64 protein-coding genes (2 of these 64 running past the window's edge) are annotated in these 54,039 nt (G+C 65.7%); 24 read left to right on the forward strand and 40 right to left on the reverse strand.

What is annotated here, in order from left to right; all coding sequences use genetic code 11:
• The 5 genes in view from AC3WN8_RS10700 to AC3WN8_RS10720 are tightly spaced (at most 60 nt apart) and all read right to left on the reverse strand, a layout consistent with a single transcriptional unit that may run on beyond the window.
• Positions 1–820, reverse strand: the 5' portion of a protein-coding gene (locus tag AC3WN8_RS10700; protein WP_492669396.1) for a murein hydrolase activator EnvC family protein. It extends 380 nt beyond the left edge of the window; 820 of the gene's 1,200 nt are visible here — the first part of the coding sequence; it begins with the start codon at positions 818–820; the stop codon falls past the left edge of the window.
• A 4-nt stretch (positions 821–824) separates the two neighbouring features.
• Positions 825–1,247 (reverse strand): 23S rRNA (pseudouridine(1915)-N(3))-methyltransferase RlmH, encoded by a 423-nt coding sequence (locus AC3WN8_RS10705; protein ID WP_492669397.1) that lies wholly within the window; start codon positions 1,245–1,247, stop codon positions 825–827.
• A gap of 60 nt (positions 1,248–1,307) precedes the next feature.
• Complete coding sequence (gene rsfS / locus AC3WN8_RS10710; RefSeq protein ID WP_492669398.1) at positions 1,308–1,697, reverse strand: ribosome silencing factor; 390 nt, start codon at positions 1,695–1,697, stop codon at positions 1,308–1,310.
• Between the two features lie 11 nt (positions 1,698–1,708).
• Positions 1,709–2,338, reverse strand: a complete 630-nt coding sequence (locus AC3WN8_RS10715) for a nicotinate-nucleotide adenylyltransferase (protein ID WP_492669516.1) — start codon at positions 2,336–2,338, stop codon at positions 1,709–1,711.
• Positions 2,335–3,597, reverse strand: coding sequence for a glutamate-5-semialdehyde dehydrogenase (locus AC3WN8_RS10720; RefSeq protein ID WP_492669399.1), 1,263 nt, complete (start codon positions 3,595–3,597; stop codon positions 2,335–2,337). The genes AC3WN8_RS10715 and AC3WN8_RS10720 overlap by 4 nt, the downstream gene beginning before the upstream one ends.
• A 79-nt stretch (positions 3,598–3,676) precedes the next feature.
• Between AC3WN8_RS10720 and AC3WN8_RS10725 the strand changes: the two genes are divergently transcribed.
• Positions 3,677–4,738 (forward strand): DUF3667 domain-containing protein, encoded by a 1,062-nt coding sequence (locus tag AC3WN8_RS10725; RefSeq protein WP_492669400.1) that lies wholly within the window; start codon positions 3,677–3,679, stop codon positions 4,736–4,738.
• A 57-nt stretch (positions 4,739–4,795) separates the two neighbouring features.
• A complete protein-coding gene (locus AC3WN8_RS10730; protein WP_492669401.1) occupies positions 4,796–6,037 on the forward strand; it encodes a multidrug effflux MFS transporter in 1,242 nt (413 codons plus the stop codon).
• Positions 6,038–6,041: 4 nt separating this feature from the next.
• Here the strand turns inward: AC3WN8_RS10730 and AC3WN8_RS10735 are convergent, their stop codons facing one another.
• Entirely contained in the window at positions 6,042–6,470 is a 429-nt protein-coding gene (locus AC3WN8_RS10735; RefSeq protein WP_492669402.1) for an OsmC family protein, read from the reverse strand.
• 97 nt (positions 6,471–6,567) lie between these two features.
• Here AC3WN8_RS10735 and AC3WN8_RS10740 point away from each other — a divergent pair, with 97 nt between their 5' ends.
• From AC3WN8_RS10740 to AC3WN8_RS10750, 3 genes are all read left to right on the forward strand, one after another.
• Positions 6,568–6,993 (forward strand): EVE domain-containing protein, encoded by a 426-nt coding sequence (locus AC3WN8_RS10740; protein ID WP_492669403.1) that lies wholly within the window; start codon positions 6,568–6,570, stop codon positions 6,991–6,993.
• Between the two features lie 224 nt (positions 6,994–7,217).
• On the forward strand, positions 7,218–8,357 hold the full coding sequence (locus tag AC3WN8_RS10745) for a M23 family metallopeptidase (RefSeq protein WP_492669404.1): 1,140 nt from the start codon (positions 7,218–7,220) through the stop codon (positions 8,355–8,357).
• Complete coding sequence (locus AC3WN8_RS10750; protein ID WP_492669405.1) at positions 8,308–8,733, forward strand: bactofilin family protein; 426 nt, start codon at positions 8,308–8,310, stop codon at positions 8,731–8,733. Before AC3WN8_RS10745 ends, AC3WN8_RS10750 begins: the two co-directional genes overlap by 50 nt.
• Here the strand turns inward: AC3WN8_RS10750 and AC3WN8_RS10755 are convergent.
• The 6 genes from AC3WN8_RS10755 to AC3WN8_RS10780 all read right to left on the reverse strand — a co-directional run bounded on the left by AC3WN8_RS10755 (position 8,708) and on the right by AC3WN8_RS10780 (position 14,162).
• Positions 8,708–9,376: a phosphatase PAP2 family protein gene (locus AC3WN8_RS10755; protein WP_492669517.1), complete on the reverse strand. Its 669-nt coding sequence runs from the start codon at positions 9,374–9,376 to the stop codon at positions 8,708–8,710. The genes AC3WN8_RS10750 and AC3WN8_RS10755 overlap by 26 nt on opposite strands.
• A 2-nt stretch (positions 9,377–9,378) precedes the next feature.
• Positions 9,379–10,653, reverse strand: a complete 1,275-nt coding sequence (locus tag AC3WN8_RS10760; protein WP_492669406.1) for a Xaa-Pro dipeptidase — start codon at positions 10,651–10,653, stop codon at positions 9,379–9,381.
• Between the two features lie 119 nt (positions 10,654–10,772).
• A complete protein-coding gene (locus AC3WN8_RS10765) occupies positions 10,773–11,204 on the reverse strand; it encodes an MAPEG family protein (protein ID WP_492669407.1) in 432 nt (143 codons plus the stop codon).
• Entirely contained in the window at positions 11,201–12,601 is a 1,401-nt protein-coding gene (gene lpdA / locus AC3WN8_RS10770) for a dihydrolipoyl dehydrogenase (protein ID WP_492669408.1), read from the reverse strand. The genes AC3WN8_RS10765 and lpdA overlap by 4 nt, the downstream gene beginning before the upstream one ends.
• 51 nt (positions 12,602–12,652) lie before the next feature.
• Positions 12,653–12,859, reverse strand: coding sequence for a hypothetical protein (locus AC3WN8_RS10775; RefSeq protein WP_492669409.1), 207 nt, complete (start codon positions 12,857–12,859; stop codon positions 12,653–12,655).
• 7 nt (positions 12,860–12,866) lie between these two features.
• Positions 12,867–14,162 carry a pyruvate dehydrogenase complex dihydrolipoamide acetyltransferase gene (locus AC3WN8_RS10780; RefSeq protein WP_492669410.1) on the reverse strand — a complete coding sequence of 432 codons (1,296 nt, stop codon included), beginning with the start codon at positions 14,160–14,162 and terminating at the stop codon, positions 12,867–12,869.
• Between the two features lie 139 nt (positions 14,163–14,301).
• On the opposite strand from AC3WN8_RS10780, the gene AC3WN8_RS10785 reads away from it, so the two are divergent.
• A complete protein-coding gene (locus AC3WN8_RS10785) occupies positions 14,302–14,757 on the forward strand; it encodes a universal stress protein (protein WP_492669411.1) in 456 nt (151 codons plus the stop codon).
• Between the two features lie 160 nt (positions 14,758–14,917).
• Here AC3WN8_RS10785 and AC3WN8_RS10790 read toward each other — a convergent pair whose 3' ends face one another.
• The 7 genes from AC3WN8_RS10790 to AC3WN8_RS10820 all read right to left on the reverse strand — a co-directional run bounded on the left by AC3WN8_RS10790 (position 14,918) and on the right by AC3WN8_RS10820 (position 20,093).
• Entirely contained in the window at positions 14,918–16,003 is a 1,086-nt protein-coding gene (locus tag AC3WN8_RS10790; RefSeq protein ID WP_492669412.1) for a glycine zipper 2TM domain-containing protein, read from the reverse strand.
• Positions 16,004–16,128: 125 nt separating this feature from the next.
• Positions 16,129–16,623, reverse strand: coding sequence for a GAF domain-containing protein (locus AC3WN8_RS10795; RefSeq protein ID WP_492669413.1), 495 nt, complete (start codon positions 16,621–16,623; stop codon positions 16,129–16,131).
• Positions 16,624–16,662: 39 nt separating this feature from the next.
• Positions 16,663–17,079 (reverse strand): alternative ribosome rescue aminoacyl-tRNA hydrolase ArfB, encoded by a 417-nt coding sequence (gene arfB / locus AC3WN8_RS10800; RefSeq protein ID WP_492669414.1) that lies wholly within the window; start codon positions 17,077–17,079, stop codon positions 16,663–16,665.
• The gene (locus AC3WN8_RS10805) at positions 17,066–17,722 is read right to left on the reverse strand and encodes an RluA family pseudouridine synthase (protein WP_492669415.1); all 657 of its coding nucleotides are present in this window, start codon (positions 17,720–17,722) and stop codon (positions 17,066–17,068) included. Before AC3WN8_RS10805 ends, arfB begins: the two co-directional genes overlap by 14 nt.
• A gap of 70 nt (positions 17,723–17,792) precedes the next feature.
• A complete protein-coding gene (locus tag AC3WN8_RS10810) occupies positions 17,793–18,533 on the reverse strand; it encodes a hypothetical protein (protein ID WP_492669416.1) in 741 nt (246 codons plus the stop codon).
• 165 nt (positions 18,534–18,698) lie between these two features.
• Positions 18,699–19,298, reverse strand: a complete 600-nt coding sequence (gene wrbA, locus AC3WN8_RS10815) for an NAD(P)H:quinone oxidoreductase (protein ID WP_492669417.1) — start codon at positions 19,296–19,298, stop codon at positions 18,699–18,701.
• Positions 19,299–19,385: 87 nt separating this feature from the next.
• On the reverse strand, positions 19,386–20,093 hold the full coding sequence (locus tag AC3WN8_RS10820) for a pirin family protein (RefSeq protein WP_492669418.1): 708 nt from the start codon (positions 20,091–20,093) through the stop codon (positions 19,386–19,388).
• An 89-nt stretch (positions 20,094–20,182) separates the two neighbouring features.
• On the opposite strand from AC3WN8_RS10820, the gene AC3WN8_RS10825 reads away from it, so the two are divergent.
• Both AC3WN8_RS10825 and ctrA read left to right on the forward strand, forming a co-directional pair.
• Positions 20,183–21,091 (forward strand): LysR family transcriptional regulator, encoded by a 909-nt coding sequence (locus tag AC3WN8_RS10825; RefSeq protein ID WP_492669419.1) that lies wholly within the window; start codon positions 20,183–20,185, stop codon positions 21,089–21,091.
• 176 nt (positions 21,092–21,267) lie between these two features.
• Positions 21,268–21,987: a response regulator transcription factor CtrA gene (ctrA, locus tag AC3WN8_RS10830; protein ID WP_492669420.1), complete on the forward strand. Its 720-nt coding sequence runs from the start codon at positions 21,268–21,270 to the stop codon at positions 21,985–21,987.
• Between the two features lie 86 nt (positions 21,988–22,073).
• Here ctrA and AC3WN8_RS10835 read toward each other — a convergent pair whose 3' ends face one another.
• The 5 genes from AC3WN8_RS10835 to AC3WN8_RS10855 all read right to left on the reverse strand — a co-directional run bounded on the left by AC3WN8_RS10835 (position 22,074) and on the right by AC3WN8_RS10855 (position 25,534).
• Entirely contained in the window at positions 22,074–22,628 is a 555-nt protein-coding gene (locus AC3WN8_RS10835) for a DUF2087 domain-containing protein (RefSeq protein WP_492669421.1), read from the reverse strand.
• A 231-nt stretch (positions 22,629–22,859) separates the two neighbouring features.
• Positions 22,860–23,039: a hypothetical protein gene (locus AC3WN8_RS10840; RefSeq protein WP_492669422.1), complete on the reverse strand. Its 180-nt coding sequence runs from the start codon at positions 23,037–23,039 to the stop codon at positions 22,860–22,862.
• Positions 23,039–24,148, reverse strand: a complete 1,110-nt coding sequence (gene mnmA, locus AC3WN8_RS10845) for a tRNA 2-thiouridine(34) synthase MnmA (RefSeq protein ID WP_492669423.1) — start codon at positions 24,146–24,148, stop codon at positions 23,039–23,041. The genes AC3WN8_RS10840 and mnmA overlap by 1 nt, the downstream gene beginning before the upstream one ends.
• A 30-nt stretch (positions 24,149–24,178) precedes the next feature.
• Positions 24,179–24,655, reverse strand: coding sequence for a DUF2721 domain-containing protein (locus AC3WN8_RS10850; RefSeq protein WP_492669424.1), 477 nt, complete (start codon positions 24,653–24,655; stop codon positions 24,179–24,181).
• A 141-nt stretch (positions 24,656–24,796) separates the two neighbouring features.
• Positions 24,797–25,534, reverse strand: coding sequence for a Crp/Fnr family transcriptional regulator (locus tag AC3WN8_RS10855; protein WP_492669425.1), 738 nt, complete (start codon positions 25,532–25,534; stop codon positions 24,797–24,799).
• Between the two features lie 156 nt (positions 25,535–25,690).
• Between AC3WN8_RS10855 and murA the strand changes: the two genes are divergently transcribed.
• Positions 25,691–26,974 carry a UDP-N-acetylglucosamine 1-carboxyvinyltransferase gene (gene murA, locus AC3WN8_RS10860; protein WP_492669426.1) on the forward strand — a complete coding sequence of 428 codons (1,284 nt, stop codon included), beginning with the start codon at positions 25,691–25,693 and terminating at the stop codon, positions 26,972–26,974.
• 132 nt (positions 26,975–27,106) lie between these two features.
• Here murA and AC3WN8_RS10865 read toward each other — a convergent pair whose 3' ends face one another.
• The 4 genes from AC3WN8_RS10865 to AC3WN8_RS10880 all read right to left on the reverse strand — a co-directional run bounded on the left by AC3WN8_RS10865 (position 27,107) and on the right by AC3WN8_RS10880 (position 34,456).
• Entirely contained in the window at positions 27,107–28,720 is a 1,614-nt protein-coding gene (locus tag AC3WN8_RS10865) for a hypothetical protein (RefSeq protein WP_492669427.1), read from the reverse strand.
• A gap of 85 nt (positions 28,721–28,805) precedes the next feature.
• Complete coding sequence (locus AC3WN8_RS10870; protein WP_492669428.1) at positions 28,806–30,077, reverse strand: DUF445 domain-containing protein; 1,272 nt, start codon at positions 30,075–30,077, stop codon at positions 28,806–28,808.
• A gap of 58 nt (positions 30,078–30,135) precedes the next feature.
• Positions 30,136–33,222: an efflux RND transporter permease subunit gene (locus tag AC3WN8_RS10875; RefSeq protein ID WP_492669429.1), complete on the reverse strand. Its 3,087-nt coding sequence runs from the start codon at positions 33,220–33,222 to the stop codon at positions 30,136–30,138.
• 52 nt (positions 33,223–33,274) lie between these two features.
• Positions 33,275–34,456, reverse strand: coding sequence for an efflux RND transporter periplasmic adaptor subunit (locus AC3WN8_RS10880; protein WP_492669430.1), 1,182 nt, complete (start codon positions 34,454–34,456; stop codon positions 33,275–33,277).
• Positions 34,457–34,679: 223 nt separating this feature from the next.
• Here AC3WN8_RS10880 and AC3WN8_RS10885 point away from each other — a divergent pair, with 223 nt between their 5' ends.
• On the forward strand, positions 34,680–34,949 hold the full coding sequence (locus AC3WN8_RS10885) for a GlsB/YeaQ/YmgE family stress response membrane protein (RefSeq protein WP_492669431.1): 270 nt from the start codon (positions 34,680–34,682) through the stop codon (positions 34,947–34,949).
• Positions 34,950–35,024: 75 nt separating this feature from the next.
• On the forward strand, positions 35,025–35,750 hold the full coding sequence (locus AC3WN8_RS10890) for an SIMPL domain-containing protein (RefSeq protein WP_492669432.1): 726 nt from the start codon (positions 35,025–35,027) through the stop codon (positions 35,748–35,750).
• 86 nt (positions 35,751–35,836) lie between these two features.
• On the opposite strand, the gene AC3WN8_RS10895 is transcribed toward AC3WN8_RS10890, so the two are convergent.
• The 12 genes from AC3WN8_RS10895 to AC3WN8_RS10950 form a co-directional block, all read right to left on the reverse strand.
• Positions 35,837–36,094 carry a GlsB/YeaQ/YmgE family stress response membrane protein gene (locus AC3WN8_RS10895; RefSeq protein ID WP_492669433.1) on the reverse strand — a complete coding sequence of 86 codons (258 nt, stop codon included), beginning with the start codon at positions 36,092–36,094 and terminating at the stop codon, positions 35,837–35,839.
• Positions 36,095–36,280: 186 nt separating this feature from the next.
• Positions 36,281–36,580 carry a CtrA inhibitor SciP gene (gene sciP, locus AC3WN8_RS10900; RefSeq protein ID WP_492669434.1) on the reverse strand — a complete coding sequence of 100 codons (300 nt, stop codon included), beginning with the start codon at positions 36,578–36,580 and terminating at the stop codon, positions 36,281–36,283.
• Positions 36,581–36,676: 96 nt separating this feature from the next.
• The gene (locus AC3WN8_RS10905) at positions 36,677–36,955 is read right to left on the reverse strand and encodes a hypothetical protein (protein ID WP_492669435.1); all 279 of its coding nucleotides are present in this window, start codon (positions 36,953–36,955) and stop codon (positions 36,677–36,679) included.
• A gap of 439 nt (positions 36,956–37,394) precedes the next feature.
• Entirely contained in the window at positions 37,395–37,943 is a 549-nt protein-coding gene (locus tag AC3WN8_RS10910; RefSeq protein ID WP_492669436.1) for a hypothetical protein, read from the reverse strand.
• A gap of 259 nt (positions 37,944–38,202) precedes the next feature.
• A complete protein-coding gene (locus AC3WN8_RS10915; protein ID WP_492669437.1) occupies positions 38,203–38,937 on the reverse strand; it encodes a sigma-70 family RNA polymerase sigma factor in 735 nt (244 codons plus the stop codon).
• Complete coding sequence (locus tag AC3WN8_RS10920; RefSeq protein ID WP_492669518.1) at positions 38,934–41,042, reverse strand: flagellar biosynthesis protein FlhA; 2,109 nt, start codon at positions 41,040–41,042, stop codon at positions 38,934–38,936. The genes AC3WN8_RS10915 and AC3WN8_RS10920 overlap by 4 nt, the downstream gene beginning before the upstream one ends.
• 26 nt (positions 41,043–41,068) lie before the next feature.
• A complete protein-coding gene (locus tag AC3WN8_RS10925) occupies positions 41,069–41,935 on the reverse strand; it encodes a lysozyme family protein (RefSeq protein ID WP_492669438.1) in 867 nt (288 codons plus the stop codon).
• 80 nt (positions 41,936–42,015) lie between these two features.
• The gene (locus tag AC3WN8_RS10930; protein WP_492669439.1) at positions 42,016–42,345 is read right to left on the reverse strand and encodes a flagellar protein FlgN; all 330 of its coding nucleotides are present in this window, start codon (positions 42,343–42,345) and stop codon (positions 42,016–42,018) included.
• The gene (gene flgM / locus AC3WN8_RS10935; protein ID WP_492669440.1) at positions 42,342–42,623 is read right to left on the reverse strand and encodes a flagellar biosynthesis anti-sigma factor FlgM; all 282 of its coding nucleotides are present in this window, start codon (positions 42,621–42,623) and stop codon (positions 42,342–42,344) included. The genes AC3WN8_RS10930 and flgM overlap by 4 nt, the downstream gene beginning before the upstream one ends.
• Positions 42,624–42,828: 205 nt before the next feature.
• Entirely contained in the window at positions 42,829–43,344 is a 516-nt protein-coding gene (locus AC3WN8_RS10940; protein ID WP_492669441.1) for a flagella basal body P-ring formation protein FlgA, read from the reverse strand.
• Between the two features lie 57 nt (positions 43,345–43,401).
• On the reverse strand, positions 43,402–43,827 hold the full coding sequence (locus tag AC3WN8_RS10945) for a hypothetical protein (RefSeq protein WP_492669442.1): 426 nt from the start codon (positions 43,825–43,827) through the stop codon (positions 43,402–43,404).
• The gene (locus AC3WN8_RS10950; RefSeq protein ID WP_492669443.1) at positions 43,824–44,501 is read right to left on the reverse strand and encodes a MotA/TolQ/ExbB proton channel family protein; all 678 of its coding nucleotides are present in this window, start codon (positions 44,499–44,501) and stop codon (positions 43,824–43,826) included. The genes AC3WN8_RS10945 and AC3WN8_RS10950 overlap by 4 nt, the downstream gene beginning before the upstream one ends.
• Before the next feature lie 292 nt (positions 44,502–44,793).
• Between AC3WN8_RS10950 and flgB the strand changes: the two genes are divergently transcribed.
• From flgB to AC3WN8_RS11015, 13 genes are all read left to right on the forward strand, one after another.
• Positions 44,794–45,141 (forward strand): flagellar basal body rod protein FlgB, encoded by a 348-nt coding sequence (gene flgB, locus AC3WN8_RS10955; protein WP_492669444.1) that lies wholly within the window; start codon positions 44,794–44,796, stop codon positions 45,139–45,141.
• 14 nt (positions 45,142–45,155) lie between these two features.
• Positions 45,156–45,551, forward strand: coding sequence for a flagellar basal body rod protein FlgC (gene flgC, locus AC3WN8_RS10960; protein WP_492669445.1), 396 nt, complete (start codon positions 45,156–45,158; stop codon positions 45,549–45,551).
• Complete coding sequence (locus AC3WN8_RS10965) at positions 45,548–45,808, forward strand: flagellar hook assembly protein FlgD (protein ID WP_492669446.1); 261 nt, start codon at positions 45,548–45,550, stop codon at positions 45,806–45,808. The genes flgC and AC3WN8_RS10965 overlap by 4 nt, the downstream gene beginning before the upstream one ends.
• Positions 45,809–45,833: 25 nt before the next feature.
• On the forward strand, positions 45,834–46,646 hold the full coding sequence (locus AC3WN8_RS10970) for a flagellar hook-basal body complex protein (RefSeq protein WP_492669447.1): 813 nt from the start codon (positions 45,834–45,836) through the stop codon (positions 46,644–46,646).
• A 5-nt stretch (positions 46,647–46,651) separates the two neighbouring features.
• Positions 46,652–47,392, forward strand: a complete 741-nt coding sequence (locus AC3WN8_RS10975; RefSeq protein ID WP_492669448.1) for a flagellar basal body rod protein FlgF — start codon at positions 46,652–46,654, stop codon at positions 47,390–47,392.
• Between the two features lie 19 nt (positions 47,393–47,411).
• The gene (flgG, locus tag AC3WN8_RS10980) at positions 47,412–48,200 is read left to right on the forward strand and encodes a flagellar basal-body rod protein FlgG (protein WP_492669449.1); all 789 of its coding nucleotides are present in this window, start codon (positions 47,412–47,414) and stop codon (positions 48,198–48,200) included.
• Positions 48,181–48,867 carry a flagellar basal body L-ring protein FlgH gene (locus tag AC3WN8_RS10985; protein WP_492669450.1) on the forward strand — a complete coding sequence of 229 codons (687 nt, stop codon included), beginning with the start codon at positions 48,181–48,183 and terminating at the stop codon, positions 48,865–48,867. Before flgG ends, AC3WN8_RS10985 begins: the two co-directional genes overlap by 20 nt.
• Positions 48,868–48,886: 19 nt before the next feature.
• On the forward strand, positions 48,887–49,990 hold the full coding sequence (locus AC3WN8_RS10990) for a flagellar basal body P-ring protein FlgI (protein ID WP_492669451.1): 1,104 nt from the start codon (positions 48,887–48,889) through the stop codon (positions 49,988–49,990).
• A complete protein-coding gene (locus AC3WN8_RS10995; RefSeq protein ID WP_492669452.1) occupies positions 49,987–50,271 on the forward strand; it encodes a rod-binding protein in 285 nt (94 codons plus the stop codon). Before AC3WN8_RS10990 ends, AC3WN8_RS10995 begins: the two co-directional genes overlap by 4 nt.
• A complete protein-coding gene (flgK, locus tag AC3WN8_RS11000; RefSeq protein WP_492669453.1) occupies positions 50,268–51,596 on the forward strand; it encodes a flagellar hook-associated protein FlgK in 1,329 nt (442 codons plus the stop codon). The genes AC3WN8_RS10995 and flgK overlap by 4 nt, the downstream gene beginning before the upstream one ends.
• Positions 51,597–51,605: 9 nt before the next feature.
• Positions 51,606–52,520 carry a flagellin N-terminal helical domain-containing protein gene (locus AC3WN8_RS11005; RefSeq protein ID WP_492669454.1) on the forward strand — a complete coding sequence of 305 codons (915 nt, stop codon included), beginning with the start codon at positions 51,606–51,608 and terminating at the stop codon, positions 52,518–52,520.
• Between the two features lie 119 nt (positions 52,521–52,639).
• Complete coding sequence (gene motA, locus AC3WN8_RS11010) at positions 52,640–53,503, forward strand: flagellar motor stator protein MotA (protein ID WP_492669455.1); 864 nt, start codon at positions 52,640–52,642, stop codon at positions 53,501–53,503.
• Between the two features lies 1 nt (position 53,504).
• On the forward strand, positions 53,505–54,039 hold the 5' portion of the coding sequence (locus AC3WN8_RS11015) for a flagellar motor protein MotB (protein WP_492669456.1). 347 nt of this gene lie beyond the right edge of the window; only the first 535 of its 882 coding nucleotides appear in the window; its start codon is at positions 53,505–53,507; the stop codon falls past the right edge of the window.

The following is a 54,039-nucleotide window of genomic DNA, read 5'->3' on the forward strand; positions in this document are numbered from 1 at the left end:
GCGGATCGTCGGGTGGAGCCTGCACGCCGCCCGGGCGTACGGGGCGCAGCAGCGGCCCGGGCAGGCTCTGCAGCGCTTCGCGAATGCCTGCCTGCGCGTCGAGCGCGGACATCAGGTCGACAATGTCGCGCGCCTTCTCACCCAGCGCGATGGCGCGATCCGATTCGAACATCGCGCCGTCGGCGAACTGGCGCGACCGCTGGCGGTGCGTCGCCTCCAGCCTGGCCAGCGCCTGGCGCTCCGACTGGAGACGTTCACGGCCCTTGCGCAGCGACAGCGCGGCCAAATCGGCGCTGCGGCGCAAAGCCCGGCTGCGCGCGATCTCGTCGCGCAACCCGCTCGTCCGCTGTTCCACGACCGGTACGATCGTCGCCAGCAGCGAACGGACATGGACGAGATCGGCAGTCGACCCCGGCTGGACCAGCGCCAGCGCGGCCGGACGCCGCGCCATCGTCTGGAGTGCAGCGGTCAGCCGGACGATCGGTTGCTGGCGCTCGGCCAGCCGCATGCGCTGTGCCGCCTGGAGCCGGGCGAGGATGCGGATCCGTGCTTCGGCAGCGGCGATATCGGCCTCTGCCGACTGGATGCGCGCCGCGACCGCGGCGGCCTGCGCCTCGGCACGCACGGCCTCATCGCGTTCGCTCGCCGCGTCGCGTTCGAGCTGTGCCGAGCGCGCGGCCGCGGTCGCGGCATCGCGGCGCGCCTTGACCAGGGCGCGTTGTTCCTCGGCGATCGTCGTCGCCGCGGGGGCGTGGACGGCCAGCCCCAGCGTCGCCACCACGGCAAGCACCAGGGCAGGAAAGAGGATCGCGCGCGTCACGCGCTTATCCTTCGCGGTGATAGGGGTGGTTGGCAAGGATGGCGGTGGCGCGCCAGAGCTGCTCCGCCAGCATCGCGCGCGCCATCAGATGCGGCCATGTCGCGCGGCCGAATGCGATCAGCAGATCGGCCTCATCGCGCGCCGCATTGTCGAAGCCGTCGGCCGCGCCGATCAGGAAGCGCGCCTCGCGGCGGCCATCGTCACGCCAGCGCTCGAGCCGGCGGGCAAAGTCCATCGAGCCGAGCTGTTCGCCCTTTTCATCGAGCATGATCAGGACGGTGCCCGGATCGCGGACCGGCATGCGCCCGCCGCTATCGGGCAATTCGGTGAGCTTGAACGGCCAGCTCAGCCGCTTCACATAGCGATCGACGAGCTCCGCTTCGGGGGAACGACCGATCCGGCCCCGCGCGATGATATGGAGAAGCACGTCGGTCTAACTCCACATCCCCAGCTCAAACGGTATTTCGGGCAGCCGCCCGAAATACGCTCACTCCTCGTTGGCAGCCGGCGCGTCGCCGAAATTCCACATCCGCTCGAGATTGTAGAAGCTGCGCACTTCGGGGCGGAACAGATGGACGATCACGTCGCCCGCGTCGATCAGCACCCAATCGGCATTGGGCAGCCCTTCGATGCGCGCGCTGCGGCCGCATTGCGCCTTGATCTTCTCGGCCAGCTTGGTCGCCATCGACGCGACCTGACGGGTCGAGCGGCCCGACGCGATCACCATGTGATCTGCGATGCTGCTTTTGCCGGCAAGCGGGATCGAGACGGTTTCGACCGCCTGATCGTCATCGAGCGATTCGAGGACGAGCCTGTGGAGCGCTTCGACCTCCTCGGGGCCGGAAGACGCCTTCGATGCGGAAGCGGGTAGGGGCAAGTGTATTCCTTCTAGGATATCGGCAATCGTGTGACGCGGTCGCGCGGAGCGCTAGCGGCGAAGTCACGATGCCAATGGGGATCTGCCTGTCGCAGACGGGTTGCGGAGGTTGGATCGGGGCGAAAGCGCAACAGCACGAGCGCCGGCAATCTCCAGTTGGTCCAGCTCAATCGCTGGCTAGCGGGCCGGACGAAGCGCCGCAGCCATCCCATAGCACCACCTGCATGGGCATCGCGATCATAGCCCGGACGAGCGATTACGGCAATCGGAACTATTCGTGCGATTTTCCGCCAGTCGCGCCAGCGGTGAAACTGGTCGAGATTGTCCGCTCCCATCAGCCAGATAAAGTCGTGTTTGGGATAGCGGCGGATGAGCGCGGCGAGCGTGTCGACGGTGTAGCGCGTCCCAAGCGTCCGCTCGATCGCGGTGGCGCGGATGGGCAGTCCGCGGCTCATCTTAAGCGCCGAACCGAGCCGTGCGGTCAACGGCGCCATGCCCTTTGCCGGCTTCAGCGGATTGCCCGGCGAAACCATCCACCAGATCTCGTCCAGCCCCAGCGCGTCGAGCGCGAAGCGGCTGATATGGCGATGCCCGCGATGCGCAGGATTGAACGAACCGCCGAGCAGGCCGATGCGCATCAGGGACGCGTCTGGCCGTTGCCCCGCACCAGCCATTTGTACGTCGTCAGCCCTTCGAGCGCGACCGGGCCGCGCGCGTGAAGCCGGCCGGTGGAGATGCCGATCTCGGCGCCCAGGCCGAATTCGCCGCCATCGGCGAACTGGGTCGAGGCATTGTGGATCACGATCGCGCTGTCGACCTCGCTCAGGAAGCGCTCGGCCGCCGCGTCGTCCTCGGTGACGATCGCGTCGGTATGGTGCGATCCATGCGCCGCGATATGCGCGATCGCGGCATCGAGCCCGTCGACCAGCGCGACCGAGGCGATGGCGTCGAGATATTCGGTATCCCAGTCCGCATCGGCGGCGTCGGTCACGCGGGCATCCAGCGCCTGCGTCGCCGCGTCGCCGCGCACTTCACAGCCCGCGCCGATCAGCGCATCGACCAAGGCTGCGGCGCCGACATAGTCGCTGTCGACCAGCAGGGTCTCCATCGCGCCGCACACGCCCGTTCGCCGCATCTTGGCATTGACGACGATGTCGAGCGCCTTGGCGGGATCGGCGGCGGCGTCGACATAGACATGGTTGATGCCGTCGAGATGCGCGAGCACCGGCACGCGCGCTTCCGCCTGGACGCGCGCGACGAGCGACTTGCCGCCGCGCGGCACGACCATGTCGATCAGCCCCGCCGCGCCGAGGATCGCGCCGACGGCCGCACGGTCGGTCACCGGCACGAGCTGGATCGCCGCTTCGGGCGCACCCGCCGCAACCAGTCCGCGCACCAGCGCCCGATGGATCGCGCGATTGCTCGCCATTGCCTCGGATCCGCCACGCAGGATCGCGGCATTGCCCGACATGAAGCAGAGCGCCGCCGCGTCGGCGGTCACATTGGGCCGGCTCTCATAGATGATCCCGATCACGCCCAACGGCACACGCACGCGCTGCAGGATCAGGCCGTTGGGACGCCGCGTCTCGTCGATGACCATACCGACCGGATCGCCCAGACCGGCGACCGCGGCCATGCCGTCGGCCATCGCCGCCAGTCGGCCCGAATCGAGCTTCAGCCGATCGAGCAGCGCCGACGACAGCCCTGCCGCCTCGGCACGCGCCATATCCTCGGCATTGGCAGCAAGGATGGCGGCTTCATCGTCGCGCACCGCATGCGCCGCCGCAACCAGCGCGGCCGCCTTTTGTGCGGCGGACATGGCCGCCAGCCGCCCCGCCGCCGCACGCGCGGCGGTCGCCATCTCCCGGATCAGCGCTTCGCAATCATGGCCCTCAGTCATGCCGGCGCGCCTAGCATGATCGATGACCGCACGAAATAGCGCTTCCCCGTCTCGTGCGGCGGCTGCTAGGAGCCGCTTCATGTCAGGGGGCATGGAAGCGGCGGGAGACGCGGTGACCGGAGGTCTGGTGGCGAATGCCGTCGAACCGCATGCCGGCACCCATGACGGCGACGCCGCACACGGCATCTGCCTCAATTGCGGTACGGCGCTTACCGGCCCCTATTGCCACGCCTGCGGCCAGCCTGGGCATATCCATCGCTCGCTCGCCGCGATCTGGCACGATCTCGCGCATGGCGTACTCCATTTCGAGGGCAAGATCTGGCGCACGCTGCCGATGCTCGCCTTCCGCCCCGGCGAACTGACCCGCCGCTATGTCCATGGCGAACGTGCGCGCTTCGTATCCCCGCTCGCACTGTTCCTGTTCTCGGTTTTCCTGATGTTCGCGGTGATCAACGCATTTGGCGGGCATCTCGAAACCTCCGAGCTGGATGTCACGAAGAATCCGCAATTGCAGGCGCAGGCAGCGAGCCAGGTCGAAATCCAGCGCAAGGGCGTCGCCAATGTCGAGCGCAAGATCGCGGAGGCCAGGGCTGCGGGCCAGGACACATCCGCGCTCCAGGAGAATCTGGGGACGCGCCGCGAGATGCTGAAGAACGCCGAGGCGGCCGCGCAAGGCAAGATGCCGAGCTTTGCCGACTTCAAGACCGGCTGGCCCAAACTCGACAAGGGCCTCGCCAAGGCCAATGCGAATCCCAATCTCGCGCTCTACAAGATCCAGTCCAATGCCTATAAATTTTCATGGGCATTGATTCCGATCTCGGTGCCGTTCGTCTGGCTGATGTTCCTGTGGCATTTCCGCCGGCGCGTGTACGATCACGCGATCTTCGTCACTTACTCGCTCGCCTTCATGTCACTGCTGACGATCCTGCTCACGGTGATGTGGGTGGGCGGCGTGAGCAGCGACGTGATCAGCGTGGCGGCGCTGATCATCCCGCCGGTGCATATCTATGCCCAGCTCAAGGGTGCCTATGAGATCGGACGGTTCGGCGCATTGATCCGAACCTTCCTGCTCATCATCTTCGCGTCTTTCGCGCTGGTGCTCTTCCTGCTGTTCCTGCTGGGACTCGGCATCTCGGGCTGATCGGTTTTTTGCGCCGCAGCACTGGCAATCGACGACCCAATGCGCCAAGTGCCCGCCATGGATACACCGGCGACCCAGGAAACGCCCGTGGCCGAGCGCCCCGGCCCGCGCGAGTTCATCGCTCTGATCGCGCTGATCATGGCGACGGTCGCGCTGGCGATCGATTCGATGATCCCGGCACTTCCCGCGATCGGCCGCTCGCTCGACATCGTGCACGACAATGATCGCCAGTTCGTGATCGGCGCCTTTCTGATCGGATTCGGCGTCTCGCAATTTTTCGTCGGTACATTGTCCGACCGGTTCGGCCGACGCCCCGTCCTGCTGATCTCGGTCGCCGGCTATGTGATTTTCAGCCTGGTGGCAGCTTTCGCGCCAAGCTTCGAGCTGCTGATCGCCGCACGCATGGCGCAGGGCGCGGGCGCGGCCGGCGGCCGGGCGCTGGTCGTCTCGATCGTGCGCGATCGTTATGTCGGCCGGCAGATGGCGCGGGTGATGAGCCTGGCCTTCATCGTCTTCATGGCGGCACCGGTGCTCGCGCCGAGCGTCGGGCAGCTCATCCTGCTGGTCGCGCCATGGCGCTGGATCTTCGTCGCACTTGCCGCGATCGGTGTGGTCATCCTGCTTTGGGCCGGAACGCGGCTGCCCGAGACCCTGCCCGCCGATCGTCGCATCACGATCACGCCGGCGGGGCTCGGCGCATCCTATGCGACGGTGCTGCGCGACCGCCAGTCCAACGGCTACACCCTGGCCGGCGCTTTCATCAACGGCGCATTGATGAGCTTCATTCATTCGGTCCAGCAGATCTTCGCGGATGTCTTCCACGCGCCCGGGATGCTGGCGCTGGTCTTTGGCGGTGTCGCCACGACGATGGCGGTGGGATCGCTGATCAACTCGCGGCTGGTCGTCCGGCTGGGGATGCGCTTCATCGGCCATTGGGCGTTGATCGGCTTCACGCTGTTCGGCGGCATCCACCTCGCCGTCGCTCTCTCAGGTCATGAATCGATGATCGGCTTCACACTGCTCCAGGCCGCGGCCATGGGCTGCTTCGGTCTGGCGGCCGCCAATTTCGGCGCGCTTGCAATGGAGCGCGTCGGCCATGTCGCCGGCACCGCCAGTTCGCTGCAGGGCGCTTTCTCGACGATCGTCGGCGCAACGATCGGCATCAGCGTCGGCCGCCTGTTCGACGGCACGACGATCCCGCTCTACACCGGATTCTTCCTGTGCGGACTCGCTGCGATCGGGGCCGTGCTCGTCACCGAACGCGGCCGGCTGTTCCGGCAGACGCCGCAGCCGGCCTGATCGATCATTCGGACAGGTCGTGGGTCAATGTGATCTCGGCCTTGAGCAGCTTCGAGACCGGGCAGTTCGCCTTCGCGCCCGCCGCGATCTCCGCAAATCGGTCAGCATCGATCCCGGGCACGCGCGCGGTGAGCGTCAGATCCGATCGGGTGATCGAGAAACCGTCACCGTCCTTGTCGAGTTTGACCGCCGCTTTGGTTTCGAGCGTGCCGTCCGAAAATCCCTCGCGCGCCAGCGCGAAACTGAGCGCCATGGTGAAGCAGGCGGCGTGCGCCGCGGCGATCAGTTCCTCGGGATTCGTCCCCGCACCATCCTCGAAGCGCGTGTTGAAACCGTAATTGGTGTCCGAAAGCACGCCCGACTGGCTGGAGACGTGCCCTTTGCCGTCCTTGCCAAAGCCTTCGTAACGGGCGGATGCGGTGCGTGTGATCATGGAAGGGCTCCTGTCTGGAATGGACTTGCCTGGAATGGGCTTGGCGACATCGGCATATCGACTATGACGAGGTTCGGACACCCGAACGGAGGATGCAATGCCCGATCGCGGCCACTGGCTGATGAAATCCGAACCCGATGCCTATGGCTGGGACGATCTCGTCCGTGATGGCGAGGGCTATTGGGACGGCGTCCGCAATCCGACCGCCGCGTTGCACATGCGCGCGATGAAGCGCGGCGACCATGTCCTGTTCTACCACAGCAATATCGGGCTCGAAGCAGTGGGGATCATGGAGATCTCCGGCGAAGCGGAGCCCGACCGCACCGATACGACCGGCCGATGGGTGGCTGTGCGCGTCAAGCCCGTCAGATCGCTGAAGAAATCTGTCCCGCTCAAGGCAATCAAAGCGGAGCCGCGGCTTGCCGATCTACCGATGATCCGCCAGTCGCGTCTTTCGGTTGTCCCGATCGGCAAGGACGAGTGGCGCGTCCTGATGGAAATGGCCGGGGAACCAACCGGCTGATCGTCCGTTTTTGACCGAATCGGTCGCGAATCGCGCCACCCATTATCGTGCGTCCGGACGCGGTGGCCGCGCTTCGGCGACATGAATACATATAGTTTCTATAAGTCTTCTTCATCTCGTCCGAAGACTCCCCCGACTCGTCACGAGTCGACCTGTGCGCGTTTCGCGAGTCGCCCGCGTGCGACTATGCGGACGTCAATCCTTTAATAATCACAGGTCGCACGGTGCACGTCACAACGAAGCAGCCGTCCGGGCTCTACGCCCGGGTGGCGCGGTTCTTCCCTGATCATGAGATCTATGTCCGCTCGGGCGGGCAAATGCGTTTCCTCCGCATCACCACCGGTTTCCAGATCAAGCTCGCGGCGCTCGCGGCCGGACTTTTCATGGTCTGGCTGGTCTCGACGGTGGTCATGGTCGGCCTGCAGATCCGGACGGTGCAGGATCGCATCGCACTGGGCGCACAGCAAAGCGCGGTGAGCCGTTCGGCCGGCCGCGTCGAGGCCTGGCAATCGAACGTCGCCGGCCTTGCCGACCGGCTCGAGAAGCGCCAGCAGCTTCTCGATCAGATGGTGGAGCGCTATTTCGGTGCGGTCGCGCCGACCGCGGCACCCGCGCCCGCCGCCGCGCCGACCAAGGTAGGCGCAGTCATTCCCGAGGCTGCGCCGCTCGCCCGGGTCGAGGCGCGGCAGCTCGCCTTTGCCGACACGCTGACCATGGCCGCCGCGATGCGCGCGCAGGAAGCCGAAAAGGCCATTCGCCGCTTCGGCGTCAATCCGCGCGCGATCGCGCCGCATCCGGCGATGGGTGGCCCCTTCATCCCGCTTCGCAGCACAGCACCGCGCACGCTGAAGGAATTGAGCCTTACCCGGCTCGCCACCTCGCTTCGCCAGCTCGACACGATGGAACGCGCGCTTCTCGCGATTCCCAATTCGGCGCCTGCGCTGCCATTGACGCTCAGCAGTGGTTTCGGCGTACGCTCGGATCCGTTCAACGGTGCCGCGGCGCTCCATGCCGGCATCGACATCACCGGCGATCGCGGTCAGCCGATCCTGGCCGCCGCCGCCGGCCGCGTGGTCTCGGTCGGCCCGCAGGGCGGCTATGGCAATCTCGTCATCGTCGACCATGGCCACGGCATCCAGACCCGTTACGGCCATTTGTCCGGATTCGACGTCCGCCCCGGGCAGATGGTTGCGCGCGGTCAGCAGATCGCGCGGATGGGCAGCACCGGCCGCTCGACCGGCGACCATCTCCACTTCGAAGTCCGCCTCAACGATCGTGCGGTCAATCCGCGTCCGTTCCTGGAGTCCCATGCCGATGTTCTCAAGGTCCAAGACAACGTCAAACGGCGGTTCGACGGGCGCTAGTCGCGCCGGCGGCGGCTTTTCCGTAATCGGCCCCGACGTCTCGATCGCAGGCAATATCGGCGCACAGGCCGACCTTCATGTCGACGGTGCCGTCGACGGCGATATCCAGTGCGCCGCACTTGTGCAGGGCGAATCCAGCCGCATCAAGGGCAGCGTCACCGCCGAATCCGCGCGGCTATCAGGCGTCGTCGACGGCTCGATCAATGCGCGCGAACTGGTGATCGAACGCACCGCGCATGTGATCGGCGATATTTCCTACGAAACCATCAGCATCGCGCCGGGCGGCCGTGTGGAAGGCCGCTTCACCCTGCGCGGCGGGGCCTTGCTCACCGATGGCGGCGAAGCCCAGCTCAAGCTGGTTTCGGTGGCGGAGTAGCAGCGCGGGCCTGCACCGGCTTGAGCAGCACGGCCAGCAGCGAGGCCCAGCCCGCACCGACCAGCCAGCCCGCGACGACATCGCTCGGCCAATGGACGCCGAGCCAGACGCGCGACACGCCGATCAGCAACACGAGCACGCCGGCAACCGCCCAGATCGCGCGTCGCTGACGCCTACGCCACCACAGCACCGTCGCGACCAGCGCGATCGCGCCATAGACCGCGGCGCTGTTCGCGGCATGACCGCTCGGCAGGCTCCAGCTCTGATCAACCTCGACGAGCCGCGTCACGATCTCGGGCCGGGCGCGCGCGACGATCGCCTTCAGTACCCAGGCGTTGAGCGCGGCGATGCCGAGCGCGGTATAGAGGATATAGGATGCGGCACGCGCCAGCCGCCGGATCATCAGATAGACGATGAAGGCGGCCGCCAGGATCGAGCGCGGCCAGCCATCGCCCAGCCAGCTGGCGCCGCGCATCATGTCCGTGACCAGCGACGGCAATGTGTCGCCGACACCCCGCAAACCGCGCAGCGCCGCTTCGTCGAAGGACTGAAGCACGCCGCTCCACGCAAGCGCGATCACCAGCGCTCCGAGCAGCCAGCAGATCAGCGATATGCTCGCGAAACGACGGATGACCGGATCCATGGTCAATCGGCCTTCACGACCTCGCCGCCCTTGATGACGACATCGACATCCTCGAGCGCACGAATATCGGTCAGCGGATCGCCATCGACCGCGATGATGTCGCCATAGCGGCCGACCGCGATCGCCCCGACATCGCGCTCGCGGCCCAGCGCCTGCGCGCCGCTGCGCGTTGCCGCCTGGATCGCCTCCATCGGCGTCATCCCGTACTGGACCATATATTTGAACTGCCCGCCCGCGGTTCCATGCGGCATCACACCGGCATCGGTGCCGAACAGCATCCTGACCCCGGCGGCGTGCGCCTTGCGGAAATTGTCGCGCTGGATCTGGGCGATCTCGCGATCCTTGCGGAGATTGTCCTCGAGCACGCCGTTCTTCGCACCCTCGCTCTGGGTATAGTCGGTGTTGAAGATATCCATGGTCAGCCAGGTGCCGGCCTTCTTCGCGAGCGCGATGCCCTCGTCATCGATCAGGCTGGCATGTTCGATCGTATCGATCCCGGCGCGGATCGCGGCCTTGATCCCCGTGGCGCCATGCGCATGCGCCGCCACCTTCATGCCCGCCATATGGGCTTCATCGGCAATGGCTTCGAGCTCCGCGGCGGTCAGCTGTTGCTGGCCCGGTTCGTCGCCGCGCGAGAACACGCCGCCGGTCGCGCAGATCTTGATGACTTCCGCGCCATATTTCTTCTGTTCGCGCACCTTCTGGCGAAAGCCGTCGGGCCCGTCGGCCACGCCCTCTCCCACGCGCTTGTACGATGGCGGCATGAAGGTCTCGTCGCAATGGCCGCCGGTCGCGCCCAGGGCGTGACCGGCCGGGACGATCCGGGGGCCTTCGATCCAGCCTTCGCTGATCGCTTCCTTCAACCCGACATCGGTATAATTGTTCGCACCCACATTGCGTATGGTGGTGAAACCCGCATCGAGCATCGCCTTGGCATTGTAGGTCGCCTGGATCGGCCAGAAGCTGTCGGTGAATTCCAGCCCGTTATAGCCGCTATATTTGGGATGGCCCTCCAGATGGACATGCATGTCGATCAGCCCCGGCAGGATCGTCTTGCCGGCAAGGTCGATCCGCCTTGCGTCCTTCGACACCGTCACCGAACCCGCCGGGCCGACCGCGGCGATGCGGCCATCCTTGATCACCACCACCGGCCTGTCGATGGTCTTGCCGGCCAGCACGTCGATCATCCGGTCGGCCGTGACGGCGACGGTTTCGGCGGCTGCTGGCGCAACGGCGAGGGTGGCGGCAACAATTGCCGCGAACGAAACGGTTTTCATCACATCATGCCCCTTGTTGATTGCCCTTGGTGGCACCGGCCGCGCCACACGGCAAGCCGCACTCGGAGCCCGTTTGAGAAAGCGCGAAGGAGCGCTTTCCCGAGGCGGTACCGGCTTTCTCAAACGGCGCCGACCATGTCCACGAAGAAGCCGATCCACATCGCCGACAGCACCGCGCACGACACAAGATAGACCATGAAGCGCGGCTGCACCTTTTTGGGCCCGATATGGATGACGCTGTGGATCGCGCGCAGAACGACATAGGCCCAGGCAAGCACCAGTTGCACGGAACCGGCATGGTGAGTGACCAGCAACAGCGGCACCAGCGCGAAATAGAGCACCGGCATCTCGAACAGGTTGCGCAGATTGTTGGCCGGCATCTCGACCGGCTCGAAATAGCGCATGGCCGCATCGCCGGTCGCGAAATCCTCACGACGCGGCGGATTGCGGCGGATATGGTCCATGCGCTGGACGAACAGGGTGAACCAGACCACGAAAACGAGCGCGACCAATGTGAAGGTCGGCCACAGGATCGCGGTCGGGCCCGTCATATATGCAGCGCCTTTCCGTACGCGCCGAGCACGCTTTCATGCATCATTTCCGACAGCGTCGGATGCGCGAAGGTGGTGCCGATCAGCTCCGCCTCGGTGGTTTCGAGCTCGCGGGCGATGACATAGCCCTGGATCAGCTCGGTCACCTCGGCGCCCACCATATGCGCGCCGAGCAGTTCGCCGGTGGCTTCGTCGAACACCGTCTTCACGAACCCGTCGACTTCGCCGAGCGCGATCGCCTTGCCATTGCCGATGGCGGGGAACTTGCCGATCTTGACCTTGTAACCGGCTTCCTTCGCCTTGGCCTCGGTCAGGCCGACGCTCGCCACTTGCGGCCGCGAATAGGTGCAGCCCGGGATATTGCCGGTTTCCATGGGGTGGACGCCCTTCACGCCCGCGATCGCCTCGACGCAGACTACCGCCTCGTGCATCGCCTTGTGCGCCAGCCACGGCGCGCCGGCGACGTCGCCGATCGCCCAGATGCCGTCGACATTGGTGCGGCCATAGCCGTCGATCGCGATATGCCGGTTCGGATGCTGCTTCACACCGGCGGCCTCGAGCCCGATCTCCTCGACATTGGGGACGATGCCGATCGCGACGATGGCATGGCTGTATTCGCCGCTCTCGACCTTGCCGTCGGCGAACTTGATCTCCGCCTTGACGCCCTTCGCGCCGGTTTCCAGCTTCTGGACGCCGGTCGATGTGTGGATCTTCATCCCCTGCTTGGTCAGCGCCTTGTGGACGAACGCGCTGACATCCTCGTCCTCGACGGGCAGGATGCGATCGAGCATCTCGACCACGGTCACTTCGGCGCCCATGTCCGAATAGAAGCTGGCGAACTCGATGCCGATCGCGCCCGATCCGATGACGAGCAATTTGGTCGGCATCTCCTCGGGCACCAGTGCGTGGCGATAGGTCCAGATCCGCTTGCCGTCGGCCTTGGCGAAGGGCAGTTCGCGTGCGCGCGCGCCGGTCGCGACGATGATGTTCTTCGCCTGGAGCTCGACACTCTTGTCGCCCTGGGTCACGACCAGCTTGCCCTTGCCGGCCAGCTTGCCCGTGCCTTCGTGCACCGCGATCTTGTGCTTCTTCATCAGCCCCTTGACGCCGCTGTTGAGCTGATCGGCGACCTTGCGGCTGCGCTGGACGATCTTCGAAAGATCATAGCCCGGCTTCTCCACCGTCAGGCCATAGGCCTCGGCATGGGTCATATAATGGTAGATTTCCGATGTCCGAAGCAGGGCCTTGGTGGGGATGCAGCCCCAGTTGAGACAGATGCCACCCAGTCGCTCGCGCTCGACGATCGCGGTTTTGAGACCGAGCTGCGCGGCGCGGATCGCCGCGACATAACCACCGGGGCCCGAGCCAAGAACGATAAGGTCGTAAGTGTCAGCCAAGGATAAGCTCCTGATCTTGCAACGATGATGTCCGATACGCCGCGGGCGCGGCTATTTGTTTCTACTGACCTGCAGCAATATGAAGCTGAGCAGGGTCACCAGGACGAAGACCGGCCAGGACCAGCGCAGCCATATTCCGCCGATATTGAACGCCGTCGAGGCTTCGTAGATGAGCTCGGCGACATGCACGTCCACATCGCGCAAAATGGTCGGCACGCCGAGTGCCGCGAGCGCTCCGAAGATTGCGGAGCGCGTCATCGTCATGTCAGGCGACCATTCCCAGCGGCTTTTCGACTAGGATCTTGAACGCCGCCATCAGCTCCGCGCCGATCGCGCCGTCGATCGCGCGATGGTCGAAACTGCCGGTCGCGCTCATCACCGTGGCGATGGCCAGCGCATCATCGACGACATAGGGGCGCTTTTCACCCGCACCGACCGCCATGATCATGCCTTGCGGCGGGTTCACCACCGCATCGAACTGCTTGATGCCGTACATGCCGAGGTTCGAGATCGAAGCCGTACCGCCCTGATATTCGTGTGGCTGCAGCTTGCCCTCGCGCGCGCGGCCGGCCAGATCCTTGGCCTCCACCGCGATCTTCGACACCGCCTTGCCGCCTGCGTCGGTGATGATCGGCGTGATCAGCCCGCCGGGAATCGCGACTGCCATCGAGATGTCGGCGCGCTTGTATTTGATCAGCGTGTCGCCGCCGAAGCTGACATTGGCATCGGGCACCTGTTCCAGCGCCACACCCAGTGCCTTGATCAGCAGGTCGTTGACCGACAGCTTGATCCCACGGCTCTCCAGCCCGGCATTGAGTTCGGTGCGCAGCTTGAGCAGCGCATCGAGGTTGCAATCCATGGTCAGGTAGAAATGCGGGACGGTCGACTTGGATTCGGCCATGCGGCGCGCAATCGTCTTGCGCATCATCGACAGCTTGATGCTTTCCGACGGAATGTTCGCATCGGGCTGGACCTGTGCGGCGAGCTGCGCCGCGGCGACAGGCGCTTCGGCCCGCACGGCCGGCGCCTCGGCCGCGGGTTTCGCCGCGCCCGGCGCCGCGGCGTCGAGATCGGCCTTGACCACGCGTCCACCTGGGCCCGAGCCCGTCAGCGACGCCAGGTCGACACCCTTTTGTTCGGCAAGCCGACGCGCCAGCGGGCTGGCCTTCACCCGATCGGTCGCATCCGCCTTTGGCGACGGCGCGGCAACCGGCGCAGGCGCTTCCGCCTTCGGCTCGGGCGCCACGGCCTTGGGCGGCTCGGCCGGCTTTGCCGGTTCGGCCTTGGCGGCGGGCGCCTGAGGCGCCGCAACGTCCTCGCCTTCGCCAGCGATCAGCGCGATCACCGCGCCGACCTTCACCCCTTCGCTGCCCTCGGGCACGAGGATCTTCGAGATGGTGCCTTCATCGACGGCCTCGAACTCCATCGTCGCCTTGTCGGTCTCGATCTCCGCCAACAGGTCACCGGAGGACACGCTATCGCCCTCCTTGACCATCCATTTGGCAAGTGTCCCTTCTTCCATGGTCGGCGAAAGGGCAGGCATCTTGAGCTCGATGGGCATTTAGGGACCAAACCTCGCGCTGATTCCGTGGATCGTCGCCTCCTCTCCACCCGATTGCCCGTTCGGGTCAAGGCCGCAGGCTTGCAGCGGTCGCAATATTCGCGCACGCTTCATCGCCATTGGGGGAGGAGAATAGCCGGTGCGTACCTATCTGGTCGTCATCGACGAGACCGAGGAAGCCGGCATCGCGCTGCGCTTCGCCGCGCGCCGCGCCGCGAAGACGGGCGGTGCGATCGATATCCTGGCCCTGATTCCACCGCCGGAATTCGTCCAGTGGGGCGGCGTTCAGGCCACGATCGAGGAAGAGGCGCGGTTGCGCGCCGAGGCGCTCGTCGCCGGTGCCGCGGGCACATTGGTCGACGAATCGGGTGTCCGCCCGTCGATCATCGTGAAACAGGGCGAACCGATCGCCGTCGTCCGCAAGATGCTCGAGGAAAATCCGCATGTCGCGGCACTCGTGCTGGGCGCAGCCGCCACGGGTGGCCCGGGACCGCTGGTGGCGCATTTCACGGGCGCGGGCGCCGGGGCTCTGCCCTGCCCCGTGATGATCATCCCCGGCTCGCTTGATCGCGACGCGATCGACCGGCTGAGCTAAAGTGATTTCGAGGCAGGTTGAATCACCTGCCGGCTCGGAAATCACGGCAAACAACGGATATTCTGGTTCAATCTGAACCGGGTCGACTCTGGACACGGAAAACTGAAAAGCCCGGAGCCGTTTCCGGCTCCGGGCTCTCCCTCCCCCAAACCTTGGATCCTTATTTACACACGCATTTCGGCCTGGGCTTCCAGACGCGTCTGGCTTTCGCCTTCCACGCCTTTCTAGGCGCGGCCACTTCCTCGACATAGGTCGTGGTGGTGGTCGTCGTGGTCATCATCGCCGGCTGGATGACCACGGTGGTGACGCCCGGCCCATACCAGACCTGCGGCGCATAGCCGATCGACGGCCCCGAATGGTGGACGGTCGGCGGCGGCGCATGGTGCATCATCGGTGGCAGGCCGTCATCGGCGGGCGGCGGATAGTCGGCGCCCGGCCGGCCTTCATAGCTGCCCGTCCAGGTGCCCTCGTACCGATCCGGCGCCTGCCAGGTGCCGCTCCAGCTTCCCGAATAGCGGCCGTCGGTCACACGATCATCGACATAGCCATAGTCATAGTCCGGTGCGCCGTCCGCATAGGGATAGGGTACGGCCGGGCCGCTCGGTCCGCCGCGGCGATCCCGATCCTCTGCCTTGTCGATCGCGAGTCCGGCAAGTGCGCCGACACCGGCGCCGATCAGCGTGCCTTCGGTGCGATTGCCCCGCCCGGCGATGCGATTGCCGGCGATCGCACCGACTGCGCCGCCGAGCAGTGCCCCACCGACGCCATCGTCGCGGCGTTCGTAACCGCGGCCGTCATCGTCGCGGCCGCCTTCGTAATAGCCGCCGCCATTGCGGTCCCAATCTACCCCGCTGCGGCTGTCATAGACATAGCCATTGCCGTCGATCAGCACCGCATCGTCATAATAGCGCGACCAGCCAAGGCCATAGGATGGCTGCGGCAGTCCATATCCGCCCCAATTGCCGACATAGAAGCTGGGCGCGACCCAATAGCGCGGGACATAGAAGCCGCGCGCTGGGCGGCGATAGGCGGCCCAGCCGCCCGGTGCGCGCCAGCCGCCGATCCAGCGGCCATTGTGGCGCTGACCCCAATTTTGACGCTGCCCCCAATGATGCATCTGCGGCGGCATCGGACGATGGCCACCGACCATCGGCGGACGCGGCCCGCGCGAGTCGTTTCGTGCCTCGGCGACGGCGGGCAACGCGGCGATCGCGGCGGCCAAGCCCACAAAAGCAAGTGTTTTCATCGTCAACGCCTCCCTGAAACACAGCGGACGGCCAGCCCATAAAGCGGGCAGTCGTTAACGAATTTTTAACACTTGGGATAAGGCGATGCCACCGCCTTAACCATCATCATCTGTCCCGTTGCGGGTCAGGCGGCAGCGGAAATCCGGGGGGCGAGCATCGCCGCCAGCGCTTCGCAGCCGGCCGCGTCCTCGGCATCGAACCGCCCCGGGGTGGGGCTGTCCAGATCGAGCACGCCGATCAGCTTGCCCGCATGCACGATCGGCACGACCAGTTCCGACGCACTTGCCGCGTCACAGGCGATATGGCCGGGAAAGGCATGGACATCGGCCACCAGTTGCGTCGCACGCGTTGCTGCCGCCGTGCCGCAGACGCCGGCGCCCAGCGCGATGCGGATGCACGCCACCTTGCCCTGGAACGGGCCCAGCACCAGGGTTTCGCCGATCAACCGGTAAAAGCCCGCCCAGTTGAGATCGGGCAGATAGTCCGAGATCACCGCCGCGGCATTGGCCATGTTCGCTATCGGATCGGGCTCGCCGGCAGTGATTGCGTCGATCGCCGCCAGCAGGTCGCGATAAAGCTCGGCCTTGGCGCCACTCCGGTCGATATCCAACTGAAACATGATCTATCCTTCGTCGCTCCAGCGAAAGCACCGCAAAAGTCAGTCCAAACTGACCCGGCCCCGCCCTTTCTTGACCTGGGAACGGACCGATTTCGACTCCATGCGCCGCGCCTTGGCCGCCTTGCTCGGCTTGGTCTTGATCCGCTTCGCCTGCCGCTCATACGCCTTGGCGACCAGTTCCGCCGCACGCTCGCGCGCATCGGTGCGGTTGGCATCCTGTGTGCGGAACCGGCGCGCTGTGATGAGCAGCTCGCCGTCGGCGGTCAGCCGGCTTCCGGCGAGTATTTTCAACTGCGCCCAGGCATAGGGCGGCAACCCCAGCCGGAAAGCGTCGATGCGGAGCTGGACCGCGGTCGCCACCTTGTTGACATTCTGCCCGCCCGGACCGGTGGCGGCGAGGAACTTCTCCTCGACGATCGCATCGTCCGGAATCGGCGGAAGCTCAGCCTTCGCCATGCTCGAATCCCGCTTTCGCGAAACGCTCGGGCACCGGCGCCGTCGCTTCCGCCGGCGGCTTGCCGTCGCGCGGCACCGAAAGACGATGCGCATGGAGCAGCATCGGCTCACCGCCGCGGCCATAGACGGGATCGCCGACGATCGCGAAGCCCAGCCCGTGCAGGGCGTGCGTGCGGATCTGGTGGGTTCGCCCGGTCTCGGGCGAAAAACCGATCAGCGCGCGGTCGCCCTTGACCGCAAGCCGCGTCCAGCGAGTCAAGGCACGCTTGCCCTTCGGGTCGACCGTCATCCGCCAGCCTTCCTCACGCGAGCTGATCTTGGCGAGCGGCAGGTCGATCACGCCGGCCTCGTCATCCGGCACCCCCTCGACCACGGCGAGATAATGTTTCTCGACGGTCCCGGCCTCGAACGCCGCAGCGAAGCGCTTGTGCGCCTTGGGATGGCGGGCGAGGAGCAGGCAGCCGCTGGTGTCGCGATCGAGCCGATGGACGGGCAGCGGCCAGCGCTGGAAACCGAAGGTCAGCGAGGCGAGATGATTCTCGACGCTGATCGATCCGTCGCGCGGCGTATCGACCGGCAGGCCGGAGGGCTTGTCGACGATGATCGCCTCGCCGTCGATGAAGAGCACATGGTCGGCCAGCATGGCAGCAGCCTAAAGCACCTCTTGCGCCGAACTTACAACTGCCGAGTGAGGATCGTTGCCGGGACCACCCTCAGCATTGCGGGATGTCGGCCGCGCCCTTGCCCGGCGTGAAGGTCGCGCCGGAGCGGGTATAGGGGATGTCGCGGGTCACGCTGCCCTTGTAATGGACGGTGAAATTCTGTCCGCGCTGCCCCTCGGCGATCGTGCCGTCCACTTCGCGCGGCTTGGTCTCGTCGACGATGGCGCCAGCGTCGCTATAGCTCAGCGGAATCCGCTCGGCGATCGCCTTGGGGCCCTCGGCGGTCAGTTCGGTCAGGCGCGCGACCGAGCAGCTATAGCCCTGCCAGGTGCCGCCGCCTTCGGACTCGATGACGGGCGCGGCGGTCAGGTCGGTCCGCATCTTCCATTCGGGCGCGCCGCCGAAACTCGTGCCGGGAATCGCGTCGTTCCATCCCTTGACGAGTTGGAAGCCGTCATCGGTGCGATTGAGATAGTGAACGGAAAGCCAGCCCGAACAGGCGTGACAGTCGGGGCCGGTGCCTTCGGAAAGCAGCACCCAGGCCTTGTCGAGTCGATAGAGCGCGGTTGGCGAGAATGTATAGCTGTCGTCGCCGACCCGCTGTTGCGGCGTTTCGAAGGCCGCTGCGAACGCCAGCTTGAGCGCGGCCGGATCATTCGATTTTTCCGCGAGCGGCGCGAGATTTGCGCTGGTCAGGTTCGCGGTTCCGCCATTGTCCGGCGCGGGCGGCGTATCCTTGCACGCCGCGATCCCGAGCAGGACCGGAACGAAAACGAGGGCGGAGGGACGCATGCGGCAGCCTTTCGTTACGCAAAATCGCTGCCAGCCATGGCCTCCAGCCATCAAGTCCGTCAACCACCGGCACGGGCGATTGATCGTCGTTTCGGGCCGTTCAACCCGAAGCGAGCGGTGTTGGAGCGATTTCGATCGTCCCCGACCAAAACCGCTCCCCATCGGTCACCCGTGCAATTTGGCTGCGGTCTCTGCGATCTTGCGGCCCTGATAGCGGGCACCTTCGAGCTCCGCCTCGCTGGGCTGACGGCTGCCGTCGCCACCGGCGATCGTCGTGGCGCCATAGGGCGCACCGCCGACGACATCGTCATGCCCCATCTGGCCGGCATGACCATAATCGAGCCCGACGATCACCATGCCGAAATGCAGCAAATTGGTGATGATCGAGAACAAAGTGGTCTCCTGCCCGCCATGCTGGGTGGCGCTGGAAGTGAAAGCGCCGCCGACCTTGCCGTTGAGCGCGCCGCGTGCCCACAGACCGCCGGCCTGATCGAGGAACGCCGCCATTTGGCTCGACATGCGGCCGAAACGTGTGCCGGTGCCGATGATCACCGCGTCATAATCGGCCAGCTCCGCGATCGTCGCGACGGGCGCCACCTGGTCGAGCTTGAAGTGATTGTTGCGGGCAATCTCTTCGGGAACGGTTTCGGGAACGCGCTTGACGTCCACCGTCGCGCCCGCGGCGCGCGCACCTTCCGCGACGGCATGCGCCATCGTCTCGATATGCCCATAGGTCGAATAATAGAGAACCAGAACCTTTGCCATGTGACGTACTCCTGTCCAAAAAAATCTGAGAAAAGGGGTGCCGCCCGCGCCTTGGGGGAGAGATTGGCGCGGGCGGCGGACGACGCCCTATTCGGCGTCGACCAGAACGATCTCGCTGTCCTCCAGCGCGGTGATGGTGACGGTGCGGCCACCGGTCAGCGCGGCGCCGTCACGGGCATTGACCGCCTCACCATCGATCTCGATCCGCCCGGTGGCGGGAACGAGATAGGCATGGCGACCCGCGCCGACGTCATGCTCCAGGCTTTCGCCGGCCTTGAGCGTCGCGCCGAGCACCCGGGCATCGGCCCGGATCGGCAAGGCGCCCTCGCCCGTCAGGTCGTCCTCGAAACCGCTGGCGAGCGTGACGAAGCGGCCCGAGCGGTCGTCCTTGGGAAAGGGCTTGGCGCCCCAGCTCGGCTGGCCGCCCAGCCGCTTGGGCTGGATCCAGATCTGGAAGATCCGGGTCGTCTCCGGCTCGAGATTATATTCGGCATGGCGCACGCCGGTGCCCGCGCTCATCACCTGGACGTCGCCAGCACCGGTGCGGCCCTGATTGCCCATATTGTCCTGATGCGTGATCGCACCCTGGCGGACATAGGTGATGATCTCCATGTCGCGATGCGGGTGCGGCGGGAAACCGCTATTGGGAGCGATCTCGTCGTCGTTCCAGACGCGGATCGCGCCCCAGCCCATCCGGGCAGGATCGTGATAGTCCGCGAACGAGAAATGGTGACGCGCGTTGAGCCAGCCATGATCGGCGTGGCCGAGCGTTTCGAAGGGGCGTTTGTCGAGCATCTCTTGAACCTTGTTTGGGGTTGCTTGAGACTGAGATAGAGCGCAGGATCAGATCATAAATAGAAACCTTTGAAACGGATCGTTTCCATATGAGGCTACCGGATTTCGAGGCCTGGGCCATGTTCGCCGCCGTCGTCGAGCATCGTTCCTTCACCGCCGCCGCCGAAGCGCTCGGCGTTTCCAAAGCGACCATCTCCAAGGCGGTGACGCGGCTCGAGGCCAATCTGGGAACCGCACTGTTCCACCGCACCTCGCGTCGCCTGTCGCTCACCGAAAGCGGCAGACCGCTTGCCGAACATGCCCGCCGCATCCTGGCCGAAGCGGAAGCGGCGGAGGAAGCGGCGCGTGACGGCGCCACCGCGTTGAGCGGCGCGATCCGCGTCGCGGCGCCAATGACCTTCGGCCTGATGCATGTCGCACCCGCATTGGCGGATTTCCTGGCCGAGCATCCCGGCATCTCGGTCGACCTGCATCTGAGCGATGAAAAGATCGACATCATCGAGATGGGTTTCGACATGGCGCTGCGCATCGCATCGCTGCCCGACAGTTCGATGCGCGCACGCCGGCTGGGCGACGTTTTCGCTCATGTCGTGGCCGCCCCCGCCTATCTCGAACGGCGCGGCACGCCGACCCATCCCGCCCAGCTCGCCGAGCATGACTGCCTGATCTATACCAATATCGCCACGCCCGACATCTGGCGCTTCCGCAATGCGGAGCGTGAGGAAGTCGTCGTCCGGCTCAAGGGGCCGATCCGCACCAACAACGGCGACGCGATGGTCCCGGCGCTTTGCGCGGGGCTCGGCATCGCCGTGCTGCCCGGCTTCATCGTCGATACGCACATCGCATCGGGCAAGCTCGTGACGATCCTGAAGGACTGGAGCAGGCCGGACCCCACGGGCCTTCACCTCCTCAGCCCGCCGGGCGGGCCGCGCCCGGCGCGCGTCGAGCGGCTGATCGACTTTCTGTCGCAGCGTTTCCGCGCATTGTGCGCAGGCTGAACCGGTTAGCCATTCCTGACCGAATCTCACCGGAACTGGTTACCGCATTTGCCGCGACTCGCGGATTTCCGGGGCTTAATCTGAAATTAACCTTTTGCGTTCAGATGTCCTTTGGTTAATGGATATGTCTGGAAGCGCGGCCCGGCAGGCCCCGCCGCCACACAGGGGGTTGTCACATGCGGGTGCTGCTGATCGAGGACGAGCCGACGACGGCCAAGGCCATCGAGCTGATGCTCACGACCGAAGGGTTCAACGTCTATACGACCGACCTTGGCGAGGAGGGTTTGGACCTCGGCAAGCTGTACGATTACGATATCATCCTGCTCGATCTCAACCTGCCCGACATGCACGGCTATGACGTGCTCAAGAAACTGCGCGTCGCCAAGGTGCAGACGCCGGTTCTGATCCTGTCGGGCATCAGCGAAATGGATTCGAAGGTCCGCAGCTTCGGCTTCGGCGCCGACGATTACGTCACCAAGCCCTTCCATCGCGAGGAACTGATTGCGCGCATCCATGCGGTCGTCCGTCGTTCCAAGGGCCATAGCCAGTCGGTCATCCGTACCGGCAAGCTCGCGGTCAATCTGGACGCCAAGACCGTCGAGGTCGACGGCTCGCGCGTCCACCTGACCGGCAAGGAATATGCGATGCTGGAGCTGCTGTCGCTCCGCAAGGGCACGACGCTGACCAAGGAAATGTTCCTGAACCACCTTTATGGCGGCATGGACGAGCCCGAGCTCAAGATCATCGACGTGTTCATCTGCAAGCTGCGCAAGAAGCTGAGCCTGGCGTGTAGCGGCGACAATTATATCGAGACCGTCTGGGGCCGCGGCTATGTGCTGCGCGATCCCGACGATATCGAAGGCCATATCGAGATCGAGGCCGCGCAGGTCGCCTGAGGCGCCCCGCGCCGACGAACGACCACGCCTTCATTCCCAGGGTCGAAAAAGGCCGGCGGATCGCTCCGCCGGCCTTTTTTTGGCCATCAGGGCGGGTTCGGCACGGCACGCCGGCCGAGATGGCGGATCAGCGCGATCGCCTCGGGCGGCGGTATCCGCTCGATCCGCCGATATTCACGGCAATCGCGCGTGCGCTCAACCAGCCGATCGCCGAACATTGCCCGACGCAGGATCGCGGGGTCGCCGAACGCGTGGCTGGCACGCAGCCGCGCGTTGATCTGCGCCTCGGTCATCACGTCCCCTGCAGGCAACCGCGCCCACAACACCCACAGGCAGAGCGCCTGATGACTGGTTCTCGATGGCCAGCGGATCATCACGCCCGAAGGATCGAAATGACCGGCGACCCGCTCGACTTGGCGATGGTCGACCGGCGGCTCCGCATCTGCAGGCGCCTCGAGCCGCGACCGCGCCATGAGCAGGGAATGGAAATGCTGGTAATTGCGGTAGCCCGCGCCGCGCGCGAGCATGTTCAGCATCTGAACGTGCGTGGGCCGCGTGGCGCAACCGTCAAGCTCGCGGACGAGCGACCGGGCCAGTGCGGAGATATCCCGCGCAGCGAATGGCAGTGGAATTTTTGGCATCATCAGTCCTCGAACAGTGCCGATCCGGGGATGTCGATGGTCGCTGGCTTACGACGCGGCACGAAACGAGTGACCGTGAAGAAACGATATAGGCAGGTTTAGCTTCCCGAACGGGACAGCGACGCCTGGGTGAACTGCCGACCGGTCAGAAGCCTAGAGCATTTTCCGGTCCGACGGAACATCCGACGGCTCGGAAAAAATGCGTTCATTCAAGGCGTGGAGCAATCGCGATCAATCGACCCACTCCACCCCGCCGGGCCAGATCAGATCCTCCACCCAGTCGCCGAGTTCGACCAATGCGCCCAGCATGAGCATCACCAGCGCGATATCGAGCAGCAGGATCAGGGCATAAAACGCCCATTGCGGACGCGGATTGCGGCTCGCGGCACGCCAGCGCGGATCGTCACGCATCACGCGGCATCCATCAGCATGGCGGGCTCGGTCGCGGCAATCCAGCCGCCGCCGAGCACCCTGTCGCCATCATAGAGCACCGCCGCCTGCCCCGGCGCGACGCCATATTCCGGTGCATCGAACATCAGCCGTCCGCCGGCCAACCGCGCAGGAACGGGCTTTGCCAGCGAACGCACCTTGGCGGTGAGCGGACCATCAGCCTTGCCGCCTAGCCAGTTGATGTCGGTCAGACCGGCCGCCGAGACCGCCAGCGCCTCGCGCGGGCCGACCACGACGCGGCGGGTCTCGGGCTCCAGCCGGACAACATAGAGCGGCTGCGCCTGCCCCCCGATCTCCAGGCCGCGGCGCTGCCCGACGGTGAAATGGATGAAACCGCGATGACGGCCCAGCACGCGTCCCGCCAGATCGACGATCTCCCCCGACGTATCCGCCTCCGGCCGCACCTTGCGAACGATCGCGGCATAATCGCCATCGGGCACGAAGCAGATATCCTGGCTGTCGGGCTTGAGCGCAACGCCCAGGCCAAGCTCGGCGGCGATCTCACGCACCTGCGGCTTGGGCAGGCCGCCCAGTGGAAAGCGCAGATAGTCGAGCTGCGCGCGCGTCGTGGCGAACAGGAAATAACTCTGGTCGCGCGCAGGGTCGGCGGCGCGATGCAATTCGGGGCCGTCATCGCCGACGACCCGGCGGACATAATGGCCGGTGGCCAGGCAATCGGCGCCAAGCTCCTTCGCCAGCCGGAACAGATCGGTGAACTTCACCCCCATATTGCATTTCACACAGGGGATCGGCGTGCGCCCCGCCATATATTCGTCGGCGAAATCCTCGATCACCGACTGGCGGAACGCGCTTTCGTGATCGAACACATAATGGGCGATGCCCAGGCGATCGGCGACGGCGCGCGCATCGCGGATATCCTGCCCCGCGCAGCAGCTGCCGGTGCGGCCCACCGCGGCGCCATGATCATAGAGCTGCAGCGTGATGCCGATCGTCTCGGCGCCGCTGCGCGCGGCGAGCGCCGCCACCACGGAACTGTCGACACCGCCCGACATGGCGACGACGATACGCCGCTTCGCAAGCGGGGCCTCAAGCTGGAAATCGGGGGTCATGACGAGGCGCCCCATAGCGCAGCGGCGTCTTCAAGGCAAAATACGGCGGCGGCTTTCGCGCTCGAGCAGTTCCTCGCGGATGCGGATGCTGCGCAATGCCAGCCGGACTTCGAGGAGGAACAGGCCGAGCGAGAGGATCAGGAGCGCCATTGCCAGCACGAACACGATCGCGACCGCATTGCCGATTTCGAGATGCGTGAGTTCCGCGACGAACAGCAGCGCGACCAGCAGACAGACTGCGATCGCGCTCATCACGATCACCGAGATCGCAGCATTGATCACGGTGATTCGGCGGTCGAGCAGCCGCAATTCCCAGACATGGCGGTCATGTTCGGGCCCGGTGCTTTGGGGATGCAGCCGTTCGAGCATGCGCGCCCGGTCGACCACCCGGCCCAGCCGCCCGGCCATCACGTTCAGGATCGCGCCGATGCCCGCGAGCAAAAACACCGGCGCGACCGAAAGCTGGATGGTCTGCGCGATCGTGCTGACGGCGGTTGTTGCGAGCATGACCACCAATCACCCGGCGCCCAGGGCGCGGTCAAGGTTTTCGATATTCCAAACACGCCGCTTGTCCCGAGCGAAGTCGAGGGACGTTAGGTCTCGTGCAGCGTGTCTCGACTTCGCTCGACACGAACGGACTCTTGTGGCTCACCGCGGTTTCGGCAACCAGCGCAGATCGAGTTCGGCATAGCGGTTCACATAGTTGGCGGTGTGCGCCAGCGCCGCTTCGTCGCGGATCCGGATATGGCCGTCGCGCCGCGCGATCAGCCCCTCCTCGCCCAGCACGCGCATCATCCGATTGACATGAACCGCGGTCAGCCCGGTCGCATCGCCAATCTCCTCCTGCGTCAGCTTGAGCGGGATGGTGTCGACGATCTGCGCGTTCAGGAAACGCAGCCGCACCAATATGTCGACGAGCAACGCCGCCACCCGCGCCTTGGCCGAGGTCCGGCCGAGCGAAGCGAGTCGATCGGTCAGCGACACACGCTCCGCCTGGGCGACGATGTAGAACAAGGCGGCGGGGGGCGGGGGGGGCGCCTCGAAGACCACGCGCAGCGCACTCTTGTCGAACGGGCAGATCACCGCTTCGCTCAACGTGACCAATGTCTCGGGGGTTTCCGAAAACGCCGTGCTCGACATGCCGATCATGTCGCCGGGAAAATGAAGCCGCAGGATCTGCCGGCTGCCGTCGGCGAGGATGACGTAACTCATCACCCAGCCGCGACGGATCACGTAGATCTCGTCGCTCGCATCATTCTCGCGCACGATGGTGGTGCCGCGCGCCAGTTCGCGCTGATGATCCTCCAGCGCCGCGAGCGCGCGCGTTTCATGCTCGGTCAGCGGCAGATACCGCTCCAGACGTTCTGCGAAGCAGCTTCGCGTCATCAATAGGACCTGGTGATTTCCCGCACACAGACGTCCTAGCGGATGGATTCGCCTGCGCGCCTTAACACCGATCAATGCGGCTCCAATTTTATTGATAAGGTGCAATGACTTGTGACCCGTTTGCGTGAGCCGGGGGCGAGCGGCTAAGGAGGCGGAATGGACAGCATCATCATCCGGGGCGGCAGGACGCTCCAAGGCCGCCTTCCCATCTCCGGCGCGAAGAACGCGGCACTCACATTGCTGCCATGCGCGCTGCTGACCGACGAGCCGCTGACGCTCCGGAATCTGCCGCGATTGGCCGATGTCGACAGCTTCGGACACCTGCTCAATCAGCTCGGCGTCTCGACCATGGTCGAAGGCGCGCGCCCCGAGGATTTCGGTCGCGTGATGACGCTGCGGGCGGGCAAGGTGACCTCCACCGTCGCCCCCTATGACATCGTCCGCAAGATGCGCGCCTCGATCCTGGTGCTCGGTCCGCTGGTGGCCCGCGCGGGCGAAGCGACCGTATCGCTGCCCGGCGGCTGCGCGATCGGCAACCGGCCGATCGACCTGCACCTCAAGGCGCTGGAAGCGATGGGCGCGGAGATCGAGCTGGCCGCGGGCTATGTGAAGGCCAGCGCGCCGGGCGGACGGCTGCCGGGCGGCGACTTCACCTTCCCGGTGGTTTCGGTCGGCGCCACCGAGAATGCGGTAATGGCAGCGGTCCTCGCCAAGGGTTCTTCCCGGCTTCACAATGTCGCGCGCGAACCCGAGATCGTCGATCTGTGCCGCTGCCTGGTCGCGATGGGCGCACGCATCGAGGGGATCGGCAGCGAGACGCTGACGATCGAAGGCGTCGATCGCCTCCACGGCGCCACCTATCAGGTGATGCCCGACCGCATCGAAGCGGGCAGCTATGCCTGCGCCGCGGCGATCACGGGCGGGACGGTCGAGCTGGTCGGTGCCCGTGCGGAGGATATGGGCGCGACCATCGCCGCACTGCGCCAGGCCGGCGTCACCGTCGAGGACGGACGCGACGGCCTGCGCATCTCAGCCGACGGCAAGCTGCAACCGCTGACCCTGTCCACCGCGCCCTTCCCCGGCTTCGCCACCGACATGCAGGCGCAGTTCATGGCGATGGTGCTGCTCGCCAATGGCGCGAGCGTGTTCACCGAGACGATCTTCGAGAATCGCTACATGCATGTACCCGAACTGGCGCGCATGGGCGCCGACATCGAAGTGCGCGGCCGCACCGCAGTGGTGCGGGGCGTTTCGGGGCTAAAGGGCGCGCCAGTGATGGCGACCGATCTGCGTGCATCGATGAGCCTGATCATCGCCGGCCTTGCCGCCGAGGGCGAAACCCAGGTCAACCGCATCTACCATCTCGATCGCGGCTATGAGCGGCTCGAAGAGAAGCTCCAGGCAGTCGGCGCGGACATCGGGCGGGTCAGCCTGGGCTAGAACAGTTCACGATCTGATTGCATCAGATCGGCTGCTCTATCTTGTTGTTTTACCGCAATTTCCGAGCCGGCAGGTGATTCCACCTGCCTCGAAATCGCTCTAAACTCCGGCGCATCATTGCACTGGCAAGCGTCAGCGCTTGCCGGTCGCCGCGCGTTCGCGGATCGCCTTGCGCGCGGCCACTTCCTCGGGCGTCGGGATCACGGTCCTGAGTTCGGCGATCACCGCATCGGCGTCGAGATAGAGATCGGACGCGATGCCCGGATCGCCGGGCTTGCCGAACCGCACCCAGCCGATGCTGGGCCGCTGCGGCATCATCATCAGGAAGAAACCCGGAAAACCCCGCGCCTTGGCCGTCACCGCCGAATGCAGCAGCATCGCATCGACCTGCGTCAATGGCCCCGCCTGCCCCATATAGATGAGATAGGCGTTGAGCGTCGGGCTGAGCGTCTTGCCGATCATGCGCGACTTCTCGCCATTCCACACCGCCTTGGACAGGCCTTCATAGGCCGTGGCCGAGGCATAGGGCAGGATGCGCGTCCAAAGCCGCTTGTTGTTCTTGTCCGCCTCCAGCGTGGCAGCGAGCGCCTGGTCCCGCCGCTCGGCCCACATCTCGTCGGGCGATTTCGCCAGACCACCGGTCAGTTCGTCGGGCTGAGCGCCGGCGCGCAGCAAGGCATTCACGGCCGCCGACTGCCCGAAGCTCGGAGCCAGCCACTGCGAACGCGCCGCAAAATTGCGCCGGGCCAAGGTCAGCTTGCCGTCATGCGCAAGCCGGACGATGTCGTAGAGATCGAGCAATTCGACGATCGCGGGCGCGCTGCCGTCGGGCTTGCCGGCGGCCGCCCGGTTCGCAAGATCGGCGCGTGCCTGTTTGGCGCGCTCCTCCGCACCGGCCCAGCCGCCCGCCAATGCATGGGTAAGCGCGGCCGATGCCTTGGGCTGCAGGCTGCGGCTCTCCTCGTCGAAGCTGTTCGTCAACAGGTCGACCGAATCGCGAAGGCGCGCCGCTTCCTCGAAGCGTCCGTCCTCCTCCAGATGAGCCGCGGCAGACGAAAGCGCGCCCGGAGAGATGCGCGCCAACGCCTTGTAACGGGTCAGCCCGATCGGATCGAGCGGCCGGGCGAAAGCGCGGAAGTCATCGGCGCCGACAAGCGCGTAATAGCTATAGGGATGGCTGGCCACGCGGCGCAGCGAAACTGCGCGTGCACGCGCCACATCGCCGTCGCGCAACAGCGCTTCCGCCTCGATCATGTCGAACGAGACGCCCATCGAGCGATCGAAATAGGGATCGTCGACCAGGTTCGCCGCCGCGGCTTCCTCACGCGCGCGCGTCACGTCCGCGATCGCGCCCTTATAGTCCTTCGCCTCGATCCGGTGCAGCGCCCGGCCCAGGATCAGCGGCAGGCGGCGGATCACCTTGCCCTCCGCTTTCTCACCGTCGATCAATGCGCTGCATGCGGCGATGCCGGCCTCGCCGAACTTGCGCTTGGCGGGATCGGGGGCCTCGACCGGTGGCGCGAACAGCGCAAGCAGCGTCACCGCGCCGACGAACCGCGCGACGCTTTCCCCCGCCGACATATTGTTGGGATTGCCGTCGCACTGGAGATAGAGCGATCCCGCCTTGGGGTCCGCCGGCGCAACGGGCGCGGGCGGCGGAACCACGACATCCTGCGCCATGGCGACAGTCGCGGATGCACAGCACAACAGCGCGGCCAGCGTGCGCCGCATCGTCTCGAACGTCATGAAATCCCCCCTCGACACCCTTTCGCCGTCGCGATAGCGCAGCCGCGTCGATCCCGAAAGCGTCCGCGGACGAGACCGCGATCGATCAGAACCAGATGTTGAGCGTGTGGATGGTCAGCCCGACCAGACCGCCGACCAGGGTTCCGTTGACCCGGATATATTGGAGATCGCGGCCGACCGCGTTTTCGAGCCGCCCGGTGACGGTATGCGCGTCCCAGCCGCGCACCGTGTCCGAAACCAGCCGGACGATGCCGTCGCCATAGCTGGCGGTCGCGCCCACCGCCGCGCGCCGTGCGAAACGGTTGATCGTGGTGCGCAGCCGGACGTCATGCTGCAGCGTCTGGCCAAGCTGGCGGAGCATTTCGCCGAACTTGCCGGCAAGCACGGCATCGGGATCGCGCGCGGCCTTGAGCAAGCTGGTGCGCGCCTGTTCCCACAACCCGTCGAGCCAGCGCTGGAGCGCCGGATTCTCCAGGATCACGCCCTTCCACTGCGCGACCTTGGCCTTCATCTCCTTGTCGTGCTGCATGTCGAAGGCGAGGTTGGAGAATGCCTCGTTCACCTTGGCGCGCAGCGGATGCTCGGGATCGTCGGCCATGTCGAAAAGCAGCTTGTGCAGCCCCTTGATGATCGCATTGGCAATGTCCTCGTCCAGGCCCGTCCAGCGCAGGATCGTATTCGCGCGCTCGTGCACCATGTCGCGGATCAGATCCTCGTTGGCGGCAAGCGTCTGGCCGGCCCAGTCGATGATGCTTTTCTGAAGCGGCAGGTGCCGCCCTTCCTTCATCGCCGCTTCGAGCGCCTGGCCCAGGATCGGCGCGACGTCGAGCGCGCGCAGCCGCTGCCCGATCGCCGATTTGACCATGCCGCCCAGCCGTTCCTGATCGAGCGCGTCGAGGATCGTGGCGAACAGCCGCGACGCGCCCTGGCGCAACCGCCCCTCGCCCGTCACGTCGGGATTGTCGAGAAAACGGCCGATCGCCGCCGCCACGTCGACCTTGTACATCCGTCGCGCGACCACCGACGGGGTCAGGAAATTATCCTTGAGGAACAGTGCCAGCGTGTCGCCGATCCTGTCCTTGTTGCGCGGAATGATCGCCGTATGCGGAATCGGCAGGCCGAGCGGATGGCGGAACAGCGCGGTCACCGCGAACCAGTCCGCCAGCCCGCCGACCATCGCCGCCTCGGCAAAGGCGCGGACGAAGCCCAATATCGGGTGGCGATCCTCGAACGCGCGCGCGACCAGATAGACGCAGGCCATGACGACGAGCAGCCCCGTCGCGACCACGCGCATGCCCGCAGCGCCGCTCTGGACGGGATTGAGCCGGGAAATGCCCGTGCGCGCGAACACATTCATAACGTTAGAATGATCCGCCCGCGAAATGGTTCAAGCCCTTTTCGCGGGCAGATGCCGATCACTCCGCCGGATAGGCTGCCGCAGACGCCTTGTCGTCGCCGGGCTTGTAGGTCAGCAGCCGCCTGCGCAGCATCGGCCCGACCCGCTTTTCGAAGCCGTCCGCCAGGCTGAAACCGGCGGGCACGATCAGCAATGTCAGCAATGTCGACATGATCAGGCCGCCGATCACCACCGTCCCCATCGGCGCGCGCCATGCACCGTCACCCGACAGCGACAATGCGGTCGGCACCATGCCTGCGACCATCGCGACCGTGGTCATCACGATCGGCTGGGCACGCTTGTGCCCGGCTTCCATGATCGCATGGAATTTGTCGGCGCCGGTCTGCATCTCCTCGATCGCGAAGTCGATCAGCAGGATCGAGTTCTTGGCGACGATGCCGAACAGCATCAATATGCCGATGAAGACCGGCATCGAGATGGGCTGCCCGATCAGGAGAAGCGCGATCAGGCCGCCCAGCGGGGCGAGCAGCAGCGAGCCCATGTTCACCAGCGGCGACATGAAGCGCTTGTAGAGCAGTACCAGTACCGCGAAGACCAGCAGGATGCCGGAGGCCAGCGCGATGCCGAAGCTCTTCATCATCTCCGCCTGCCATTCATCCTCGCCGAACGGCGCATTGGACACGCCGGCGGGCAGATTCTTCATGATCGGCAGATTGTTGATCAGCGTCATCGCCGTGCCCTTTACGGTGCCGGGGGAGAGATCCGCGCCGACGAAGACGCGGCGATTCTGATTGTAGCGCTGGATCGAGACCGGTCCGGAGCCGAAGCCGATCTCGGCGACGCGGCTGAGCGGCACGGATTCGCCGGTCGCGGTCTGCACCGGCAGATTCTCGATCGTGGACAGATCGCGCCGCGAGCCTTCGGCCAGCATCACACGGATCGGCACCTGACGGTCGGTCAGCGAGAATTTCGCGCTGTTCTGGTCGATATCGCCCAGGGTCGCGATGCGGATCGTCTGACTGAGCGCCGCGGTCGTCACGCCGAGTTGCGCCGCAAGATCGAGCCGCGGTTTGATGATCAGTTCGGGCCGCCGCATATCGGCGGTGACACGCGGCGAGCGGACTTCCTTCAGCCCCTTCATCTGCTCGACGAGCGTCGCCGCCGTCCGGTCGAGCAGCACCGGATTCGAGCCCGAGAGCATCACCGAGATGTCTCGCCCGGTTCCGCCGCCGCCGCTGTTCTGCGCCTGAAAATAAACGCGGGCGTCCGCGATTTTCGCCAGTTGCGGCGCCAGGTCGCGCTCGAACTCGAGGCTGGTGCGCTGCCGCTTCTTATGCAGGCTGATATAGATATTGCCGCTGCCCTCGCGCACGCCCTCCATGGTCAATTCGACCTCGGGCTGCTTCCTGAGGAGCGTGTTGACCTGCTCGGCGACATCCTCGGTCTGCTGCAGCGTGGTTCCCGGCACCATTTCGATGCGGACTTGGCTGGTGTCCTGGTTGACCGTCGGGAAGAACTGCATCGGGATGACCGCGAACAGGCCGACCGTCGCGGCGAAGGCGAGCACGCCGATCCCCATCGTCCACCAGCGGTTGTGGAGCGACCAGTTGAGCACCTTCATATACCGGTCCATCATCGGACCGCCGCCATGGTCGGCTTCGCCGTGCGCCTTCAGGAAATAGGCCGCGATCATCGGCGTGATCATCCGCGCCACGGCCAGGCTGATCAGCACAGAGGCGACGACGGTCAGGCCGAAATTCTTGAAGAACTGTCCCGACACGCCCGGCATCAGGCCGACGGGCAGGAACACCGCGACGATCGAGAAAGTGGTCGCCACCACCGCCAGGCCGATCTCGTCGGCCGCGTCGATCGATGCCTGATAGGCGGTCTTGCCCATTCGCATATGTCTGACGATGTTCTCGATCTCGACGATGGCGTCGTCGACGAGCACGCCGGCGACAAGCCCGAGCGCGAGCAGAGACAGCGAATTGAGCGTGAAGCCCATCAGGTCCATGACCCAGAAAGTCGGGATGGCGGACAGCGGAATGGCCAATGCCGAAATGACGGTGGCCCGCCAGTCGCGCAGGAACAGGAAGACGACGACGACGGCAAGCACCGCCCCCTCGATCATCGCCGCCATCGAGCTGTGATATTGCGCTTCGGTATAGACCACGGTGTTGAACATCGGGATCACCTTGACCCCGGGATTCTCCTTCTCGATCTGCGCGATGATCTTTTCGGTGGCGTGGAAGACCGACACGTCGGACGCCCCGCGCGCACGAGAGATCGAGAAGCTGACGACCTGCTTGCCGGACACCTTGCCGATGCGGACCTGCTCGCTGAAGCCATCGGTCACCTTCGCGACCTCGCCGAGCTGGATCGTGCGGCCGTTGCCCAGCGATATCTGGGTCTGCGAAAGCTGATAGGCATCGGCCGCATTACCGAGCACGCGCACCGACTGTCGTGATCCCGCGATCTCCGCCTTGCCGCCCGCGGCGTTGATGTTCACCTGGCGCAGCACATTGTTGATCTGCGCGGCGGTCACGCCCTGCGCCTGCATCCGCGCGGGATCGAGGATGACGCGGATCTCGCGGTCGACGCCGCCATTGCGCTCCACCTTGCCCATGCCGCTGATCGCCATCAGCCGCTTGGAGATTGAATCGTCGACGAACCAGCTCAGCTGCTCCATCGTCATGTCGGAGGCCTGGACCGCGAAATAGGCGAGCGGCTCGCCCGCGGTCGTCTCCTTCTGGACGAACGGTTCCATGATGCCGTCGGGAAGCTCGCCGCGGATCTGGTCGATCGCGTTCTTCACTTCATTGACGGCCTGGTTGATGTCGGTGCCGATCTGGAACTCGACCATCGTCGACGACGAGCCCTCGTTCGCCGTCGAACTGATGTTGCGGACACCATCGATGCTGCGCACCGCAGATTCGACGCGCTGCGTGATCTGCGTCTCGATCTCGGTCGGCGCGGCGCCGGGCTGCGAGATCGACGCGATGACGAGCGGGAATTCGATGTCCGGCTGGTTCTGGACCTCCATGCTCATGAAGCTGACGATGCCGGCGAGCGTCAGTCCGACGAACAGCACGATGGGGGCGACCGGATTGCGGATCGACCAGGCGGAAATATTCCTGAAATTCATCGTCTCACGTCCATATCTCTGCGCCCGTCAGTGACGGGCGGCCGGCCGAATTTCAGTTCTTGCGCGCCAGTTCGGGCTTGACCGTCTCACCCGGGTTGAGGAAGCCGCCGGCACGCATCACGACCTTTTCCGTACCGTTCAGGCCCGAGGTGATCGCAATGCCCGTCGCCGTCACCGTGCCCGTCGTCACCGGCCGGCGCTCCACCTTGTTGCCCTTGCCGACAAGATAGACGAAATTGCCCTTCTCATCGCTCAGCACCGCCGATTCCGGCAGCAGCGGCTGTTCCTGCGTGCCGCGGACGATCCGCGCCGTGGCGAAACCGCCCGGACGGATCGCCGGATCATAGGCCAGCGCGAGCCGCGCAGTGCCCTGGCGCGATGTCGGATCGATGACGGGCGATACCTGCCAGACCCGCCCGGTGAAGGTGCGATCGGTCCCGACCGGGATCACCGACGCCTGCGCGCCGACCGGCAATCCCGCGAGATCGGTCTCGCTCAACCGTGCGAGCAACTCCATCTCGCCGCCCTTGGCCATGCGGAACAATACGCCGCTGCCCGAACTCACCACCTGGCCCGGCTCGACATTGCGCGTCAGCACAAGCCCCGCCTCCGGTGCGCGGATGTCCAGCCGGCCGGTGCGGGCGCGCGATTCGCCGAGCGAAGCCTCCGCCACGCGGACACGCGCAACCGCGGCATCGCGCGTCGCGATTCTCCGCTCGACATCGGCCTTCGACACGAAGCCGCGCGACACCAGCGACTGCGCGCGATCAAGCTCGGACTGGGCGAGCCGCGCATCTGCGCGGGCCACATTGATCTGGGCGGCGAGCTGGGCATTGGTCTGGACTTGGACCGAGCGGTCGATGGTGGCGAGCACCTGCCCCGCGCCGACCCATTGGCCGGGCTCGACCAGCACGCGGGAGACCATGCCGCCTTCGCCGGCGACGCCGACCGGCATCTCGCGCCGCGCCGCCAGCGTGCCGGTGACCGAAATGACGTGATCGACGGCCTGGTGGCCCGGTACGATCACGGTCACGACGGGCATCGCCTGTGCTTGCGTGTCGGTCGCAGCGCCACTGCCGGTCATGCTCTTGAATGCGAAGAAAGCCGCCACGGCGACGATGAGCACCACGACCGCGCCGACGATCAGCCGCCGCCGCCGGATCCGCCGCGCATGCTCTTCTTCCGAGAGCAGCTCGACGCCGTCAGTCGCCGTCAAACGCGTTTCATAGTTCATCATCTTACGCCTTCAGCTTCGTGCCGGTTCCCATGACGGCAGTGTATTACATCAATAAGTCAGTAGTCTCAAGCGGGACTTTTTGGACCGGCGCCTCTGCGTCGAATGACGTTGCGGATCAAGCGGAACCGCAGCGATTCTGGCGGGTATATGATGCGCGGGCTTGCCAAATCCGCCTATCGGCAGGACAAGATGCGCAGGGGCGGCGCAGCGGGGACGGCGGATGGACATTTTCTGGTGGATCTTCGTCGGCCTGATCGCGGGCGCGCTCGGCAAGTTCATCATGCCCGGGCGCGACCCCGGCGGCTTCATCGTCACCATATTGATCGGCATCGCCGGCGCGGTCCTGGCCGGCTATGTCAGCCAGATGCTCCGCATCTCGGAGCCGGGCGAGACTGCGAGCCTGTGGAAGACGATCGTCGGCGCCACGATGGGCTCGATCGTGCTGCTCATCCTCTATCGCCTGATCATGGCGGGCCGGACGCGTCATTAAGCTTCCGTGCAGCGTCGTTCTGCTTATGGAACAAGACCGCCGCGTTCTTGGCGGATCGAAGGAGTAAATGATTTCATGACAAAGGCCCCGATCGCCGTGGCGCTCAGCGCCCTCGCCCTGACGCCGGCAACGCTCGCGGCACAGACGACCGTGCCCGTGCCGGTCGCCGTCCTCCAAGGCACCCGGCTCGACATCGTCGCAACCGGTGAAACCAAGCGCGTGCCCGACGTGGCCGTGATCAGCGCGGGCGTCGTCACCCAGGCCACCGACGCCGCGGGCGCGATGCGCGAAAATGCGCAGCGCATGTCCGGCGTGGTCGCAGCGCTCCGCAAGGCGGGCGTCGCCGAACGCGACATCGCCACCGCCACGATCAGCCTGAACCCGCAATATCGCTATGGCGAGAATGTCCCGCCGGTGATCACCGGCTATCAGGCGACCAATACCGTCTCGATCCGTTTCCGCGACGTCGCCAAGAGCGGCACGATCCTCGACGCGCTCGTCGCCCAGGGCGCCAACCAGATAAACGGCCCCAGCCTGCAGATCGACAAGCCCGAAGCGGCCGAGGACGAGGCGCGCACCGACGCGATCCGCAAGGCGCGCGCGCGCGCCGAACTCTATGCCGTCGCGGCCGGACTCAAGGTGAAGCGCATCCTGTCGATCAGCGAGTCGGGCGGCTACGCGCCGCCGCCGCCGGTCGCCTATATGCGGGCGAGCATGGCCGGCAAGGAGGCCGATTCGATGGTCGTCGCGGGCGAACAGTCGGTCGGCGTCACCGTTTCGGTCAGCTTCGAACTGGAGTGACAGCTCTGCCGTGCTGACGGCGGAATAAACATGAAAAGGGCCGCGCGGAAAATTCCGTGCGGCCCTTTTTTATTGAGGCGACCGGATCAGCGAACGCGACCGCGGCGAACGAGATTGACGACCGCGAGCAGTACAACCGCACCGACGAACGACGCGATCAGCGAGCGCGCGTCGAATCCGGAGCTGTTGATCGAGCCGCCGGAAATGAACAGGCCGGCGAGGAACGCGCCGACGATGCCGACGATGATGTTCAGGAAAATGCCCTGTTGCGCGTCGGTCCGCATCACGATGCTGGCCAGCCAGCCGATAATGCCACCCACGATGAGCCAAAGAATGATACCCATATGGTAGATCCTCCTGTCGCTGCCATCCGCTGAGTAGCGGACGACTTGAGCGAAGATACTACGATCAGGCGACGTGCTTTGTTCCGTTGGCGTCACGGCCGCAAGTGACTGTCGGACAAGAAAATCCCCACCACACCGATGACCGGCGGGTGGGGACAATGGTGTCGGTCGGGGCTGACCGGTTATTCAGTAACGCTGCTGGCGTTCGTAAAGAGAGCGGTAATGCTGGATGCGCGTCACGCGCAGCCCGGGCATGCCCGAACGATCGACCGCGCGCTGCCAGCCGGCAAATTCTTCCAGAGTCAGACCATAGCGCTCACAAGCCTCGTCGACGGTCAGCAGACCGCCATTGACCGCGGCAACCACCTCGGCCTTGCGCCGCACGACCCAGCGGGTCGTCGATGGCGGCGGAAGCGAGTCCAGCGTGAGCGGCTCGCCGAGCGGACCGATCACTTGCGCCGGCCTTATCTTCTGATTTTCGATCATTCCTACCTCAAACCAGTTCGCGGTCTGTCAATGTGATGAATCGGCCTACACCAGGGACGTTGAAATAAGCCTAAAGCCGGAGGGTAAATATTCTGGTCATGTTTGCAGACCGGATGTGAGGCGCCGGGCAGCGGCGACGTTGAAGCTCCCGCCGAGTTCTGCGGGCGTAACGGTCGCACCATCGGCGAACAGCATGATCATGGGATCGCGCGACAGACCGGTTTCGGCCGCGTCGCGCTCGAGCAGAATCTGGCGACGCGCGGTCGCGGTCACCGATTGCTGCGCGGAAAGCCCCGCGAGCAGCACCGGAAAATCGGGAACCACCCCCAGCGGCCGCGCAAGCAGCCTTTCGAAGCGGGCAAATGCGAAATCCATCCCCGACGATGTAAGGAAAGGGGGTGAATCACTGGTAAAGGCGCGGCAAAAAAATGCGGAATCTCAACATTCCGCGCCGCAGCATCTCTTAAATTATTGATGTTCAGCCGTATTCATATGCGCCTTGGCGCAACTGCGGCGGACATGAAAAGAGGCTGCCGGGCCTGATGGCCCCGCCAACCCCCTAACATGGTCAGCGGCCGGAGTTTCCAGCCCGGGAGACCAATGATCGCGCTATTAGCCGCGCGTCCCCCGAACGGACTGAACCGACCTCATTGCTGAACCATGAGACATCGGATCACCTCCTTTCGCTTGTTGAAGCCTTTGTGCCGCTTGGCACGACCAATGTGTGAATCATCCCGATTCGCGACACAAGACTTGTTTTGATTTTTTTTCTGAGCAAGAATCGTCGCTTCGCGCCGAACCGACGGAAATCGCGTCAGCCGCGGCAATCCTCCACCACCCGCGCAATCTCCGCCCAGCCGGGCAAAACCATCTCCTCGGCCCCGTCCGCGCGCACCAGGAAACGGCCGCGCGTGTAGACCAACCGGTCGAGAAAACCGTCATTCGCGTTCGTCGTCGCCGCCACGCTCGGCGGCGAACCGCCGATATTGGCAAGCGCATAGCTCGACGCGCCGGCGGTCGAAGTCAGGGTCAGCCGCGCGCTGCTGCCCGGATCGAGCACGCCCGACCGTTCGAAACGAATGCGCCGCGCCGCCTTTTCACAGCGTATCGCGAAACGCACGGCCGCGCCGGGCTGACCGAATTGCGCGACCGACCCGCCGGCATCCTCGCGATAGCTCCAGTCGCCCGGCGTGGCCGGACGATCGGTCCAGTCCCCTGCCGGCGCGGGCGGCGGCGGAACGGGCGCCGGTGGCGGTGGTGCGGTCGGCGGTGACGCGGGTGCCGGCGGTGCGGGCTCGCTCGGACGGACACAGCCGCCAAGCGCCGCCAGGGCAATCAGAGAGACGAGGCCGGCCTTACGCATTCCATTCCTTCCAGAACCACCGATACCGACCCGAGCATAAGCGCTGGACCGACCGGCACAAGCCGCACCCGTCGTGCACCCGCGCTTGCCCGTCGCGGTCGCGCCGGACATAAGACGCTGTTTGGAAATGCGCTTGTGGCGCATTGCCGCACCGGCCCGCTCCCCCACCCGGCCTCCCAGACGATACTGCCGTTGGGAGGCCGGGTGGGGGAGCGGGCTGGTGCGGCAATGCGCCATCGGCGCATTTCCAAATGGACTCTCAGCCGATGAAATCCACGTCGCCACCCATCGCTTCGCGCAACGCGGTGAGCGCCTGGGCCTTGATCTGGTGGACGCGCGGAACGCTGACACCCAGGATCTCGGCGATTTCTGACAGGTTGAGCTCCTCGACGAAATAAAGCTGCACGATCAGCTGATGGCGTTCGGCCAGGCCGGCGATGGCCTCGACCAGTCGGCCACGTGTCTCGGCATCGGCCAGCCGGTCGAAACTGTCGGGCTTGTCGTCGGCAAAGGCGGGGTCGCTATCCGAATAGCAATCCTCCAGCCCTTCGAAGCGCAGTGGCGTCGAAGCGACGCGCAGTGCGGCAAGATCGGCTTCGCTCATCTCCATCGCCGCCGCGAGTTCGGCAGAGGAGGCCGGACGGCCGAGCGCGACCTGCAGCGCGGCGCCCTTGTCGCGCATTTCGCGGCGGCGCTCCATCGCGCCGCGCGAAATCGTGGCATTGCGGCGCAGCATGTCGATCATCGCGCCGCGCACGCGCATCTTGGCATAGGCCGCGAAGCCGTCATCGCTTTCGCTCTCATGCCGGCGCACGCATTCGGTGAGCGCGACCAGCCCGGTCTGGACCAGATCCTCGATCTCGAGATCGGCATGGCCCGATCCATGGATATGCCAGGCAAGGCGGCGGACCAGCGGCATGAATCGCCGGATGCGATCCATCGGGTCCTGCCGGTAGATGTCGGCGGAAATCGTCGACTTGTAAGGATGAGTCATGCTGTCATGCTTTCCTTCTGGGCCGGACGGCCAGTGTCTTCGCTGAATGAAACGGGGCCTTCACTGGCGCCGCCGACCACCGCGACGACCTCGATCGGCTGGGTCGCGGGCAGTTCGGCGATGCTGATCACCAGGCATTGCGGCGCGCGCAGCTTGAGCAATGCGGTGACGGAGCGGCGGACGCGGGGCTGGACGACGAGCGCGCAGGGCGGCTGGTCGGGGGTACGCTGGGCCATGATGTCGCGGATGCGATCGCCGATCGATCGGGCGAGATCGGGCTCGATCACCGGCTGGTTCGTCGCCGGATCGATCATGCCCTGCATGATCATCGATTCCAGCCCGCCGTCGAGCGTGATCACGGGCAGCCGGTCGGCGGGCCCGCAGATCCGCCCGATGATATAGCCGCCCAGATCGATGCGCAGCATGTCGATCAGACGCTCATGGTCGAGCGTCTGCTGGACCGAGGCCGACAGGCTGGCGAAGATCGGCAGCAGGTGCGAGATCGATACGCCTTCCTCGAGCAGCGAGCGCAGCAGGCGCGTCATCGCGGCAAGCGACAGCGGCTGCGGATAGACGGTCTCGACCAGGCCCGAGGCGCGATCCTTGAGCCCGTCGATCAGCGCCAGCACTTCGTCGGGGCCGAGCAGGGCCTGTGGGCGATCGATCAGCAGCTGGTTGAGCTGGGTCGCGATGACGGTGCTGGCGTCGACCACCAGATAGCCGTCGGCAATGGCAAGGTCGCGCAGGCCGGCGTCGATCCACAGCGCGTCGCAGCCGAAGCTGGGATCGCGGGTCGGTTCGCCGGTGAAGGCGGGCTGTGCGCTGCCCTCTCCGGCGTTGATCGCGAGCAGCTTGTCCGGGCGGATCGTGGCGCCGCCGATGACGACGCCGCCGAGCAGCACGCGATAGGCGGTCGGCGCCAGATCCAGGCTGTCGCGCACCCGGATCTGCGGCACGACGAAACCGAACAGCTGCGACAATTGCTTGCGCACGCCGGTGATGCGGCTGACCAGCGGCGCGCTACGCTTGTCGTCGACCAGATGGACCAGGCCGAAGCCGAGCTCGATGGTGACCAGCGTATGATCGCTGACATCGTCGAGGCGGATCTCGTTGGGATTGGCGACCGCGACCGGTTCGGGCGCTGCCACCGGCGGGTTCTTGGCGCGTTTCGACAGATGCCAGGCGATATAGCCGGAGATCGCCGCGGCGGGCAGGAAGATGGTCTGCGGCATCGCCGGGATCACGCCGATGACGCCCAGGATGAAGGCGACGGGAACCCAGATCGCGGCATTGGCGAACTGGCCGCCGATCTGGCCGGTCAGATCCTCGGAACTGGTGACACGGGTGACGATGGCGGCCGCCGCGATCGACAGCAGCAGCGACGGCACCTGCGCGACGAGCGCATCACCGACCGCCAAGGTGACATAATGTTCGGCGGCTTCCGACGCGCTGAGGCCGTGGCTGATCATGCCCAGGCAGAAACCGGCGATGATGTTGACCGCCAGGATCAGCAGGGCGGCGATCGCGTCGCCCTTCACGAATTTGGAGGCACCGTCCATCGAACCGTAGAAATCGGCTTCGGTCGTGACTTCCACACGGCGCGCGCGGGCTTCGTCGGGCGTCATCAGCCCGGCGGCGAGATCGGCGTCGATTGCCATCTGCTTGCCGGGGAGCGCATCGAGCGTGAAGCGTGCCGATACTTCGGAGACACGGCCGGCACCCTTGGTGACGACGACCAGGTTGATGATCATCAGGATGGCGAAGACGAACAGGCCGACGATGAAATTGCCGCCGATCAGGAAAGCGCCGAACGCCTCGATGACATGGCCGGCCGCGGCCGTGCCCTCATGGCCCGACACCAGCACGACGCGCGTGGACGCGACGTTGAGCGCCAGGCGCAGCAATGTCGCGAACAGGAGGACGGTGGGGAAGGACGAGAAATCGAGCGGCTTGCGCGCATTGATCGCCGCCATCAGGATTGCGATCGACAGGCCGATGTTGATGACGAAGAAGATGTCGAGCACGATCGAGGAGATCGGCACGATCATCAGCACGATCAGCGCCAATATGCCGCCGGGCAGCGCGAAGCCGCGCGCCGAGGGCATCATCATGCGGGGCAGAGCGAGCGCGCTCACAGGTTGAACGCCTGGAGACGGGCATAGGCCTGGCGGACATTGCCGCGGCCGGTGTCATTGCCGGCGATGTCGAGCCCGAAACTGGCGCGCAGCGTTTCCGCCATGGTCGGGCGCGGCGCGGGCGCCGCCGGCTGGACGGCGTCGATCGGCCGGGCCTGCCGGTGCATGGGGCCGGGCGGTGGTGCGCCGGCATTGATCGCCGCGATATCGAAGCTGCCGAACCCGCCAGTGTCGCCGCCATTGCGCTCGATCGCATTGCCCAGCTTGTTCTGGAACAGGCCGTAGACCTGGCCGAGCGAGCGGGCATCGCCGCTGGCGTCGAAGAAGATCGAACGGTTGGCGGCCGCGGCCTTGGGAAATAGCGAGGCCGCCGACGTTTCCGGATTGCGCTGCGCATTCTGGAGGAATGTCGAGGCGCCCGCAGGACCGAGAAAATGGGCGAGATAAAGGTCGGTGCCGTTGGGCTCGCGGCCGAGCGCCGATTGCAAGGTCGCGCGATTGTCGTTGGCGAATTCGCCGGCCATCAGCGATGCGACCTGCGGATCGAAACGCATCGCCAGGATCTGCTGCCGCATGGCGGGATCGCGCACGATCGGCCCCTTGGGCGTCTGTTCGATCTGCGCGGCCGCCCAGCCCAGGCCATGCTCGGCGCCATGCTTTTCGAGCGTGTTCAGCCAAGTGCTGGAAATGAACTGGAACAGCCCGCTGGCGCTCGACGTCGAGGCGCGGGCGTCGGGATCCAGGCTGCTTTCGAGGCTGGCCTGGCCGAGCAGATAGTCGAAATCGACGCCGGTGCTGGACGAGGCGCGCCGGATCTCCGCGCGCACCGCGACCTGGCTCGCCACTGGCTGGACTTGCGGCATTGCTCGACATCCTCCTGGCCCGGCGCAACGGCGCGTCCGGACGGGAGGGAATTAAGCAATAGCCGTGCCAGTTCTTTCGATCAGGCGGGGCGGCGGCCGATATGCGGGCTGGCCGCGCCGGTGCGATAGACGTCGTTGCGACCCGTCAACATGTTCAGCCGCGCACTCACATTGGCGGCCAGAAGATTGCGTGTCTGGCGGTTTACCTCGTTCAGGCGATGTGCCGCCTCGACCATGCCGCGGCATTCGTCGTCGAGTTCGTTCATGTCCGCGGCGGCGATCCGCCCGACCAGCGCCGATTTCTGATTGGCGCAGACCATGATGGTGTCGAGGTCGATGGCGGCAAGCGCTTGCCGTTCGTCCTGCAGGGCGGCAAGCATTTGCCGCAGGCTGTCCTTGATGGCGGTCATTTGGCGGTCCGAAGCAATATGCCGGCTGCGATGATCGCATCGGCGATCTTGGCCGGAACGACAGGATAGCTGCCGTCGGCAATGGCCTTGCGGATCAGCGCGACGCGATCCTGGTCGACGGGTGGCGTTGCGGCCGATCCGAGCGTTTCGGCGGCGACGACCGGCTGTGCGGTGGCCGTCGGCCGGCCGGCCTGACCGGTCTGTTGCGACGCGCCGGCCGCAGCCTGCTCCCTGGCATTGGCGATCCGCCGTGCCGGGCTGATGGGTGACGTGTCCATGCTGCTCAAGTCCTGATCCAAGCCTTTCAGGACACCAGAACGGCAGTGATGGGCGTGACTTAAGGGGATAAATGATGGTGTGCCGGCGCGATCGATCCGCCTGCGCCCAAAACCGGTCGATCCGGGGCGCGGATCCGCGCCCCGGAGACCATGTTCCGGTTGGTTTCTCTCGCCTTTTACGGAGAGAGCAGGGGCGTGCGTCCGATCAGGACGACGGCATGCTGACCAGGCCGCGGCGCAGTACCTGGCAGGTCAGGACTTCGCCCTTGCCGCCCGCCTTGATCTTGATCCAGCTGCCGACGGGCCCGGCTTCCATCGCCTGGCCGCCCTGGCTGATCGTGAAGCCGGTGCCCTTGACCTCGATGGTCACGACATCGCCCTTGGCGATGGCCAGGCCGCCAGTCTGGACGACGGTTTCGGCGCCCATCACCGCATTGGTCGGCACGACCGGCACGAACAATTTCCATCCCGCGCCGACGGGGCATTCGAGAATCACGGTATCGCGGCGCATCGAGCGCCACGACAGCCGGACGTCGCCGCCGCACGATGCGAGCCGAAGCCTGCGATCGACGGGCGCCGCGGCGCCGCCGGGTGCGCCGAGCGCATTGCCGGTGAAGCGCTGGATCGCCTGATCGAGCGCGATGTGGTCGATGGTCGGCGTGACGGCACTGGCCGGGACGGCGGCCGTCACGAGAGCGAGAGCTGGAATCAAACGGATCATGTCGAGCCTTTCAATATTTCACGGTTGGTTGAAGCAAGGAATGTGCCAATGTTGCCATCAGCCTTGGTCGAAACTGAGTGTCACGGTGACCGCATCCGCGGTCGCGGGTTCGAGGATCAGCCGCACCGAACGGCCGGTCAGCGCGGGATCGGCGCTGATCGCGGCCGCATCGGCCAGCACCGCGTCGCGGCGTCCCGGGCGGTAGCCGCCATGGACGTTGATGCGCATATGCGCGTCGATCGCCTGGCCCTTCAGCCATTGATCAAGCGGCGGGGCACCCTCGCCGGCACGCCACATCGCGACGGGTTCGGCAAAGATCGGGGCAGGCTCCGGCGCGGGCGCCGCCACGGCGGCAGGGGCCGGCCGGACCGGTTTCGCCGGCGCCGATTCGACGCGTGCCAATGCCGAGAATGTGGTCAGGAACAGGATGATCGAGAGATCCGCCAGCATGATCTGCCAGCTCGTTCCGGGCTGCGCGATCATGCCGCCAGCGTCCTGGGTGCGCGTGATGGCGTGACCGGGCGCACGGATGCCGCTGCCGGGGCGGGGGCCATCTGGATCCTGAGCCAGTCGATCATCGCCTGGCGTCCCGATTCCTCGCGCTCGGCGATCCGCGTGATCTGGCGAGCGAGCGGTGCATAAAGCAGATTGGCGCTGAGCACGCCGTAAAGCGTGGTCAGCACCGCGGACGAGACCGCCGCCGAGATCGCCTCGGGCGCCAGGCCGCCGGCGGGCAGCTGGGTCAGCGCCACCAGCGTGCCGGCCAGGCCGAAGACGGGCGCGAGATCGGCGGCGAGATTGAGCAGCCGGGCGCCGTCGGCGGCGACGCGCTCGCGCACGGCGCGGCGGGCTTCGTGATGATCGAACAGCGCGTCGATCGAGCGGCGCTGCAGCATCGTCTCGACCGCTTCGGACAGGTCATGGTCGGGGATCGTCGCCAGCGGCGCGCGCAGCAGCCCTTCGCGATCGATATGGCGCACCTGGGCGGCAAGCGCCGCGCGGGCGCGGGCTTCCGAGAAGCGCGGCCGGAACAGCGATGCGAGCGCGCGGCCGGTATTGGCGATCTCGGACAAACCGGAGCGCAGCAATGTGGCCGCCAGCGTGCCGCAAAGCACCAGCAACAGCGCATTCAGGTCGAACATCCTGTCGAACGACATGCCTCAATCTCCCTTCGCGATCCGGAGCGGCCGCAGCCGCCCGCACTTCGCGAAGACGGGATTGAGCAAGGGGCGTGCCAATCGCCGGGATGGGCCGATTGCGCCGCCGATCCGGCCCGGCGGCGGCAGCCGGGCGGAAAAATCTTGCCTCGATGCGGCAAGATCTTGCCGGGCCTTTGCCGCTTTCGGCCGGGATCGGCGGAAAATCGCACCCTTTCGCGATTTGGCACGCCTGTTGCATATGTGCCGGCGAAGGTCCGGCCCATGTCGGATCAATTTGGGAGCAAGGCCGATGGCCGAGAGTCTCTTTGGTATCCATGGCGCTGCGCTCGAGGTGCGTTCGCACCGCCTCGGCCTGTTGTCGTCGAACATCGCCAATGCGGCGACGCCCGGCTACAAGGCACGCGACATCGATTTCGAGACCGCACTGCAGGCGCGCCTCAACGGTGACGGCGCCGACGCCGCCATGGCCAAGGCCGAACGCTATCGCGTGCCGTTGATGCCCTCGCTCGACGGCAACACCGTCGAACTCGCCAGCGAACAGGTCGCCTTTTCCGAAAATGCGGTCGGCTATGCGACGACCCTGTCCTTCATCCAGTCGCGGGTCGAAACGCTGACCCGCGCGCTCAAGGGCGAATGACGATGGCGAACCCGATGACCATCTTCGACGTCGCCGGACGCGCCATGTCGGCACAGCTCGTGCGCATGAACAGCTCGGCGTCGAACCTCGCCAATGCCGGCAGCGTCGCGAGCAGTGCCGATGCGGTCTACAAACCGATCAAGCCCGTGTTCCGCACCGAGCTCGACCGTTCGACCGGCCTGATGAGCGTCAGCGTCGACCGCGTGATCCGCAGCGATGCGGAGGCGATCCGCCGGCACGATCCCGATCACCCGCTCGCCGACGAGAATGGCGACGTGTGGGCGGCCCCCGTCGATGAGACCCAGGAAATGGTCGAGATGATGGAGAGCGCCCGCCAGTACCAGAATGTGATCGAGGTGCTCCAGACCACCAAGACCCTGATGCTCGATACGATGAGGCTAGGCAAATGAACTTCAATTCCATCATAGCGGCGAACAGCTCGACCAAGGTCCCGGCTGACGCCAAGACATCCAACCAGCTCGGCCAGAAGGATTTTCTGCGCCTGCTGACCGCGCAGATGCAGACCCAGGATCCGTTCGACCCGGTCGATAATAAGGAGATGATCGCGCAGATGGCGCAATTCTCCAGCCTCGCCGGCCTGTCCGAGATCAACGACACGCTGAAGCTGATCAACACCAAGCTCGGCGGCGACGCACCCGCCGCGTGAACCCATTCTTCACAGGAGAAACACCATGTCCTTTTATACCTCGCTGAGCGGCGTCAAGAGCGCCCAGACCCAGCTCGAAGTCGTCTCGCACAATCTCGCAAACTCGGAGACCGCCGGCTACAAGCGGAGCCGCGCCAATTTCGCCGACGTCTTCGCGACCTCGTCGACGACGAACCCGCAGCTCGCAATGGGTGTCGGCACGCGCGTCGATTCGATCACCCAGATCTTTTCCAGCGGCCCGATCGAGCAGACCGGCAACGCGCTCGATCTCGCCATCACCGGCGAAGGATTCTTCGCCACCAAGTCGGCCGCGTCGGACGAGGTGATGTTCACCCGCAACGGCTCCTTCTCGGTCGACGAGGACGGCTATATCAAGCGCGGCACCAACGACCGGCTCCAGCTGTTCGCGGTCGCCGCCGACGGCACCGCCGACACCGGCGCGACGATCGACGCCCAGATCCCGGCCGAGAGCGCCGACGGATCCAAATTCGCCGGCATCACCGTCAGCGGCAATGGCGACATGATCGTGACCTTCGCCGACGGCACCAACCAGACGCTCGGCCGCGTCGCGATGGCGAGCTTCACCGCGCCCACCGGCCTGCGCCAGATGGGCTCGTCCAACTGGTCGCCGACCGGCCTGTCGGGTGAGCCGAGCTGGGGCGAGCCCGGCGACGGCCGCTTCAACGATCTGATGTCGGGCGCGGTCGAACGTTCCAATGTCGATCTCACCGAGGAACTCGTCGGCCTGATCACCGCGCAGCGCTATTTCCAGGCGAACGCCAAGGCGATCGACACCGCGTCGCAGATCACCCAGACGATCATCGGCATCCGGACCTAAGCGACATGGACCGCCTCATCTACACCGCCTATTCGGGCATGCGCGGATCGCTGTCCGCGCAGAGCGCGATCGCCAACAACCTGGCCAACGCGAACACGATCGGCTTTCGCGCCGAACGCACCGCGTTCGAGGCGCAGACGCTCAAGGGCCCGACCATCGAAGCCCGCGCGCCGAGCGCCATGGAGGTCAAGGACGTCGACATGACGGCGGGCGCGGTGGTGCAGACGGGGCGGTCGCTCGACGTCGCGATCGACGGCAAGGCGATGATGGCGGTCCAGGCCGATGACGGCTCGGAAGGCTATACGCGGCGCGGTGACCTGATGGTCTCGCCCTCGGGCCTGCTCCAGACCGGCGACGGCCATCTCGTCCTCGGCAATGGCGGCCCGATCTCGATCCCCGCCGCCGCTTCGATCTCGATCACGCCCGACGGCTCGGTCCAGGTCCTGGCGCCCGGCGGCGATCCGAAGAACCCCGAAACCGTCGATCGCATCAAATTGGTGTCGCCCGAAGGCACCCAGATCGCAAAGGCCGTCGACGGATTGTTCCGCGTGGTCGGCGACGGCGTGCTGCCTTCCGATCTCGATGCCCGCGTCACCACCGGCGCGCTCGAGCAGTCCAACGTCAACAGCGCGCAGATGCTCGTCGAGATGATCGAGAACCAGCGCTCGTTCGACATGCGCACCAAGATGCTGACCACCGCGAAGGACCTCGACGAGGGCGGCGCGGCGCTCATGCGCATCAACTGATTCAGCCAAGGAGCTATCCATGCCCACTTCCGCAATGCACATCGCCCGCACCGGCCTGGAGGCGCAGGATGCGCGCATGCGCGTCATCGCCAACAATCTGGCGAACGTCGGCACCACCGGCTTCAAGCGCGATCGCGCCTCGTTCGAGACGCTCGCCTATCAGGACGTGCGCGTCGCCGGCACCCAGTCGAGCAGCGAGACCAAATATGCGATCGGGCTCAATCTCGGCACCGGCGTGAAGGTGCAGGGCACCGCGCGGATCGAGACCCAGGGCTCGCTCAACACGACGAGCAACGCGCTCGACCTGGCGCTCGACGGCAATGGCTATTTCCAGGTGCAGATGCCCGGCGGCCAGACCGCCTATACCCGCGCCGGCAATTTCGCGCGCTCGCCCGAAGGGCAGCTGATCACCTCGCAGGGCTATCCGGTCCAGCCCGGCATCACCATTCCCGAGAATGCGACCGAGATTACCGTCGGTCTCGACGGCACGGTTTCCGCCACCGTCGCGGGCGAGAGCGAGCCGAGCCAGCTCGGCCAGCTCACCCTTGCCAGCTTCGCCAATCCGGCCGGGCTGCAGGCGACGGGCGACAATTTCCTGCTCGAGACCGCGGCGAGCGGTGCTGCTCAGGTCGGCATCGCCGGCCAGGACGGCCGCGGTTCGATCCGTCAGGGCATGCTCGAGGGATCGAACGTCAATGTCGTGGAGGAGCTGGTCGACATGATCGAATGCCAGCGCGCCTATGAGGTGAACTCCAAGATGATCTCCGCCGTCGACGAAATGCTGCGCAATGCAAACCAGACGCTTTAACCGCACGGTCGCGCTGCTGCTCGCGGGCGGCCTGGCCTTTTTCCTGTCGCCCGCCGACGCGAAAAAGGCCAAGCCCAAGCCGGGCTTCGAGGCGACATTGCCGCTGCCCGTCGCACAGGCGCCGGCCATCGCCGATGGCGCGATCTTCCAGGCCAGCAGCGGCTATGCCGCGCTTCACGAGGGCAATCGCGCCCGCGCGATCGGGGATCTGCTGACCGTCGTCCTGGTCGAACGGATCACCTCGACCAAGTCCGCGACGTCGAAGACGGCGCGCGACGGCGGCTTCTCGATCACACCGCCGACCGCCGGCCCGCTCGATTTTCTGAACCCCAATGCCCTTAAGGCTTCGGGCGGTTCGTCGTTCAATGGCAATGGCACTGCCGCGCAACAAAGCGCGCTGGGCGGCGAGGTCAGCGTGACCATCGCTCAGTTGCTCGGAAACGGCAGCGCTATCGTCAAGGGCCAGAAGCGGCTCACCTTGAGCCAGGGCGAGGAATGGGTGCAGTTTTCGGGAATCGTCCGGCTTGCCGACATCGACCAGATGAATCGCATCGCGTCGACCCGCGTCGCCGATGCCCGCATCGAATATTCGGGCAACGGCCAGGTCGCGCGCGCCAGCCGCGAAGGCTGGCTGCAGCGCTTCTTCAACATGATCAGTCCCTTCTAAGGTTCAAGGACCCCACGCCATGACCCGTTTGCCGAAGCTTTTCCTCGCTCTTTTCGCCGCCGCGGCGCTGCCCGTCGTGCCGGCGCATGCCGAGCGCGTGCGCGATCTCGGCACCTTTCAGGGCGTCCGGAACAACCAGCTTGTCGGCTATGGCATCGTCGTCGGCCTCGAAGGCACGGGTGACGACAATCTCGAATATGCCGCGCAAGCGGTGAAGGGCATGACCAGCCGTCTCGGCCTGCAACTGCCGCCGGGCGTCCAGCCCGGCCTGAAGAATGCGGCGGCGGTGATGATCACTGCCGATCTTCCCGCCTTCGCCAAGCCCGGCCAGCGCATCGACATCACGATCTCGGCGCTGGGCAAGGCGAAGTCGCTGCGTGGCGGTTCGCTGATCCTGTCGCCGCTCACCGGCGCCGACGGACAGACCTATGCGATGGCGCAGGGCAATCTCGTCGTCGGCGGTCTCGGCGTCTCGGCGCGCGACGGATCGAAATTGTCGGTCAATGTGCCGACGGTCGGGCGCATTCCCCTGGGCGCCACGGTCGAACGCGCCGTCGCGACGGGTTTCGATACCCGCGACGTGCTGCGCTTCAATCTGAACGAAGCCGATTTCCTGACCGCCCAGCGCGTGCGCGACGCGATCAACCAGAAATTCGGACCCGTCGCCACGCTCGAGGATGCGGTGACCGTTTCGCTTGCCTTGCCGACCGGCGCGAACACGCGCGGCGCGATGATGGCGGCGATCGAGATGCTCGACATCACGCCCGCCGAAGCGCCCGCCCGCGTCATCGTCAACAGCCGTAGCGGCACGGTGGTGATCAGCAGCGCGGTGCGGCTTGCGCCCGCCGCCGTCAGCCATGGCAAGCTCGTCATCCATATCGACGAAGCGCCGCAGATCTCGCAGCCCGCACCTTTTTCGCGCGGCGAAACCGCGGTCCAGGAAAACAGCACGATCTCGATCGAGCAGAGCAGCAATCACATGGCGCTGCTCAATCCCGGCCCGTCGCTGTCCTCGATCGTCGATTCGCTCAACAAGCTGGGCGTCAGCCCGCCCGATCTCGTCGCGATCCTCGAGGCGCTGAAGCAGGCGGGTTCGCTCAAGGCGGAGTTGATCGTGATATGATGATCACCAATTCCATGTCGGTGGCGCCGAAGCCGGCCGACCAGAAGGCCGAGCTCGGCAAGGCGGCGCAGCAGTTCGAGGCGATCTTCGTCCGGCAGATGCTGGCGGCCGCGCACAAGGCGAAACTGGCCGACGGGCTGTTCGACAACAGCGCGGTCGAACAGTTCCAGTCGATGCAGGATTCGCGGTTCGCGGACATCGTCTCCGAAAATGGCGGCCTCGGCCTTGCCAGGACGATCGAGCAGCAGCTCTCGCGCCAGATCGGCGGTAAGGTGCCATGAGCTCCGATCTCATGTCGATCGCGCGCAGCAGCGCCAATGCCGCTCGCGTCGCGCTCGAGGTCACTGCGCAGAACATCGCCAATGCCGGCACCGAGGGCTATGTCCGCCGCACCGCTTCCATGGCCGAAGTGTCGGGCAGCGGCATGCTCTACACCCAGAACGACGTATCGCTCCACGGCGTGCGCGTGTCGGGGATCGTGCGCAATGCCGACGAATTCCGCCTGGCCGAAGTGCGTCGCACCGGCAGCGATCTCGCCCGAGCCAATGCCGAAGTGGGCGCGCTGTCCAACATCGAGACCGCGATCGAGCAGCCCGGCATTTCCTCGGCGATCTCGAAATTCTCGGCGAGCCTGCAGGGGCTGAAGGCCGACCCGACCAATCCCGCGTTGCGCGCGGTGGTGATGGAAAATGCCCACTCGGTCGCCGACGCGTTGAAGGCGGCGGCAGGCGGACTCGATTCGGCGAAGACGGCGCTGCAGGCCGATGCGGTGGACGGCGTCGGCAAGCTCAACCAGCTTTCGGCGGATCTTGCCAAGATCAACACGCGCCTCGTCCGCTCGACCGAGGGCAGCAGCGATCAGGCCGCCCTGCTCGACAAGCGCGATTCCATTCTGAAATCGATGAGCGAGGTTGCCGGCGTCTCGGTGACGATCGGCGCGCACCGCACTGCCGAGGTCAGCCTGGGTGGCGTTTCGCTCGTCTCGCCCGCCGGCGTTTCGACCGTCGGCGTCGGCGTTGCGGCCGACGGATCGCTTGCCTTCGATGTCGGCGCCACCGGCGTCTCGATCGCCTCGGGATCGCTTGCGGGGACCGCGTCGGGCCTCGTCCAGGTCAACGACGCGCGCGCGCGGCTCGACGACGTCGCCGCCACGATCATCGGCGCGGTCAACGGCGCACAGGCATCGGGCGTCGCGCTCGACGGCAGTGCCGGACAGCCGCTGTTCGGCGGCACCGGTGCGGGCGATATCGCGCTGGTCGCGACCGGTGGCGACGCGATCGCCACAGCGCCTTCGGGTGCGGGCGCCGACAGCCGCAACACCGGCAATCTCGATACCATGATCGCGGCGCTCGGCAGCAGCAACGCGCTCCGCAAGTTCGATGCGCTGCTCAATGACGTCAGCGCCGCCGTGGCGGGGCGCACCGTGACGCGCGATGCGCTCGGCGTCATCGCCAATGGCGCACAAGGGGCGCTCGCCACCCAGGCGGGCGTCAGCCTCGATGACGAGGCCGCCAATCTGCTTCGCTACCAGCAGGCGTTCCAGGCCTCGGGCCGGATCATGCAGGTGTCGAAGGATCTCTTCGATTCCATCCTCTCGATCAATTGAGGCTGACCCATGACTGGCATCGGCACCGACGCATACTACAATCGCTCGATCGGAAGCCTGGCATCGCTGCGCGCGCGCGCGGAGACGCTCCAGACCCAGATCGCGAGCAAGCAGAGGCTTCAGCGCGGATCGGACGATGCGGTCGCGTCGCGGCAGCTGCGCGCGCTCAGCCATGACGACACGCTGGCGGCGGTGCACAAGACCAATGCCGCGATCGCCGATTCGGACATGTCGCTGGCCGATCAGGCGCTGACCGAACTCGGCAATCTGACGATCCGCGTCCAGGAACTCGCCACCCAATCGGCGAACGGGACGCTCAATCCCGCACAGCGCAAGATCAACGGCGAAGAAATCGCCCAGATCCACAAGAGCATGGTCGCGATCCTGAACGGCAAGGATTCGACGGGCCATCCGCTCTTCGCCGGAACCGCCAACGGCCCCGCTTATGTCGTCGCGGCCGGCGGCAGCGCCAGCTATGCGGGCAATGCCACGCCGGGCGAGCTCGACGTGGGTGAGGGCATCACCGTCGCGCGCAGCCTGACCGGTCCTGAATTCATGAATTTCTCGGTCGACGGCGTCGATACCGACCTGCTCACCGTGGTCGGCAATCTCGCCACGTCGCTCCAGTCCGGCTCCGCGACCGCCGCAAGCGATGCCGGTGCCGCGCTCAAGAGTCTGACGGCCGGGCTCGGTGCGATCGGCACTGGGCATGCGATCATCGGCGCGCGCCAGTCGCGCGTCGAACTCGCCACTTCGCTGGCGACCGAGCGCGGCGAAGTCCGCGCCGCCGATCAGGCCCGGCTGGGCACGACCGATCTGCCGACGGCCATCGCCGAGCTTCAGGAAATGATGACGGTGCTCGATGCGAGCCAGGCGAGCTTCACCAAGCTCTCGAGCATGTCGCTGTTCGACTATCTGCGGTGAAATTTCGCAGCACATCGCGGTTAACGTGGCGCTGACCATGCCGTTCTAACAAATGTCGCTCCCATTGGGGCGAACCGTTTCAAAGTCTTGGCCGCGCACCGGCCACCCCTGGGGGAAGCATGTTCGTAGCCATCGGCATTGTCGTTCTGATCGTCATGGTCTTCGGAGGCTTCACCATCACCGGTGGCGCGCTCGGCCCGGTCATGGAGGCGATCCCGCACGAGATGCTGATCATCGGCGGCGCCGCGGCCGGCGCGCTGATCACCGGCAACTCGATGCATGAGCTCAAGGCGCTCGGCAGCGGACTCGGCAAGGTGTTTAAGGGGCCGAAGCACAACAAGCAGGATCATATCGACGCGATGCTGCTCACGTCGAAACTGATGCGCATGCTGCGCACCGACGGCCCGGTGGCGATGGAAGCGCATGTCCAGGATCCCAAATCCTCCGCGATCTTCGCCGAATATCCACGCATCCTTGGCAATGACGCCCTGGTCTCGCTGATCTGCGACACGCTGACCTTGATCGTCGTGTCGTCGGGCACGCTCGAGGTCCATGCCGTCGAGGATGTCATGGACAATGCGATGAAGACGCATTTCCACGAGATGCAGGAACCGGTCCACACGCTCCAGTCGCTGTCCGATGCCTTGCCCGCGCTCGGCATCGTCGCGGCCGTGCTCGGCGTCGTGAAGACCATGGGGTCGATCGACAAGCCGCCGGCGATCCTGGGCGGCATGATCGGCTCGGCGCTGGTCGGTACCTTTCTCGGCGTTCTGCTCGCTTATGGCATCGTCGGCCCGCTCGCGACCCGGCTCAAGCAGGTGGCGGACGCCGACGAGCAGATCTTCCATGCGGTCAAGCAGATCATCATCGCATCGCTCCACAATTATCCGCAGCCGCTGGTCGTCGAGGCCGCACGCTCGGGCCTCAGCCATGCCTTCCGTCCCGGCCTGGCCGAGATGCTCGACGGACTGAGGAGCCGCTGAGGTGACGACCAAGGCCAAGAAGGGTTCGAACCTGCCACCGCCGATCATCGTCAAGAAGATCATCGTGGCGGGTGGCGGCGGTCATCATGGCGGCGCCTGGAAAGTCGCCTATGCGGACTTCGTCACCGCGATGATGGCGTTCTTCCTGCTGCTGTGGCTGCTCGGTGCCACCAACGAGAATCAGCGCAAGGGCATTGCCGACTATTTCTCGCCGACGCTCGTCAAGATGCGCGAGCAGAGCGCGGGCAGCAACGGCATGTTCGGCGGCGATTCGATCACCTCGGCGGACAATTATCCGCACCGCGCATCGCAGACCGGCACGCGCTCGCTCACCATTCCGCGCGATACCACCGGCGGGCCGCGCGAAGGCGCGACCGAGGATCGCAAGATCGCACAGGGGCCGACCCCGGAGCAGAAGGCACTGCGCCTGAACGCATTGCGCCAGCGTGTCACCAAGCGCGTCGAGACCACCGGCGAACTCAAGCGGCTGGCGAGCCAGATCCGCTTCGTCCAGACGGCGGAGGGCATCCGCATCG

The sequence above is a fragment of the Sphingobium sp. FW305-3-2-15-F-TSA7 genome, assembly GCF_058787155.1.

Bases quoted from the DNA above. Each gene is read 5' to 3' on its own strand.
- AC3WN8_RS10720 (WP_492669399.1), bottom strand. From the start codon at position 3,597: ATGACTGAGGGCCATGATTGCGAAGCGCTGATCCGGGAGATGGCGACC.
- AC3WN8_RS10725 (WP_492669400.1), top strand. From the start codon at position 3,677: ATGTCAGGGGGCATGGAAGCGGCGGGAGACGCGGTGACCGGAGGTCTG.
- AC3WN8_RS10730 (WP_492669401.1), top strand. From the start codon at position 4,796: ATGGATACACCGGCGACCCAGGAAACGCCCGTGGCCGAGCGCCCCGGC.
- AC3WN8_RS10735 (WP_492669402.1), bottom strand. From the start codon at position 6,470: ATGATCACACGCACCGCATCCGCCCGTTACGAAGGCTTTGGCAAGGAC.
- AC3WN8_RS10740 (WP_492669403.1), top strand. From the start codon at position 6,568: ATGCCCGATCGCGGCCACTGGCTGATGAAATCCGAACCCGATGCCTAT.
- AC3WN8_RS10750 (WP_492669405.1), top strand. From the start codon at position 8,308: ATGTTCTCAAGGTCCAAGACAACGTCAAACGGCGGTTCGACGGGCGCT.
- AC3WN8_RS10755 (WP_492669517.1), bottom strand. From the start codon at position 9,376: ATGGATCCGGTCATCCGTCGTTTCGCGAGCATATCGCTGATCTGCTGG.
- AC3WN8_RS10760 (WP_492669406.1), bottom strand. From the start codon at position 10,653: ATGAAAACCGTTTCGTTCGCGGCAATTGTTGCCGCCACCCTCGCCGTT.
- AC3WN8_RS10765 (WP_492669407.1), bottom strand. From the start codon at position 11,204: ATGACGGGCCCGACCGCGATCCTGTGGCCGACCTTCACATTGGTCGCG.
- AC3WN8_RS10775 (WP_492669409.1), bottom strand. From the start codon at position 12,859: ATGACGCGCTCCGCAATCTTCGGAGCGCTCGCGGCACTCGGCGTGCCG.
- AC3WN8_RS10780 (WP_492669410.1), bottom strand. From the start codon at position 14,162: ATGCCCATCGAGCTCAAGATGCCTGCCCTTTCGCCGACCATGGAAGAA.
- AC3WN8_RS10790 (WP_492669412.1), bottom strand. From the start codon at position 16,003: ATGAAAACACTTGCTTTTGTGGGCTTGGCCGCCGCGATCGCCGCGTTG.
- AC3WN8_RS10795 (WP_492669413.1), bottom strand. From the start codon at position 16,623: ATGTTTCAGTTGGATATCGACCGGAGTGGCGCCAAGGCCGAGCTTTAT.
- arfB (WP_492669414.1), bottom strand. From the start codon at position 17,079: ATGGCGAAGGCTGAGCTTCCGCCGATTCCGGACGATGCGATCGTCGAG.
- AC3WN8_RS10805 (WP_492669415.1), bottom strand. From the start codon at position 17,722: ATGCTGGCCGACCATGTGCTCTTCATCGACGGCGAGGCGATCATCGTC.
- AC3WN8_RS10810 (WP_492669416.1), bottom strand. From the start codon at position 18,533: ATGCGTCCCTCCGCCCTCGTTTTCGTTCCGGTCCTGCTCGGGATCGCG.
- wrbA (WP_492669417.1), bottom strand. From the start codon at position 19,298: ATGGCAAAGGTTCTGGTTCTCTATTATTCGACCTATGGGCATATCGAG.
- AC3WN8_RS10820 (WP_492669418.1), bottom strand. From the start codon at position 20,093: ATGCTCGACAAACGCCCCTTCGAAACGCTCGGCCACGCCGATCATGGC.
- AC3WN8_RS10825 (WP_492669419.1), top strand. From the start codon at position 20,183: ATGAGGCTACCGGATTTCGAGGCCTGGGCCATGTTCGCCGCCGTCGTC.
- ctrA (WP_492669420.1), top strand. From the start codon at position 21,268: ATGCGGGTGCTGCTGATCGAGGACGAGCCGACGACGGCCAAGGCCATC.
- AC3WN8_RS10835 (WP_492669421.1), bottom strand. From the start codon at position 22,628: ATGCCAAAAATTCCACTGCCATTCGCTGCGCGGGATATCTCCGCACTG.
- AC3WN8_RS10840 (WP_492669422.1), bottom strand. From the start codon at position 23,039: ATGCGTGACGATCCGCGCTGGCGTGCCGCGAGCCGCAATCCGCGTCCG.
- mnmA (WP_492669423.1), bottom strand. From the start codon at position 24,148: ATGACCCCCGATTTCCAGCTTGAGGCCCCGCTTGCGAAGCGGCGTATC.
- AC3WN8_RS10850 (WP_492669424.1), bottom strand. From the start codon at position 24,655: ATGCTCGCAACAACCGCCGTCAGCACGATCGCGCAGACCATCCAGCTT.
- AC3WN8_RS10855 (WP_492669425.1), bottom strand. From the start codon at position 25,534: ATGACGCGAAGCTGCTTCGCAGAACGTCTGGAGCGGTATCTGCCGCTG.
- murA (WP_492669426.1), top strand. From the start codon at position 25,691: ATGGACAGCATCATCATCCGGGGCGGCAGGACGCTCCAAGGCCGCCTT.
- AC3WN8_RS10865 (WP_492669427.1), bottom strand. From the start codon at position 28,720: ATGACGTTCGAGACGATGCGGCGCACGCTGGCCGCGCTGTTGTGCTGT.
- AC3WN8_RS10870 (WP_492669428.1), bottom strand. From the start codon at position 30,077: ATGAATGTGTTCGCGCGCACGGGCATTTCCCGGCTCAATCCCGTCCAG.
- AC3WN8_RS10875 (WP_492669429.1), bottom strand. From the start codon at position 33,222: ATGAATTTCAGGAATATTTCCGCCTGGTCGATCCGCAATCCGGTCGCC.
- AC3WN8_RS10880 (WP_492669430.1), bottom strand. From the start codon at position 34,456: ATGAACTATGAAACGCGTTTGACGGCGACTGACGGCGTCGAGCTGCTC.
- AC3WN8_RS10885 (WP_492669431.1), top strand. From the start codon at position 34,680: ATGGACATTTTCTGGTGGATCTTCGTCGGCCTGATCGCGGGCGCGCTC.
- AC3WN8_RS10890 (WP_492669432.1), top strand. From the start codon at position 35,025: ATGACAAAGGCCCCGATCGCCGTGGCGCTCAGCGCCCTCGCCCTGACG.
- AC3WN8_RS10895 (WP_492669433.1), bottom strand. From the start codon at position 36,094: ATGGGTATCATTCTTTGGCTCATCGTGGGTGGCATTATCGGCTGGCTG.
- sciP (WP_492669434.1), bottom strand. From the start codon at position 36,580: ATGATCGAAAATCAGAAGATAAGGCCGGCGCAAGTGATCGGTCCGCTC.
- AC3WN8_RS10905 (WP_492669435.1), bottom strand. From the start codon at position 36,955: ATGGATTTCGCATTTGCCCGCTTCGAAAGGCTGCTTGCGCGGCCGCTG.
- AC3WN8_RS10910 (WP_492669436.1), bottom strand. From the start codon at position 37,943: ATGCGTAAGGCCGGCCTCGTCTCTCTGATTGCCCTGGCGGCGCTTGGC.
- AC3WN8_RS10915 (WP_492669437.1), bottom strand. From the start codon at position 38,937: ATGACTCATCCTTACAAGTCGACGATTTCCGCCGACATCTACCGGCAG.
- AC3WN8_RS10920 (WP_492669518.1), bottom strand. From the start codon at position 41,042: ATGCCCTCGGCGCGCGGCTTCGCGCTGCCCGGCGGCATATTGGCGCTG.
- AC3WN8_RS10925 (WP_492669438.1), bottom strand. From the start codon at position 41,935: ATGCCGCAAGTCCAGCCAGTGGCGAGCCAGGTCGCGGTGCGCGCGGAG.
- AC3WN8_RS10930 (WP_492669439.1), bottom strand. From the start codon at position 42,345: ATGACCGCCATCAAGGACAGCCTGCGGCAAATGCTTGCCGCCCTGCAG.
- flgM (WP_492669440.1), bottom strand. From the start codon at position 42,623: ATGGACACGTCACCCATCAGCCCGGCACGGCGGATCGCCAATGCCAGG.
- AC3WN8_RS10940 (WP_492669441.1), bottom strand. From the start codon at position 43,344: ATGATCCGTTTGATTCCAGCTCTCGCTCTCGTGACGGCCGCCGTCCCG.
- AC3WN8_RS10945 (WP_492669442.1), bottom strand. From the start codon at position 43,827: ATGATCGCGCAGCCCGGAACGAGCTGGCAGATCATGCTGGCGGATCTC.
- AC3WN8_RS10950 (WP_492669443.1), bottom strand. From the start codon at position 44,501: ATGTCGTTCGACAGGATGTTCGACCTGAATGCGCTGTTGCTGGTGCTT.
- flgB (WP_492669444.1), top strand. From the start codon at position 44,794: ATGGCCGAGAGTCTCTTTGGTATCCATGGCGCTGCGCTCGAGGTGCGT.
- flgC (WP_492669445.1), top strand. From the start codon at position 45,156: ATGACCATCTTCGACGTCGCCGGACGCGCCATGTCGGCACAGCTCGTG.
- AC3WN8_RS10965 (WP_492669446.1), top strand. From the start codon at position 45,548: ATGAACTTCAATTCCATCATAGCGGCGAACAGCTCGACCAAGGTCCCG.
- AC3WN8_RS10970 (WP_492669447.1), top strand. From the start codon at position 45,834: ATGTCCTTTTATACCTCGCTGAGCGGCGTCAAGAGCGCCCAGACCCAG.
- AC3WN8_RS10975 (WP_492669448.1), top strand. From the start codon at position 46,652: ATGGACCGCCTCATCTACACCGCCTATTCGGGCATGCGCGGATCGCTG.
- flgG (WP_492669449.1), top strand. From the start codon at position 47,412: ATGCCCACTTCCGCAATGCACATCGCCCGCACCGGCCTGGAGGCGCAG.
- AC3WN8_RS10985 (WP_492669450.1), top strand. From the start codon at position 48,181: ATGCAAACCAGACGCTTTAACCGCACGGTCGCGCTGCTGCTCGCGGGC.
- AC3WN8_RS10990 (WP_492669451.1), top strand. From the start codon at position 48,887: ATGACCCGTTTGCCGAAGCTTTTCCTCGCTCTTTTCGCCGCCGCGGCG.
- AC3WN8_RS10995 (WP_492669452.1), top strand. From the start codon at position 49,987: ATGATGATCACCAATTCCATGTCGGTGGCGCCGAAGCCGGCCGACCAG.
- flgK (WP_492669453.1), top strand. From the start codon at position 50,268: ATGAGCTCCGATCTCATGTCGATCGCGCGCAGCAGCGCCAATGCCGCT.
- AC3WN8_RS11005 (WP_492669454.1), top strand. From the start codon at position 51,606: ATGACTGGCATCGGCACCGACGCATACTACAATCGCTCGATCGGAAGC.
- motA (WP_492669455.1), top strand. From the start codon at position 52,640: ATGTTCGTAGCCATCGGCATTGTCGTTCTGATCGTCATGGTCTTCGGA.